Origin of the sequence: Microbacterium testaceum, assembly GCF_006539145.1 — a bacterium.
GTDB classification, from domain to species: domain Bacteria; phylum Actinomycetota; class Actinomycetes; order Actinomycetales; family Microbacteriaceae; genus Microbacterium; species Microbacterium testaceum.
This window is the reverse complement of the sequence record NZ_BJML01000006.1, coordinates 1-54,337: the sequence shown is the minus strand read 5'-3', so window position 1 is coordinate 54,337 and position 54,337 is coordinate 1. Positions and strand designations below refer to the sequence as shown.

Annotated in this window: 56 protein-coding genes, 4 tRNA genes and 1 other RNA gene (1 of these 61 cut by a window edge); 39 read left to right on the top strand and 22 right to left on the bottom strand. The window is 69.5% G+C overall.

What is annotated here, in order from left to right; all coding sequences use genetic code 11:
• Positions 1 to 742, bottom strand: the beginning of a protein-coding gene (locus MTE01_RS10030; RefSeq protein ID WP_141377265.1) for an ATP-dependent DNA ligase. 1,694 nt of this gene lie to the left of the window's left edge; only the first 742 of its 2,436 coding nucleotides appear in the window; the start codon lies at positions 740 to 742; the stop codon falls past the left edge of the window.
• A gap of 195 nt (positions 743 to 937) precedes the next feature.
• Between MTE01_RS10030 and ku the strand changes: the two genes are divergently transcribed.
• On the top strand, positions 938 to 1,819 hold the full coding sequence (gene ku, locus MTE01_RS10025; RefSeq protein WP_141377263.1) for a non-homologous end joining protein Ku: 882 nt from the start codon (positions 938 to 940) through the stop codon (positions 1,817 to 1,819).
• On the opposite strand, the gene MTE01_RS10020 is transcribed toward ku, so the two are convergent.
• Positions 1,816 to 2,565, bottom strand: a complete 750-nt coding sequence (locus tag MTE01_RS10020; protein WP_103208746.1) for a DedA family protein — start codon at positions 2,563 to 2,565, stop codon at positions 1,816 to 1,818. The genes ku and MTE01_RS10020 overlap by 4 nt on opposite strands.
• Positions 2,566 to 2,613: 48 nt before the next feature.
• Positions 2,614 to 2,695, bottom strand: a tRNA-Leu gene (locus MTE01_RS10015).
• Positions 2,696 to 2,822: 127 nt separating this feature from the next.
• Between MTE01_RS10015 and MTE01_RS10010 the strand changes: the two genes are divergently transcribed.
• Complete coding sequence (locus tag MTE01_RS10010) at positions 2,823 to 3,842, top strand: NADPH:quinone reductase (RefSeq protein WP_141377261.1); 1,020 nt, start codon at positions 2,823 to 2,825, stop codon at positions 3,840 to 3,842.
• An 87-nt stretch (positions 3,843 to 3,929) separates the two neighbouring features.
• Here the strand turns inward: MTE01_RS10010 and MTE01_RS10005 are convergent, their stop codons facing one another.
• On the bottom strand, positions 3,930 to 5,168 hold the full coding sequence (locus MTE01_RS10005; RefSeq protein WP_170210683.1) for an MFS transporter: 1,239 nt from the start codon (positions 5,166 to 5,168) through the stop codon (positions 3,930 to 3,932).
• A 71-nt stretch (positions 5,169 to 5,239) separates the two neighbouring features.
• On the opposite strand from MTE01_RS10005, the gene prfB reads away from it, so the two are divergent.
• From prfB to smpB, 4 genes are all read left to right on the top strand, one after another.
• Positions 5,240 to 6,349 (top strand): peptide chain release factor 2, encoded by a 1,110-nt coding sequence (prfB, locus tag MTE01_RS10000; RefSeq protein WP_103208752.1) that lies wholly within the window; start codon positions 5,240 to 5,242, stop codon positions 6,347 to 6,349.
• Between the two features lie 126 nt (positions 6,350 to 6,475).
• Positions 6,476 to 7,534, top strand: coding sequence for a cell division ATP-binding protein FtsE (gene ftsE, locus MTE01_RS09995; protein WP_141377259.1), 1,059 nt, complete (start codon positions 6,476 to 6,478; stop codon positions 7,532 to 7,534).
• The gene (ftsX, locus tag MTE01_RS09990; protein ID WP_103208757.1) at positions 7,531 to 8,448 is read left to right on the top strand and encodes a permease-like cell division protein FtsX; all 918 of its coding nucleotides are present in this window, start codon (positions 7,531 to 7,533) and stop codon (positions 8,446 to 8,448) included. Before ftsE ends, ftsX begins: the two co-directional genes overlap by 4 nt.
• An 85-nt stretch (positions 8,449 to 8,533) precedes the next feature.
• Positions 8,534 to 9,010: an SsrA-binding protein SmpB gene (gene smpB, locus MTE01_RS09985; RefSeq protein WP_094734236.1), complete on the top strand. Its 477-nt coding sequence runs from the start codon at positions 8,534 to 8,536 to the stop codon at positions 9,008 to 9,010.
• Between the two features lie 20 nt (positions 9,011 to 9,030).
• Here the strand turns inward: smpB and MTE01_RS09980 are convergent, their stop codons facing one another.
• Entirely contained in the window at positions 9,031 to 9,684 is a 654-nt protein-coding gene (locus MTE01_RS09980; RefSeq protein ID WP_141377257.1) for an SIMPL domain-containing protein, read from the bottom strand.
• Between the two features lie 64 nt (positions 9,685 to 9,748).
• Positions 9,749 to 10,360, bottom strand: a complete 612-nt coding sequence (locus MTE01_RS09975) for a hypothetical protein (RefSeq protein ID WP_141377255.1) — start codon at positions 10,358 to 10,360, stop codon at positions 9,749 to 9,751.
• A 186-nt stretch (positions 10,361 to 10,546) separates the two neighbouring features.
• Here MTE01_RS09975 and ssrA point away from each other — a divergent pair.
• Positions 10,547 to 10,916: a transfer-messenger RNA gene (gene ssrA, locus MTE01_RS09970) on the top strand.
• Positions 10,917 to 10,987: 71 nt separating this feature from the next.
• Here ssrA and MTE01_RS09965 read toward each other — a convergent pair.
• Together MTE01_RS09965 and MTE01_RS09960 are read right to left on the bottom strand one after the other, a co-directional pair.
• Positions 10,988 to 11,527: a YaeQ family protein gene (locus MTE01_RS09965; RefSeq protein WP_103208762.1), complete on the bottom strand. Its 540-nt coding sequence runs from the start codon at positions 11,525 to 11,527 to the stop codon at positions 10,988 to 10,990.
• Between the two features lie 81 nt (positions 11,528 to 11,608).
• Positions 11,609 to 12,340 (bottom strand): DUF6891 domain-containing protein, encoded by a 732-nt coding sequence (locus tag MTE01_RS09960; protein ID WP_174799678.1) that lies wholly within the window; start codon positions 12,338 to 12,340, stop codon positions 11,609 to 11,611.
• Between the two features lie 30 nt (positions 12,341 to 12,370).
• Here MTE01_RS09960 and MTE01_RS09955 point away from each other — a divergent pair, with 30 nt between their 5' ends.
• A complete protein-coding gene (locus MTE01_RS09955; RefSeq protein ID WP_141377253.1) occupies positions 12,371 to 12,625 on the top strand; it encodes a hypothetical protein in 255 nt (84 codons plus the stop codon).
• Between the two features lie 18 nt (positions 12,626 to 12,643).
• Here MTE01_RS09955 and MTE01_RS09950 read toward each other — a convergent pair whose 3' ends face one another.
• Together MTE01_RS09950 and MTE01_RS09945 are read right to left on the bottom strand one after the other, a co-directional pair.
• Positions 12,644 to 13,213 (bottom strand): hypothetical protein, encoded by a 570-nt coding sequence (locus MTE01_RS09950; RefSeq protein ID WP_141377251.1) that lies wholly within the window; start codon positions 13,211 to 13,213, stop codon positions 12,644 to 12,646.
• Positions 13,210 to 14,034, bottom strand: coding sequence for an inositol monophosphatase family protein (locus MTE01_RS09945; protein WP_141377249.1), 825 nt, complete (start codon positions 14,032 to 14,034; stop codon positions 13,210 to 13,212). Before MTE01_RS09945 ends, MTE01_RS09950 begins: the two co-directional genes overlap by 4 nt.
• A 103-nt stretch (positions 14,035 to 14,137) precedes the next feature.
• On the opposite strand from MTE01_RS09945, the gene MTE01_RS09940 reads away from it, so the two are divergent.
• A tRNA-Lys gene (locus tag MTE01_RS09940) sits at positions 14,138 to 14,210 on the top strand.
• A gap of 64 nt (positions 14,211 to 14,274) precedes the next feature.
• Here the strand turns inward: MTE01_RS09940 and MTE01_RS09935 are convergent.
• Together MTE01_RS09935 and MTE01_RS17065 are read right to left on the bottom strand one after the other, a co-directional pair.
• Entirely contained in the window at positions 14,275 to 14,592 is a 318-nt protein-coding gene (locus MTE01_RS09935) for a hypothetical protein (protein WP_141377247.1), read from the bottom strand.
• 152 nt (positions 14,593 to 14,744) lie between these two features.
• A complete protein-coding gene (locus tag MTE01_RS17065) occupies positions 14,745 to 15,659 on the bottom strand; it encodes a hypothetical protein (RefSeq protein WP_170210674.1) in 915 nt (304 codons plus the stop codon).
• Between the two features lie 157 nt (positions 15,660 to 15,816).
• On the opposite strand from MTE01_RS17065, the gene MTE01_RS17060 reads away from it, so the two are divergent.
• Positions 15,817 to 16,356: an NUDIX hydrolase gene (locus tag MTE01_RS17060; protein WP_170210673.1), complete on the top strand. Its 540-nt coding sequence runs from the start codon at positions 15,817 to 15,819 to the stop codon at positions 16,354 to 16,356.
• A gap of 267 nt (positions 16,357 to 16,623) precedes the next feature.
• Here MTE01_RS17060 and MTE01_RS09920 read toward each other — a convergent pair whose 3' ends face one another.
• Genes MTE01_RS09920 through MTE01_RS09910 form a run of 3 tightly spaced genes read right to left on the bottom strand, consistent with a single transcriptional unit; the run spans position 16,624 to position 19,222 of the window.
• Entirely contained in the window at positions 16,624 to 17,865 is a 1,242-nt protein-coding gene (locus tag MTE01_RS09920; RefSeq protein WP_103208776.1) for an MFS transporter, read from the bottom strand.
• Positions 17,862 to 18,389, bottom strand: a complete 528-nt coding sequence (locus MTE01_RS09915) for a MarR family winged helix-turn-helix transcriptional regulator (RefSeq protein ID WP_103208778.1) — start codon at positions 18,387 to 18,389, stop codon at positions 17,862 to 17,864. The genes MTE01_RS09920 and MTE01_RS09915 overlap by 4 nt, the downstream gene beginning before the upstream one ends.
• Positions 18,390 to 18,439: 50 nt before the next feature.
• The gene (locus tag MTE01_RS09910) at positions 18,440 to 19,222 is read right to left on the bottom strand and encodes an IclR family transcriptional regulator (protein ID WP_103208781.1); all 783 of its coding nucleotides are present in this window, start codon (positions 19,220 to 19,222) and stop codon (positions 18,440 to 18,442) included.
• 100 nt (positions 19,223 to 19,322) lie between these two features.
• On the opposite strand from MTE01_RS09910, the gene MTE01_RS09905 reads away from it, so the two are divergent.
• The 3 genes from MTE01_RS09905 to MTE01_RS09895 are packed head-to-tail and all read left to right on the top strand — an operon-like array spanning position 19,323 to position 21,930.
• A complete protein-coding gene (locus MTE01_RS09905) occupies positions 19,323 to 20,096 on the top strand; it encodes a CoA transferase subunit A (protein WP_141377240.1) in 774 nt (257 codons plus the stop codon).
• On the top strand, positions 20,096 to 20,746 hold the full coding sequence (locus MTE01_RS09900; RefSeq protein WP_174799676.1) for a CoA transferase subunit B: 651 nt from the start codon (positions 20,096 to 20,098) through the stop codon (positions 20,744 to 20,746). The genes MTE01_RS09905 and MTE01_RS09900 overlap by 1 nt, the downstream gene beginning before the upstream one ends.
• Positions 20,743 to 21,930 carry an acetyl-CoA C-acetyltransferase gene (locus MTE01_RS09895; RefSeq protein ID WP_141377238.1) on the top strand — a complete coding sequence of 396 codons (1,188 nt, stop codon included), beginning with the start codon at positions 20,743 to 20,745 and terminating at the stop codon, positions 21,928 to 21,930. The genes MTE01_RS09900 and MTE01_RS09895 overlap by 4 nt, the downstream gene beginning before the upstream one ends.
• A 70-nt stretch (positions 21,931 to 22,000) precedes the next feature.
• Here MTE01_RS09895 and MTE01_RS09890 read toward each other — a convergent pair whose 3' ends face one another.
• On the bottom strand, positions 22,001 to 22,255 hold the full coding sequence (locus tag MTE01_RS09890; RefSeq protein WP_103208787.1) for a cytochrome c-type biogenesis protein: 255 nt from the start codon (positions 22,253 to 22,255) through the stop codon (positions 22,001 to 22,003).
• A 144-nt stretch (positions 22,256 to 22,399) separates the two neighbouring features.
• On the opposite strand from MTE01_RS09890, the gene MTE01_RS09885 reads away from it, so the two are divergent.
• From MTE01_RS09885 to MTE01_RS09840, 10 genes are all read left to right on the top strand, one after another.
• Complete coding sequence (locus MTE01_RS09885; RefSeq protein ID WP_116239951.1) at positions 22,400 to 23,890, top strand: alpha,alpha-trehalose-phosphate synthase (UDP-forming); 1,491 nt, start codon at positions 22,400 to 22,402, stop codon at positions 23,888 to 23,890.
• A 61-nt stretch (positions 23,891 to 23,951) separates the two neighbouring features.
• Positions 23,952 to 24,731, top strand: coding sequence for a trehalose-phosphatase (gene otsB / locus MTE01_RS09880; RefSeq protein ID WP_246078195.1), 780 nt, complete (start codon positions 23,952 to 23,954; stop codon positions 24,729 to 24,731).
• A 64-nt stretch (positions 24,732 to 24,795) separates the two neighbouring features.
• Positions 24,796 to 26,514 (top strand): dihydroxy-acid dehydratase, encoded by a 1,719-nt coding sequence (ilvD, locus tag MTE01_RS09875; RefSeq protein ID WP_115917888.1) that lies wholly within the window; start codon positions 24,796 to 24,798, stop codon positions 26,512 to 26,514.
• Between the two features lie 45 nt (positions 26,515 to 26,559).
• The gene (locus tag MTE01_RS09870) at positions 26,560 to 28,368 is read left to right on the top strand and encodes an acetolactate synthase large subunit (protein WP_116239949.1); all 1,809 of its coding nucleotides are present in this window, start codon (positions 26,560 to 26,562) and stop codon (positions 28,366 to 28,368) included.
• 1 nt (position 28,369) lies between these two features.
• Positions 28,370 to 28,879 (top strand): acetolactate synthase small subunit, encoded by a 510-nt coding sequence (gene ilvN / locus MTE01_RS09865; RefSeq protein ID WP_056230635.1) that lies wholly within the window; start codon positions 28,370 to 28,372, stop codon positions 28,877 to 28,879.
• A 65-nt stretch (positions 28,880 to 28,944) separates the two neighbouring features.
• A complete protein-coding gene (ilvC, locus tag MTE01_RS09860) occupies positions 28,945 to 29,970 on the top strand; it encodes a ketol-acid reductoisomerase (protein ID WP_141377234.1) in 1,026 nt (341 codons plus the stop codon).
• Between the two features lie 142 nt (positions 29,971 to 30,112).
• Positions 30,113 to 30,655 (top strand): DNA polymerase III subunit gamma/tau, encoded by a 543-nt coding sequence (locus MTE01_RS09855; RefSeq protein ID WP_141377231.1) that lies wholly within the window; start codon positions 30,113 to 30,115, stop codon positions 30,653 to 30,655.
• Positions 30,652 to 30,990, top strand: coding sequence for a bacitracin resistance protein (locus MTE01_RS09850; RefSeq protein ID WP_141377229.1), 339 nt, complete (start codon positions 30,652 to 30,654; stop codon positions 30,988 to 30,990). The genes MTE01_RS09855 and MTE01_RS09850 overlap by 4 nt, the downstream gene beginning before the upstream one ends.
• 293 nt (positions 30,991 to 31,283) lie before the next feature.
• Positions 31,284 to 32,888 carry a phosphoglycerate dehydrogenase gene (serA, locus tag MTE01_RS09845; RefSeq protein ID WP_103208803.1) on the top strand — a complete coding sequence of 535 codons (1,605 nt, stop codon included), beginning with the start codon at positions 31,284 to 31,286 and terminating at the stop codon, positions 32,886 to 32,888.
• A 113-nt stretch (positions 32,889 to 33,001) separates the two neighbouring features.
• A complete protein-coding gene (locus MTE01_RS09840; protein WP_103208805.1) occupies positions 33,002 to 33,193 on the top strand; it encodes a hypothetical protein in 192 nt (63 codons plus the stop codon).
• 20 nt (positions 33,194 to 33,213) lie between these two features.
• On the opposite strand, the gene MTE01_RS09835 is transcribed toward MTE01_RS09840, so the two are convergent.
• Positions 33,214 to 33,756, bottom strand: coding sequence for a TetR/AcrR family transcriptional regulator (locus MTE01_RS09835; RefSeq protein WP_141377227.1), 543 nt, complete (start codon positions 33,754 to 33,756; stop codon positions 33,214 to 33,216).
• A 78-nt stretch (positions 33,757 to 33,834) separates the two neighbouring features.
• Between MTE01_RS09835 and MTE01_RS09830 the strand changes: the two genes are divergently transcribed.
• The 5 genes from MTE01_RS09830 to MTE01_RS09810 all read left to right on the top strand — a co-directional run bounded on the left by MTE01_RS09830 (position 33,835) and on the right by MTE01_RS09810 (position 40,124).
• Positions 33,835 to 35,370 carry an MFS transporter gene (locus tag MTE01_RS09830; RefSeq protein ID WP_103208809.1) on the top strand — a complete coding sequence of 512 codons (1,536 nt, stop codon included), beginning with the start codon at positions 33,835 to 33,837 and terminating at the stop codon, positions 35,368 to 35,370.
• 24 nt (positions 35,371 to 35,394) lie between these two features.
• Positions 35,395 to 36,444, top strand: a complete 1,050-nt coding sequence (locus MTE01_RS09825; RefSeq protein WP_141377225.1) for a 3-isopropylmalate dehydrogenase — start codon at positions 35,395 to 35,397, stop codon at positions 36,442 to 36,444.
• A gap of 54 nt (positions 36,445 to 36,498) precedes the next feature.
• Positions 36,499 to 37,605, top strand: a complete 1,107-nt coding sequence (locus MTE01_RS09820; RefSeq protein WP_141377223.1) for a branched-chain amino acid aminotransferase — start codon at positions 36,499 to 36,501, stop codon at positions 37,603 to 37,605.
• 487 nt (positions 37,606 to 38,092) lie between these two features.
• Positions 38,093 to 38,860 carry a fumarylacetoacetate hydrolase family protein gene (locus tag MTE01_RS09815; RefSeq protein ID WP_141377221.1) on the top strand — a complete coding sequence of 256 codons (768 nt, stop codon included), beginning with the start codon at positions 38,093 to 38,095 and terminating at the stop codon, positions 38,858 to 38,860.
• On the top strand, positions 38,853 to 40,124 hold the full coding sequence (locus MTE01_RS09810; protein WP_141377219.1) for an MFS transporter: 1,272 nt from the start codon (positions 38,853 to 38,855) through the stop codon (positions 40,122 to 40,124). Before MTE01_RS09815 ends, MTE01_RS09810 begins: the two co-directional genes overlap by 8 nt.
• Positions 40,125 to 40,170: 46 nt before the next feature.
• On the opposite strand, the gene MTE01_RS09805 is transcribed toward MTE01_RS09810, so the two are convergent.
• Positions 40,171 to 41,259 carry an aminotransferase class V-fold PLP-dependent enzyme gene (locus MTE01_RS09805; protein WP_141377217.1) on the bottom strand — a complete coding sequence of 363 codons (1,089 nt, stop codon included), beginning with the start codon at positions 41,257 to 41,259 and terminating at the stop codon, positions 40,171 to 40,173.
• A gap of 80 nt (positions 41,260 to 41,339) precedes the next feature.
• Here MTE01_RS09805 and MTE01_RS09800 point away from each other — a divergent pair, with 80 nt between their 5' ends.
• The 6 genes from MTE01_RS09800 to MTE01_RS09775 all read left to right on the top strand — a co-directional run bounded on the left by MTE01_RS09800 (position 41,340) and on the right by MTE01_RS09775 (position 45,916).
• Positions 41,340 to 42,302 (top strand): LysR family transcriptional regulator, encoded by a 963-nt coding sequence (locus MTE01_RS09800; RefSeq protein ID WP_103208822.1) that lies wholly within the window; start codon positions 41,340 to 41,342, stop codon positions 42,300 to 42,302.
• A 10-nt stretch (positions 42,303 to 42,312) separates the two neighbouring features.
• Positions 42,313 to 43,821 carry a glutamate--tRNA ligase gene (gene gltX, locus MTE01_RS09795; protein WP_103208824.1) on the top strand — a complete coding sequence of 503 codons (1,509 nt, stop codon included), beginning with the start codon at positions 42,313 to 42,315 and terminating at the stop codon, positions 43,819 to 43,821.
• Between the two features lie 261 nt (positions 43,822 to 44,082).
• A tRNA-Gln gene (locus tag MTE01_RS09790) sits at positions 44,083 to 44,154 on the top strand.
• Between the two features lie 122 nt (positions 44,155 to 44,276).
• On the top strand, positions 44,277 to 45,191 hold the full coding sequence (locus MTE01_RS09785) for a CE1 family esterase (protein WP_141377215.1): 915 nt from the start codon (positions 44,277 to 44,279) through the stop codon (positions 45,189 to 45,191).
• A 27-nt stretch (positions 45,192 to 45,218) separates the two neighbouring features.
• Positions 45,219 to 45,401 carry a hypothetical protein gene (locus MTE01_RS09780; protein ID WP_116239941.1) on the top strand — a complete coding sequence of 61 codons (183 nt, stop codon included), beginning with the start codon at positions 45,219 to 45,221 and terminating at the stop codon, positions 45,399 to 45,401.
• A 92-nt stretch (positions 45,402 to 45,493) separates the two neighbouring features.
• Complete coding sequence (locus tag MTE01_RS09775; protein WP_141377213.1) at positions 45,494 to 45,916, top strand: hypothetical protein; 423 nt, start codon at positions 45,494 to 45,496, stop codon at positions 45,914 to 45,916.
• Positions 45,917 to 45,934: 18 nt separating this feature from the next.
• On the opposite strand, the gene MTE01_RS09770 is transcribed toward MTE01_RS09775, so the two are convergent.
• The 3 genes from MTE01_RS09770 to MTE01_RS09760 are packed head-to-tail and all read right to left on the bottom strand — an operon-like array spanning position 45,935 to position 48,803.
• Positions 45,935 to 46,708, bottom strand: a complete 774-nt coding sequence (locus tag MTE01_RS09770) for an ABC transporter ATP-binding protein (protein ID WP_141377211.1) — start codon at positions 46,706 to 46,708, stop codon at positions 45,935 to 45,937.
• The gene (locus MTE01_RS09765; RefSeq protein WP_246078187.1) at positions 46,705 to 47,700 is read right to left on the bottom strand and encodes a FecCD family ABC transporter permease; all 996 of its coding nucleotides are present in this window, start codon (positions 47,698 to 47,700) and stop codon (positions 46,705 to 46,707) included. Before MTE01_RS09765 ends, MTE01_RS09770 begins: the two co-directional genes overlap by 4 nt.
• Positions 47,701 to 47,756: 56 nt before the next feature.
• Positions 47,757 to 48,803, bottom strand: coding sequence for an ABC transporter substrate-binding protein (locus MTE01_RS09760; RefSeq protein ID WP_141377209.1), 1,047 nt, complete (start codon positions 48,801 to 48,803; stop codon positions 47,757 to 47,759).
• Between the two features lie 202 nt (positions 48,804 to 49,005).
• On the opposite strand from MTE01_RS09760, the gene MTE01_RS09755 reads away from it, so the two are divergent.
• Genes MTE01_RS09755 through MTE01_RS09740 form a run of 4 tightly spaced genes read left to right on the top strand, consistent with a single transcriptional unit; the run spans position 49,006 to position 53,135 of the window.
• A complete protein-coding gene (locus tag MTE01_RS09755; protein WP_174799675.1) occupies positions 49,006 to 49,791 on the top strand; it encodes a DeoR/GlpR family DNA-binding transcription regulator in 786 nt (261 codons plus the stop codon).
• Complete coding sequence (locus MTE01_RS09750; protein WP_141377207.1) at positions 49,788 to 50,753, top strand: 1-phosphofructokinase family hexose kinase; 966 nt, start codon at positions 49,788 to 49,790, stop codon at positions 50,751 to 50,753. The genes MTE01_RS09755 and MTE01_RS09750 overlap by 4 nt, the downstream gene beginning before the upstream one ends.
• A gap of 18 nt (positions 50,754 to 50,771) precedes the next feature.
• A complete protein-coding gene (locus tag MTE01_RS09745) occupies positions 50,772 to 52,838 on the top strand; it encodes a PTS fructose transporter subunit IIABC (RefSeq protein ID WP_103208839.1) in 2,067 nt (688 codons plus the stop codon).
• Between the two features lie 27 nt (positions 52,839 to 52,865).
• Positions 52,866 to 53,135: an HPr family phosphocarrier protein gene (locus MTE01_RS09740; protein WP_055836516.1), complete on the top strand. Its 270-nt coding sequence runs from the start codon at positions 52,866 to 52,868 to the stop codon at positions 53,133 to 53,135.
• Between the two features lie 170 nt (positions 53,136 to 53,305).
• Here the strand turns inward: MTE01_RS09740 and MTE01_RS09735 are convergent, their stop codons facing one another.
• Complete coding sequence (locus tag MTE01_RS09735; RefSeq protein ID WP_141377205.1) at positions 53,306 to 53,944, bottom strand: MBL fold metallo-hydrolase; 639 nt, start codon at positions 53,942 to 53,944, stop codon at positions 53,306 to 53,308.
• A gap of 187 nt (positions 53,945 to 54,131) precedes the next feature.
• Here MTE01_RS09735 and MTE01_RS09730 point away from each other — a divergent pair.
• A tRNA-Glu gene (locus MTE01_RS09730) sits at positions 54,132 to 54,207 on the top strand.
• The last annotated feature ends 130 nt before the right edge of the window (positions 54,208 to 54,337 follow it).

Below are 54,337 nucleotides of genomic sequence, written 5' to 3'. Positions count from 1 at the left end.
GGAGCGAGTAGGGCGCGATCGTCGTCTTCGCGCCGTTGTTCTGACTCCAGTCGATGAACACTTTCCCCGGGCGCGCAGCTCTCGACATCTGACTGACGACGAGGTCGGGATGGTCGGCCTCGATCGCGCGCGCGAGCTCCCTCGCGACGGCGCTGGCCGCGTCGCTGGACTGTCGTCCGTCGAGGCGCGCGTAGAGGTGGATCCCTTTGCTTCCGCTGGTGACCGGGAGGGGGTCGAGGCCGATGTCCTGCAGGATCGCTCGGGCCCACCGCGCCACCTCGGCGCACTCGACGAGACCGACCCCGGGCCCCGGATCGAGGTCGAGCACGAGACGGTCTGGGTTCTGCCGTTCGCCGTCGCCCGAGAAGCGCCACTGCGGCACGTGCAGCTCCAGACTCGCGACCTGTGCGAGGTAGACGAGGGTCGGCAGGTCGTCGACGAGGGGGTAGTCCTTCGCGCCCGAGGAATGATCGATCGAGAGGCGGCGCACCCAGGCCGGAGCGCCCGGCTCGAGAGCCTTGGCGAAGAACGGTTCGCCCGGGCTGGCATCCGTTCCCACTCCGTCGGGCCAGCGTTTGCGGGTCACCGGGCGGTCGGCGACGTGAGGGAGCAGCAGGGGAGCGACCCGCGAGTAGTAGTCGATCACCTCGCCCTTGGTGGTGCCGGTCTCGGGGTAGAGCACCTTGTCGAGGTTCGACAGGCGCAGGCGGCGACCGCCGATGCGCACCGTCTGCTCCGTCATCGCCCCAGCGTAGAGCGAGGACGGTGGCGCGTGCCCAGGGGGTTGCGAGCACGCGGTGCGGGTTCCGGTGGACAGGGGCGAGTCCGGGGTAGAGCGGTGGGGGCCTGCCGCATGGGTGTGGCCGGCGTGGGACGGGCGCGCACCCGGTCCGCAAGGGTCTCGGCATTCGCGCCCCATCCGGTGTTCACTGGTCGCATGCGATCGATCTGGAAGGGCGCCCTGACCTTCGGCCTCGTCAACGTGCCCGTGAAGGTGTACTCCGCCACCGAAGACCACGACGTCTCGCTGCACCAGGTGCACAACAAGGACGGCGGGCGGATCCGTTACCAGCGGATCTGCGAGGTCGACGGCGAAGTGGTGCCCTACCAGGACATCGACAAGGCCTACGACGACGGCGAGCAGACGGTCGTGCTGACCAAGGACGACCTGGCGTCGCTGCCCAGCGAGCGCAGTCGCGAGATCGAGGTCGTCGAGTTCGTGCCGAGCGACCAGGTCGACCTGCTGACGCTCGACAAGGCGTACTACCTCGAGCCCGACTCCTCGTCGCCCAAGGCTTATGTCCTGCTGCGCAAGACACTGGAGCAGACCGACCGCACCGCGATCGTCCGCTTCTCGCTCCGGCAGAAGACCCGGCTCGCGGCCTTACGCGTGCGCGGCGACGTGCTCGTGCTGCAGACGTTGCTGTGGGCCGACGAGGTGCGCGAGGCGGCGTTCCCGTCGCTGGACGAGAGCGTGCGGATCTCGGCGAAGGAGCTCGAGATGTCGGCATCGCTCGTCGACAGCTTCTCGAAGGACTTCGACCCCGAGGAGTTCACCGACGAGTACCAGTCGGAGTTGCGTACCCTCATCGACGCGAAGCTCGAGCAGGGCGACGCGATCGACACCGACGCGACCTTCGGCAAGAAGGAAGAAGAAGACGGCGGCGAGGTCATCGATCTGATGGAGGCCCTTCGCGCGAGCGTCGAGCGCAGTCGCGCGGCCCGATCGGGCGGCGCGGACACCGGCAAGACCGACGAGAAAGGCAAGGCCGCCGACACGAAGCCGGCGGCCAAGAAGAAGAACGCGAAGGCGTCTTAGCGCGTCGGCTGGTCGCCGTCTTCGAGGGTCTTCGCATCGAGGGTGAGCGATTCGGCCTCGGCGGGGGTGACGGCACCCTCGCGCTTGGCGGCGGCGCGCTCGCGGAAGTAGTGGATCGCGATGAAGATCGCCGTGCCGGCGACGGCGGCGAGCAGGATCACGTCGATGTACTCGGTGACAATGTCGCGGATGAAGGGGATGTAGCCGACCAGGTAGCCGATCATCGTGAGGCCGATGCCCCAGATAACCGCGCCGATGAAGTTGTACAGCGAGTACTTCTTCCACGGCATGTGGCCGACACCCGCGGCGATCGGCGCGAAGGTGCGCACGACCGGAACGAAGCGGGCGAGGATGACGGTCAGGCCACCGAAGCGCTCGAAGAAGGCGTTCGTGCGCTCGACGTTCTTCTTGCTGAACAGTCCAGACTCTTTGCGTTCGAAGATCGACGGACCGGCCTTGTGGCCGATGAAGTACCCGACCTCGCCGCCGACGAACGCCGCGAAACCGATCGCGAGGGCGACCCACCAGGCGTTGAGCCCGAACACGCCGTTCGGGGCGGCGTCGGTCGAGTGCGACAGCAGGCCCGCCATGATCAGCAGGGTGTCGCCCGGCAGCAGGAAGCCGATGAGCAGACCGGTCTCGGCGAAGATGATGAAGCATACGACGAGCAGCGCCCACGGCTGCGAGTTGGTGATGATCGTCGCGGGGTCGAGCCACGGGAGCAACGAGCTGGTGGTGTGGATCACATCGGTCCCGTCGGGTCGGAAGGTCGGTGCTGGAGGTGGCGGTCACCGTGCGGAAGGGGGGACTTGAACCCCCACGCCCGAAGGCACAGGAACCTAAATCCTGCGTGTCTACCGATTTCACCACTCCCGCGAGTGTGCTCATTCTAAGCGGGCGCAGCGCTCCGACGTTGTGAAGCCGCCGTCAAACGCCGCGCTCGTCCCGCGCGCCGCGACACGCCCAAGGAATGTCTCGGGCCGTTTCGACGCTGGATCCTCGCATGAAGGCGATCACGTACTCCCAGCCCGGTGACTCCTCCGTCCTCTCGCTCGAGGACAGACCGCTGCCCGAGCCCGCCGCGGGCGAGGTGCGCGTGCGCCTCACCGTGTCGGGCGTGAACCCCACCGACTGGAAGGCCCGCGCGACGACCGGGCGCCCGCTGCCCTTCGACGAGGTCACCCCGAACCAGGACGGGGCGGGAGTGGTGGATGCCATCGGCGCCGGCGTGGACACGCTGTCGGTCGGTCAGCGGGTGTGGGTGTACCTCGCCGCCCACCAGCGTCCGTTCGGCACGGCGGCGCAGTACACCGTCCTTCCCGCTTCGCGCGCGGTACCCCTGCCCGACAGCGCGTCGTTCGAGCTCGGCGCCAGCCTCGGAGTCCCCGCGATGACCGCGCATCGCGCCCTGACCGTGCACGAGGACGGACCCTCGCGTCTGGCCCCCGGTGCGCTCGCCGGTCGCACCGTGCTCGTGCAGGGCGGTGCCGGGGCCGTCGGTCACGCCGCGATCCAGCTCGCCGCGTGGGCCGGAGCCACGGTCATCGCCACCGTGAGCAGTGATGAGAAGGAGGCCCTGGCTCGCGCGGCCGGCGCCCACCACGTGCTGCAGTACCCGAGCGAGACGCTGGCCGACGGCATCCGGGAGCTCGCCCCGAACGGCGTCGAGCACATCGTCGAGGTCGCCATCGCCGACAACGCCGGCCTCGACGTCGAGGTGGTCGCCAACCACGGAACGATCGGCTACTACGCCGACAACGGCGGGGCCGACTTCACGGCCCGCGTGCGCGAGAGCTTCGCGAAGAACGTGCGCTGGCAGGGCCTGCTGCTGTACACGGTGGGGGAGCGGGCGCTGCTCGCCGCCGCCGAAGACGTCGCCGCCGCCGTCGCCGACGGAGCGCTCCCGGTCGGGGAGGACGCCGGGCTCCCGCTCACGTGGTTCGTGCTGGACGACACTGCCGCGGCGCACGACGCCGTCGAGCAGGGTGCGCTGGGCAAGGTCCTGATCCGCGTCGCGGAGTAAGTGCGCCCTCCCGCGTGAGGGTCTGAATCTGTCGCCGTGGGGTGCCCGAAGCGACAGGAAGTGGCCCCTCACGCGGGTGTGGTGCGGTCAGCGGGAGCGCGGCACGTATCGGGGCACCCACCGGATGAAGCCCGCGGCGCCGAGCACCGCGACCAGACCCATCGCGCCGACACCGACCGACAGGGACGCGACGGCCGTCAAGGCCGAGACGATCAACGGGGCCACCGCGCCACCGGCATCCGTCAGGGTCCGCCATGATCCGAGGAACGCCGCGGGGTCGGTCGGAGGCGCCACATCGGCGCCGAGAGTGAGCAGGATGCCGCTGGACAGGCCGTTGCCGACGCCCAGAACCGCCGCGAACATCGCGTACCACATGGCCGCCGAAGACAGCTCGTGCGTGAACGACAGGGCGAAGAAGCCCGCGCCCATGAGGACCATGGCGGGAAGGGCCGCCCACAGGCGACCGAAGCGGTCCATGACCTGGCCGCTCGCGTAGAAGAGGGCGAAGTCGATCGCCCCCGAGACACCCACGACCACGGCGATCGTGCCGGCATCCAGTCCGAGGGAGACACCCCACAGGGGCAGGACCACCTGGCGTGCCGAGCGAACGGCCGACAGCGACGAGGCGGCGAGGCCCAGGCGCGCGAGCACGCCGCGGTACCGCCACATCGTGCGGAACACCCCGACCCGCTCAACGGTGGGGATCGCTCCGGTGACGGGTTCGCCCGTGTCTTCCGCGTCGCGCGAGTCGCCCGCTCCGCGGCCGGTGGGCGAGCCCGCGCCCACGGGGACGGCCTTCTCGGGATCCGGGCCGAAGAACACGAGCAGGATCGTCGCGACCTGGCAGACCGCGAAGAAGACGATGGACGCCGTCTCGGAGCCGAAGATCGCCAAGAGGGCCGCCGAGATGAACGGGCCGACGAACATGCCCAGGCGGAACGTGCCGCCCAGGAGTGACAGAGCGCGAGCGCGGAAGGTCAGGGGAACGCGCGTGGTCATGAACGAGTGACGCGCGAGGGCGAACGAGGCCGCGCAGAAGCCGATGAGGAACACCGCGGCGGTGAAGAACGCCAGCGACTGCGCGAAGACGATGCCGAGGAGTCCGGCGAGCACGATGATGCCGGCGACCCCCATCGTCAGGCGCTCGCCGAAGCGGGCGACGGCCCATCCGGCGGGGATGTTCCCGCACAGCTGACCGACCACGAGAGCGGCCGCCACGAGCGCGGCCAGGGCGACGTCGGCGCCGAGGCGGTTCGCGATCACGGGGATGAGGGGGATCACGGCGCCCTCGCCCAGGGCGAAGAGAAGGGTGGGGCCGTAGATCATCGGTGCGAAGCGCACCAGCACGTTCCGGGGAGAGTCGGCTGTCACTGTCTCCACGATAGGCTTGATCTCAAATGCTCGAACTCGATTTGACCGCCGACATCCAGGCGCTGCGCTCGACCTTCGCCGATATCCAGGCCGTGGTCGACGTCGACGCACTCAAAGCCGACATCGAACGCCTCAGCGACGAGGCCGGTGCCCCCGACCTCTGGGACGACGTCGAGAACGCTCAGAAGGTCACCAGCCGCCTCAGCCACCGCCAAGCGGAGCTCAAGCGCGTCTCGGAGATCGAGCAGCGTCTCGACGACCTCGAGGTGCTGGTCGGGCTCGCGATCGAGATGGAGGACGAGGAGTCGGCCGACGAGGCTCGTCGCGAACTCGCCTCGCTGAAAGATGTGATCGGCCAGCTCGAGGTGCAGACGCTCCTCGACGGCGAATACGACCCGCGCTCCGCGGTCGTCACGATCCGCTCCGGCGCCGGCGGCGACGACGCCACCGACTTCGCCGAGATGCTGCTGCGCATGTACCTGCGCTGGGCCGAGCGCCACAAGTACCCCGTCAAGGTCATGGATACGTCCTACGCCGAAGGCGCCGGCATCAAGTCGGCCACCTTCGAGGTCGACGTTCCCTACGCCTACGGCACGCTGTCGGTCGAAGCAGGGACGCACCGTCTCGCGCGCATCAGCCCCTTCGGCGGCGCCGACAAGCGTCAGACGAGCTTCGCCGCGGTCGAGGTCATCCCCGTGATGGAAGAGGCCGTCGAAGTCGAGGTCCCCGAGGGCGACATCCGTGTCGACGTGTTCCGCTCGTCCGGTCCCGGCGGCCAGTCGGTCAACACGACCGACTCCGCCGTGCGCATCACGCACCTGCCCACGGGCCTCGTCGTCTCGATGCAGAACGAGAAATCGCAGATCCAGAACCGCGCGGCCGCCATGCGCGTGCTCCAGACGCGACTGCTCCTGCTCAAGCGCGAAGAAGAGGCCGCGAAGAAGAAAGAACTCGCCGGCACGATCACGGCGAGCTGGGGCGACCAGATGCGCTCGTACTTCCTCTACGGTCAGCAGCTCGTGAAAGACCTGCGCACCGGTTACGAGGTCGGAAACCCCGCGGTGGTCTTCGACGGCGACCTCGACGGATTGATCGCGGCCGGCATCCGCTGGCGCAAGCGCAAGGACGACGACTGAGCGCTCTCCACGAGTGACAAGAGCCCTGTGGATGCCGCTGAACCGGCATCCATAGGGCTCTCTCGGTTTCGCGACACGGCGCGTCCTCTCCGCGTGCTCGGTGCCCGCGCTTAGGCTCATCGAGCCATGATCCGGTTCGAGAACGTCACCAAGCGGTATCGCGGCACCGCGAAGCCCGCCCTGAACGCCGTCGACTTCGAAGTGCAGCGCGGGGAGTTCGTCTTCCTCGTCGGCGCGTCGGGCTCCGGCAAGTCGTCGTGCCTGCAGCTCATCCTGCGCGCCGAGACTCCCAGCGACGGCCGCGTCGTCGTGCTCGGTCGCGACCTGCGCACGCTGTCGAACCGCAAGGTTCCCTACTTCCGCCGTCACATCGGTTCGGTGTTCCAGGATTTCCGCCTGCTGCCGAACAAGACGGTGCATCAGAACGTCGCCTTCACCCTGCAGGTGACCGGCGCCTCGCGCGGGTTCATCCAGCAGGCCGTGCCCGAGGTGCTGGCGCTCGTCGGCCTCGACGGCAAAGAGAAGCGGCTGCCGCACGAGCTGTCGGGTGGGGAGCAGCAGCGCGTGGCGATCGCCCGCGCGCTCGTCAACCGTCCGCAGGTGCTGCTCGCCGATGAGCCGACCGGAAACCTTGACCCCGGTACGTCGATCGACATCATGCGCCTTCTCGCGCGCATCAACGCCGGTGGGACGACCGTCGTCATGGCCACCCACGAGGCCGGGTTCGTCGACCAGATGCAGCGTCGCGTGATCGAGCTCAGCGGCGGCGAGATGGTGCGTGACGAGCGTCACGGCGGCTACGGCGACACGTCGAGCCTCCCGCGCCTGGCGCCCGAGGTCGAGCGCGGTGCGGCCGCGGTCGCGGCCCTCACGGCCGTCCTCGAGGTGCAGCGCGAGGTCACCGGGCTCACGGGCCCGGTCGAACCGTTGACGAAGCCGGGTGTCGATGCTCCGCCCGCCGCGCCACGGTCGGATGCGCCGGTTGCTTCCGCTGCTCCCGTGGCATCCGAGGTTCCCGCCGAAGACTCCGAGCCCGAGGCGTCTGCAGCCGAGCCGCGCGAGCCCGGCACGAACACACGCTCCATCCCGGTCACCCGCCCCGACGTCGATGCTCTCGGTCTCGCCGACCGGCTCGGCCTGGGCGAGAAGAAAGACCGCAACGACGAAGTGGGACCCACGTCATGAGATTCGGGCTCATCCTGTCGGAGGCGTTCACCGGTCTCCGCCGCAACGCGTCGATGGTGATCTCGGTCATCCTCGTCACCTTCGTGTCGCTGACCTTCGTCGGCGCCGCGATGCTCATGCAGATGCAGATCGGCAAGATGCAGTCGTACTGGGCCGACCGCGCCCAGGTGGCGGTGTTCATGTGCGCGGCTTCATCGAATGCTCCGACCTGCGTGGCCGGGGAGCCGGCGACCCAGGACCAGATCGACGCCGTCAAGGCGACGCTCGATGGTCAGGCGCTCGCACCGCTGATCCGCGACTACACGTTCCAGACCAGCGACCAGGTCTTCGAGAACGCGAAGCAGCAGCTTCCCGACGACATCGCCGGCGTCGTGACCGCGGACCAGTTCAACGCGACCTTCAGCATCAACCTCGTGGATCAGAGCCAGTCCGACGTGATCGCCGAGGCCTTCAGCGGGCAGAACGGGGTCGAGGCTGTCACCGATCAGCTGCAATACCTCGAACCCCTGTTCCAGGCGCTGACCGTCGCCACCTACGTCGCGGTCGGAATCGCCGGGCTCATGCTGATCGCCGCCGTGCTGCTGATCGCCACGACCATCCGTCTGTCGGCGTTCGCGAGACGCAAGGAGCTCGGGATCATGCGCCTGGTGGGCGCGTCCAACCGGTTCATCCAGACACCGTTCATCGTCGAGGGCGTGCTGGCGGCCCTCATCGGGTCGGCACTCGCGAGCGTGGCGGTATGGGCGATCGTCGGCGTCGGCGTGAACCAGTACCTGAGAGACCGGATCGCCTTCATCACCTCGTGGGTGGATTTCGCGGATGTCGCGATCGTGATCCCGCTTCTCATCGTCATCGGCATCGTGCTCGCGGCGCTGAGTGCCAGCTTCGCCATCCGGCGCTGGCTGCGGGCCTGACATCTCGCGGTGTCGCGCTTGGCCGCCATCCGGTGTGGGTAGACTGTAAGGCTCTGTGTGCCCATGATCATGAGGAGGTGGCACCATGCCTCGTGAGCAGGGTGAGAAGCTCATCGCGTCGAACAAGAAGGCGCGCCACGACTACGCCATTGAAAAGACGTACGAAGCCGGATTGGTGCTCACGGGCACCGAGGTGAAGTCGCTGCGTCAGGGGCGCGCGAACCTCACCGACGGCTACGCCTACATCGACGGCGGTCAGGCCTTCCTCGATGCCGTGCACATTCCGGAGTACTCGCAGGGGCACTGGACGAACCACTCGGCCAAGCGCACGCGCAAGCTGCTGCTGCACAAAGAAGAGATCATCAAGCTCTCCCACGCCGTATCGGCGGGCGGTTACACCCTCGTTCCGCTGCGGCTGTACTTCCTCGATGGGCGCGCCAAGGTCGAGATCGCGGTCGCCAAGGGCAAGCGCGAGTTCGAGAAGCGTCAGACGATCCGCGAGCGCGAAGACAAGCGCGAAGCCGAACGTGCGATGCGGACGAAGAACCGGCTGGGCGACTAGCCCGCTTCGACGCCCCGGCGTCACTCCGCTCGGAAACGCCCCTCCACGACCGAGGTGACCACGATCTCGGGAGGCTGCAGGCTGAACGACGGTCCGCCGGCGGACGCGGCCATCATGCGTGCGCCCAGCGGTGCCGGAGTCTCGGGGTGGGCGGCGAGCAAGCCGGCATCCGCGATCTCGACGGCGGAGACGGATGCCAGCCCGAGAGCGTCCGCATACGCGGTCGCGCGTTCCACGGCCACGTGGACGGCGTCGGCGGCCACCTCGCGCTCGACACGGGCGCGGGTGGTGGGGGACAGGCGCCACTCCACCGCGGTGACCTGAACGTCATCGGACTCCGCGACGTCGCCGAGCCACCAGGACAGGGCTCCGGCATCGGTGAAGGTGGCGGACAGTTCCACGGCCGCATGGTGGACGAGGGGGAGTTGCGCGCCCTCGTTGTTCCAGGGGCGATCGGACCAGACCGACACGCGGGCGCTCGACCACTCGGACACCTCACCGGAGCGGAGATGCGCGACCAAGCCGTCCTGAACGCTCGCCGCGCGCTCCTGCGCCCGTTCGACGACCGGACCGCGAGCCGGTCCGTCGGTCGAGACCGTGACCCGGACGGCGGCCTCTTCAGCGCGGACGCGGGCGTTGCTCTCGCCCCGGACGGTGATGACGACGTCGCTCATGCGGTGAGCCTACGGGACGCGGGCGGGACGGCGGAGGACGACCGCCCGTGCCGAAAGGTGCTCGTCAGGCCGCAGGAGCGATGTAGGCGAGATCCTCGCGGGTCACCGCCCAGCGGACGTCGGTTCCGGTGAATGAATACGTCTCGCCCCAGCCGTCATCGTCCGCCCAGCCGCCGTCGCCGGGGCGGGTGGCCCACTGCGTTGCGCCCGTGCTTTCGATGCGCTGGAACCCCGCCTCGGCGAGATACTTCTGCGCGGACTGCGCGGCAGCCTCGTCGATCGGCGCCCACGCGAGGTCGAGCACGTTGTCGGTCGCGACCTCGGGCCCCGCACCGAAGCGGCAGCTCAGCTGGCCCGTGGGAGCTCCGCTGGGGAAGACGTCGAAGGGGCTGTGCCCGATCTGCTGGCCGACCATGTTCCACCCCACCCACCCGTTATCGGCGACCATCTGCCGGAACTCCGGCGTGATCGCCTCGTCGCATGACGTGAAGACAGGGGGCGCGGCGTCGGGGGTGCTGCGGGGTTCGGCAGCCGGGCTCGCAGACGGAGCACTCGAAACGGGGGATGCCGCGGGCGCCGACGTCTCTGCGGCAGGCGTGTTCGCCGCCGAGCATGCCGAGAGGCTGAGGACACCCGTCACGATGAGGACGACGGGGAGGAGAGGGCGGTTGGCCATGACGCTCACGCTAGCGAGAGCGAACAGCGCGGAATGGCGGTTTCCGCCGTCGTCATTGAATCGTTGTGCACGGGGCAGGAATCATCGTGCGCTGTGAAGCGTTGTAGACTGTGACGCTCGGGTGCTTACGGCTCCCGAGGTGGTAACTCAACAGCGTGACGATGGTCGCTCCTTCACGGAGTTCCCGGGGCTGATCGGTTTCGACAGCGCCTGCGAACCCGCGAAAAGCGGGCCGAGGATGTGGGGTTATCTCGTAAACGCTCCCTGCAAAACAATAAGTGCCAATGCTAAGCGCACTGACTTCGCCCTCGCTGCGTAAGCGAGCCCGATAGTCCGTCAGACCGTGTGTGACCCCGCCACGGAATCTGGCGTCATTTAGGGGTCTTGCTGTGTGACGGCGTCTGGACGTCACGCGGGACTTTTCCCAGGCTGGGCTTGTCGACTTAGGTGTCTGTGACAAAGGTCGGAGCCGAGCAGAACGTCTGCACAGACTGCGCCCGGAGAAAACGCGGAGACCCAGCGTTGGACGGGGGTTCGATTCCCCCCAGCTCCACGAACCATCGTCACGTGAGAAAGCCCCCATCTTCGCCCGTTTCGGCGGGGGTGGGGGCTTTCTTGGTTCCGGGATCAGCCCGCGGAGCGCGTGTGGATGTCGCTCTCGCCGGCAACGCCGTTCAGCTCCAGGTAGATGCGCCCCTCGGTGCGCGTCAGAGTCGCGGTGTTGCGTCGCTCGATGGCATCCGCGAGCTTCTCGACGAAGCCGGGCTCGAAGCTGTGCAAGAGCACCTCCTCGGCGCGGTGGATGCGCTTTCCCGCCCACGGGGCGGCGACCTTGTCGGGATCGCGGTGCGTGTAGATCGCGACGCGCTCGGCCTTCATGCTGCCGGTGTGCAGGCGCGCGGCATCCGGAGCCCCGACCTCGACCCACGCCACCAGGGCGCCCGTGAGGTCGCGGATCATCACGGCCGGCTCGTCGGTCGCGGCGACGCCCTCGCTGAAGCCGATGCCCTCCTCGTACTCGAGGCAGTAGGCGAGCACGCGCGTCAGCATGTACGGAGCGGTCTCCGACGGGTGCCGAGCGACGCGTAACGCCAGCTCGTCGTAGACGCCGCGATCGACGTCGGAGAGCTGCACGGTGAACTGGTGAATGGTCGAGCCGATAGCCACGAGGGTCGAGCCTACGTTGTCGTGCGGGCTGAGCCGTGCCCGCTGTGCCGTGCCCGCTGTGCCGTGCCCGCCGCGTCGTGCCTACGCGGTCGCGGGGGCGGTGCCGGGAAGGCGGTTGCGCCACTGGGGGAGGGGGATCACGATGCGGTGGGCGGGATCGCCGTCCCACTCGACCGGCAGGCCGGCCTCGGCGAGAGCGTCGGCGACGATCCGCCCGACGCGGGCATCGGTCTGTCGCCAGACCTCGCTGCGCGCGGCCTCGTCACCGACGTCGGCCGCCGCGAGAAGCCCGGGGTCGAGATCGCGCAGGGGCGCGAAGGCGCTGAAAGTGAGGAACAGGTGCGCGGGCTCCTCGGCGAGTCGCTCGGCGTCCTGCTGGTGGAAGAAGGTGTAGGCCCACTCGCGGAACTGCGGTGCACCCGTCTCGTCGTTCGGCGCGGGCGTGCGCTCGTCGTCGATCTCAGCGGTTCCGCACGTATTGCAGCAGGTGAAGTCGGCGCGGGCGACGAAACCACGTGCCTCGAGGATCGCGAACGCCGTGCGCAGGCGGTCGCCCTCCGTGACGGACGGCCACCCCTCCTGCACGCGGCGGCGCTCGGCCCAGACCTCGCGCACCACGGCCTCGGCCGTTGCAGCATCGTCGAGCTCGTGGACGTCCTGCACCTGCTGCACGACCTCATCGAAGTCGCGGAAGCCGGGGATGATGGCATCCTGAGCTGTCCGTCTGAGCTCCGCGAGGGCAGCGTCGGTCGCGGGGGGAGCGGCCTGCGGGGCGGGGACATTCTTGCCGAACAGGCGATCCAGGAATCCCATGCGTCCCAGTGAACCAGCTAGCGTCGGGGAATGCCCGATCCGCGTCACACCCGCATCGATGTCGGTCCCTTCCACCTCGACGCCGTTCCCGAGTCGGCGCGGTGGCGGGCCGAAGGGCGAGGCGGCGACGCCCCGGTCGAGGGCGGGTGGAGCGACTGGGTCGCGTTCGCACAACGCATCCTGCAGGCCGACGAACTCTGGCGAGGCCTCGAGGCGCGCGGAGACGCGTGGGACGAGGGATTCGCAGCGGCTCAGGATGTGGCGGCGGCGAACCCGTACCGGTGAGCCGGCGGGACGCGCGTGCTACTGAGGCGTCTCGACGAGGAGGAGACTCTGGCGGGTGTCGGCGAACTTCACCCAGCCGTCACCGAAGAGATAGGTCAGGCCGTAGCCGTCGGCACCGCGACCGCCGAGCCAGTCGGGGTTCTCGGTGACGTAATCGCCGGTGGCGTCGCGCTCCAGCTTCCAGCCGGAGGCGACGAGGTCTTTCTCCGCCTGCTGCGCGGTCGCGTCGTCGATGGGGGCCCAACCGAAGATCTGCACGCGGTCGGAGGCGACCTTCGCGTCGCCCCACTTGCACTGGATGCCGTCGTCGAGGGCGGTCGCGCCGATGCGGAACGGCTCTTCCTGCGAGGTCCACCCGAGGCTCTTGAAGTCGTCGACGGTGGACTTCGGGATGATGTTCTCGCAGGTCGGATCGATCGGAGCCGTCGTCGGCGTCGCGCTGGTGTCGGTGTCAGGTGCGGGAAGGTCGGTCGCGGTCGCGCTGGCTGCGACGCTCGGAGCGGCGTCGGGCGTCGAGGTGCAGCCCGCGAGCACGAGCGCCGCGAGCAGACCGGTGGTGATCAGCAGGGGTGTGCGTGCGCGCTTCATCGGGGGCCCTCCTCGTGCAGCAGGGCGAAGAAGTCGTCGTGCAGAATGCCGTTCGTCGCGAGAGATGACCCGGCGTCGAGACGGTCGGTTCCGTCGAACGCCGTGAAGCGTCCGCCGGCCTCACGGACGATCGGGGCGATCGCCGCGATGTCGTACTCCTTCACACCGAACTCGGCGACGAGCTCGAGGCGGCCCTCGGCGAGCCACATGTACGGGAGAGCGTCGCCGTACGCGCGGTCGCGCCACACGGCCCGTGCGAGCTTCTCGAGGGTGGGGACGAGGTCGACGTCGTCCCACTGCTCGATGCTCTGGAAGCTGATGCTGGATGCCGAGACCTTGTCGATCGCGGAGACGGAGATGCGTCGGGTGTCGCCGGCGGTGGTGGTGGTCCACGCGCCGTGGCCGTCAGCGGCCCACCAGCGTCGGCCGATGGCGGGCTGACTGACGACACCGACCCGGGGGACGCCGTCGACGGTCAGGGCGATGAGCGTCGCCCAGACGGGAATTCCCCGCATGTAGTTGTGGGTGCCGTCGATGGGGTCGATGACCCAGCGGCGGGATGTGTCGCCCGAGGTGCCGTATTCCTCACCGAGGACGGAGTCGCCGGGGCGCTCGGCATCCAGGATCTGACGGATCGCGCGCTCGGTGGCGAGGTCGGCCTCGGTGACGTGCGTGCGGTCGGGCTTCGTGTCGATCCGGAGGTCTGCGGAATCGAAGCGCTCCATGGCGACCGCGTCGGCGGCATCGGCCAGACGGAGGGCGAGCGCGAGATCGTCGGTCAGGTCCGCGAGGGGCGCGGCGGGCTCTTCGAAGGAGGACACGGCTCAAGGATAACCGGCACTCCTGGCTCGATTTGGTGTGCTCGAGTCACGACTGGTAGTGTCATTCCTCGGCGCGGAGAGCGAAACTTCGGCCGAACGGAACGCACCTCTAGCTCAATCGGCAGAGCAACTGACTCTTAATCAGTGGGTTCTGGGTTCAAGTCCCAGGGGGTGCACAAGTTACCGCCCCGCACCAGGCATCACTGGTGCGGGGCGGTTCGTCGTTCTGCGGATGCAAGATCACTTCAGAAGCGAGCGGTCGAATCGAGTCGGCCAAGCAAGCGCTGTACCCCTGATGATGACTACCCAGCCCAGGAAGAACGCGGCCAACCCTCCGACGAGCGTGAGCGCGGGCCAGAAGAAGTCATAGGCCGGTATCGGCTTCGGAGTGGCTTCGGCGAAGATGGGCACGTAGCTGAACCACGCCCCGAACACCTGGACACCCATGCCGATGATCTGAGACCCCTTGATCACGGTGAGCACCGTGCCCCCCACGAGAAGGGCTGCCCCGCCGACCAGGAGGCCGGTGATAGCAAAGCCGCGCTGCCCAGTCTTCATGTGCCCCCCCCAATGGAATCGCGTGCGGCGATTCTGGCACGCGCCGCATGCGTGATCGCGTACGCGACGTGCGAAGAACCGTGAAGACGGTGTGGCGCCCTCGCGCCTCAGTTCTCGCGGGGGTCTCATTCGCCTTGGCACGCGCCCATGCGTCAGGCGGCGCGTTGCTCCGTCAGTTCCGCGATGAGCGCGATCTCGTGCGGCTGCCATCCGTACTCGTAGGGCAGATATGTCGTGAGCACCTGCATCGGTGACGAGAGGGTCGTAGAGATGCCGTGGCGCGCGTTCCGGGCGTCGGGGTCTCGATCGCGTACGGCGATCTGAAGCTCGGAGACGAGTTCTCGAGCGCGCAGGATTCCGTAGGCGTCGACCACGAGACGCCAGTCCGCGATGGTCAAGGTCGTCCACGCTCGTGAGACGGCTGTGGTCTCTCGGGCGACGGGCAGGAAAAGCATGACGATCGCGGCGGCGACGAGTGCGTTGGCGAGGAGCGCCGCAGCCAAGGAGCTCACGCCGAATGGCGCGGCGCCGAAGACGGCGTCCGACCCGTTCGTCAGAAAAGCCAGCGCGCGCGTGGCGCAGTGGAGGGCGTAGAAGGCCGTTGCGACGGCGATGACGATGCGGGGTGGCCGGGGTAAGACCGTGTTGTGCAGTGCCAGTGTCGCGCAGGCGCCGCAGGCGAGGGCCAGCGTGCAGAGGAGCACGATGCGCGCTGCGTCAGGTGGAAGCAACACCGAACTCGTGGCGACCGTCAGCCCCGCGAGGAGTGTCGCGCCCGCTGCGAAGCGTGCGAGACGCTGCCGCACCATGGTCATCGCGACGCACATGAGGCCGATGGACACAACGAACGTGGTGTCGGCGGGGAAGGTGACGGAGACGACGTTCACATCGCGGTCTCCGATGAGACGCATGACGGCCGACCCGACGGAGAGCGCCGCGGCCGCGGCGGCGATTCTCAACGCGGCGGCGCGGGGATCCAGGGGGAGGGGTCGGGCGAAGGAGTACGCAGCGACGACGATGGCGACAGCGACAGAGACGATGACGATCCCCACCGACAACAGCAGCATGATTCCCCGTGACCCCCGGCTCGGAACGCTACTGGGGGATCCCGCGCCTTTCAAATCGCCGCGTCTACCCTGCGCAATCCTCCTGCGCGGGGTTCCGGTGCCCGGCAGGATGGAACGACGCGCCGCACGCGGCGCACGACGAACCCGGGAGGTTCCCATGGCCGACGACGAGATGTGGGATGTCACCGACATCCAGGGCACCCCGACGGGAACTCTGCACCGACGCGGCGATGGTCCCGTGCCGACGGGGTCGTTCCACATCGTGGCATCCGTGTGCCTGGTGTCGTCGAGTGGGCGGGTCTTGATGAGCCTGCGGGCCGCGGGCAAGGATTACCCGTTGGCGTGGGAGTTTCCCGCCGGCAGTGCCCTACGCGGAGAGACCAGCCGTACGGGCGCGGTGCGCGAGCTCGCCGAAGAGACCGGGATGGTGCGGGCTCCCGACGATCTCGTGCTCGTCGGACGCGTCGTGGAAGAGAGAGCCCTGTTCGACCTGTGGGTGGCTCGCATCGAGGGAGAGCCGGTGCCCGTGCCCGACCCGGAGGAGGTTCAGGATGCCGAGTGGGTCACCCTCGACGTCGTGCACCAGCGATGGCAGGACGGTGTGTTCGCGACGCCATGGAACGCCCGGTTCGATCAGCTGTGGGAGACGCTGGAGCAACGGGTCGCAGAGATGCGCGACCGCGTCGACGGCGCCTAGAACCGCCCCCTTCCCCGGCACGCCCACGAAGCATCCCCTCCGCGGCGATTCGCCGGACGGAGGGGATGTTCGTGTGCGGGACGGGTGGTCTCCGCACTGGCGGGTCGTGGCGCCTACGGCACCTGCACCAGAAGATTCGGCGAGGTGAGGGCGTTGCTGATCCGGCCCGACACGGCATCGCCCAGGATCGTCGAGGTCACGTCCGGCATGCAGGGAGGGGCCGCACCTTTCGGCCGGCCCCTCCGTGTCGGGCGTTGCTCCCTGGCGTCAGGCCGCGTCCCCGATGAGAACGGCGGCACCCTCGTCAGCGGCATCCGCGTGCGATCCGTCGACGTGGGCGAGAAGACGCCGCCCGAAGAGGATGCACGCGCTCGCGATCACGACCGACACGGCGGCCATCACGTAGGGCACTCCGGCGCCGTAGGCGTGCCACAGCAGAGCGGCGAGCGGGGGAGCGACCGCACCGCCCAGGAAGCGCACGGCGGAGTAGGCCGACGACGCGACCGAGCGGGGAAGGTCGGTGGCTTCCATGACCGCTTCGGTGAGCGCGGTGTTCACGACACCCAGCACCAGGCCGCCCACGATGATGCACACGACCAGAGCGACGGCCGACGACACGATGAACGCGGCGACGAGCAGGTCGAGGGCCAGCAGCGGCAGGGCGATCAGCAGGACCGTCGTCAGTCGCAGGCGACGCAGCAGCAGGGGAGCGACCCAGACGCTCGTGATCGCCAGGCCCACGCCCCAACCGAAGAAGGTCAGGCCGATGCCCATCGCCCCGAACCCGAGGGGGAACGGCGAGAACGCAAGCAGCGTGAAGAAGCCGATGTTGTAGAACAGCGCGGTCGCCGCGAGGATCGCCAGCGCCGGGCGGCCCAGGGCGCGGAACGGCGCGCTGAAGGGGAGTGGGGTGCGCACGGGCTTGGGGCCGCGCAGCAGGACCGCCACCGCGAGGAACGCGATGGCCATCAGAACGACGACGCCGAAGAACGGCCCACGCCAGCTGACTTCACCCAGGATGCCGCCGAGCAGCGGTCCCACGGCGATGCCGAGGCCCAGCGCGGCTTCGTAGAGGATGATCGCGGCGGAGCTCCCGCCGGATGCGGCGCCCACGATCGTCGCCAGCGCGGTCGAGATGAACAGGGCGTTACCCAGACCCCATCCGGCGCGGAAGCCGATCACCGCGTCGACACTGCCGCTGATGGCGCAGAAGAACGCGAACACGACGATCAACCCGAGACCGACGAGCAGGGTCGCCTTGGCGCCGATGCGGCTCGAGATCCAGCTGGTGATGAGCATCGCCAGACCGGTCACGACGAGGTAGCTGGTGAACAGCAGTTCCGTCTCGACCGGGGTGGCCTTCAGGGAGTCCGCGATCGCGGGAAGGATCGGGTCGACGAGACCGATGCCCATGAACGCGACGACGCATGCGAAGGCGACGGCCCAGACCTGCGCGGGCTGTTTCCAGACGCTGGGCGCCTTGCTGACTGCTGCGGTACCGGCACTCACCGGACCACCTCCTGTTCTTCTGCGGATCCCGTGGGGGCTCCGCGATCTTCGGTCGGATCGGCGTCGTCTTCGTCGTCGGTGGTTTCGTTTCGACCCGCGGACGTCGGCGCCATCCCCACGCGGAGCGAGAGCGCGGCGGCGGCGACGCCCACGGCATCCCACTCCCTCTCGGAGAGGTCGGCCACGTGCGGCGCGAGGGCCGCGCGGAACTGCTCGTACCACCCGGCCAGCGCGTCGAGGCCCTTCGCCGTGGCGGCGATCACGCTGACGCGCGAGTCGTCGGGCAGGCGGCGGCGCTCGACGAGTCCCGCCTCGTCCATCTGGTGAACGAGGCGGGTCATGCCGGGCTGCGTCACGCGACTGAGTGTCGCGAGATCGCCCAGCCGCTGAGGACCGTGGTCGCGCAGGAGCGTCAGCGTGCGCCACTGCGCGGCGGGGGCGTCGGTCTGGGTGTCGAGAGCCGCGACGCGGGTGAGGGCGTGCACCGCGAGCAGAAGGGTCTGCAGGTCGTCGTGGCGGGTCATATCAAGAAGTATACCCCCGGTATATACCTGGGGTATCTAATCGGACGGGATCACCGGGCGGCGATGCGCGTAGACAACTGATGTGCGTGCGCGAGAAGGATGCGTCCGAGCTCCGCGAGGCGCTCGCCGCCGAAGCGGAACTCCACCCCTGTCAGGCTGAGAGCCCACTGCGGGTCGCCCGCGCGGGTGAACACGGCCGCGCCGAGGCCGTAGCTCCCCTCGACGATCAGCCCAGGGTTCACCGCGTATCCGCGCGCCTGCGTGTCACGGATCCGCGCGCGCAGACGCCCGGGGGAGTGTGACACCCCCCACTTCTCGGGGAGCTCCGGATGTCGCTCGAGATAGGCATCCACCTCGCTCGACGGCAGGAATGCGAGGATCGCCAACCCCGCCGAGGCCACCCCGAGCGGAAAGCGCACCCCCTCCGACAGCACGAACGAGCGGATCGGGAAGCTCCCGTCCTCGCGCACCAGGCACACCGTCTCGTCGCCGCGCCGCACCGACAGGAAGGCGCTCTCCTCGGTTCGCACCGCCAGGGAGCGCACGATGTCGCGCGCGGTCGAGGTGATGTCGAACCGGGATGCCGCGACACTCCCCATCAGGTAGAGCTCCGGCCCCGGCAGCCAGTGACCGGTCGGCTCGTCGCGGTCGACGAGCCCCTCGGCGCGGAGGGCGCTGAGGAGGCGATACGCGGTCGGTCGCGTCAGATCGGCGTCGCGCGCGAGGTCGCCGACCGGCGCGCCGGTCTCGCCCGCGGCCGTGACGAGGCGCAGGAGTCGAGCGGCACGCGAGATGGCCTGGGCGCCGGGAACGGATCGCGATGCAGTGTCCACGATGTGGACGCTATGCCCCGCGTCATCCACATGGCAAGAGCGCGGTCGACGCCGCGGGCCCACCCGGCGCACCGTAGGAGCACGAAACGAAGGAGTTCGCGTGATCGACAAGACCGTCGCTTCGGCCGCCGAGGCCGTCGCCGACATCCCCGACGGAGCGTCGCTCGCCGTCGGAGGGTTCGGACTCTCGGGCAACCCCGTCGCCCTCATCGAGGCTCTGCTCGCCCAGGGGACCCGCGACCTGTCGGTCGTGTCGAACAACTGCGGCGTCGACGACTGGGGGCTCGGTGTCCTGCTCGGGGCCGGCCGCATCCGCAAGATGACCTCGTCGTACGTCGGCGAGAACAAGGAGTTCGAACGGCAGTTCCTCTCGGGCGAACTCGAGCTCGAGCTCACCCCGCAGGGCACCCTCGCCGAGAAGCTCCGGGCCGGCGGGTCGGGGATCGCGGCCTTCTACACGCAGACCGGCGTGGGCACCCAGGTCGCCGAGGGCGGCCTGCCGCGTCGCTACGACGGGGCAGGCGGCATCGCGGTGGCGTCGCCGGTCAAGGACGTGCGTACGTTCGAGGTGAACGGCGAGCAACGCGAGTTCGTGCTCGAAGAGGCCATCACCACCGATTTCTCGCTCGTGCACGCCTACAAGGCCGATCGTCACGGCAACCTCGTCTTCCGCAAGGCCGCGCGCGCCTTCAACCCCCTCGCCGCGATGGCCGGCCGCACCTGCATCGTTCAGGTCGAGCACCTCGTCGAACCCGGCGAGCTGGATCCGGATGCCGTGCACCTCCCCGGTGTCTACGTGCACCGCATCGTCGAGGTCGGCCCCGACATCCCCAAGCGCATCGAGAAGCGCACCGTGAGTGAGCAGACCCGCTGATGGTTCTCTCCCGCACCGGAATGGCCGCCCGCGCCGCTCGCGAGCTCGCGGACGGCTCCTACGTCAACCTCGGCATCGGCCTGCCCACCCTCGTGCCCAACTACGTGCCCGACGGTGTGACGGTCGTGCTCCAGTCAGAGAATGGCATCCTCGGCGTCGGTCCCTACCCGACCGAAGATGCCGTGGATGCCGACCTCATCAACGCCGGCAAAGAGACCGTGACCACCCTCCCGGGGTCGGCGTTCTTCGACTCGGCGCTGAGCTTCGGAATGATCCGCGGCGGCAAGATCGACGCCGCGATCCTCGGGGCGATGCAGGTGTCGGCATCCGGAGACCTGGCCAACTGGATGATCCCGGGCAAGATGGTGAAGGGCCCGGGCGGAGCGATGGACCTCGTCCACGGCGCCGCCCGCGTGATCGTGCTGATGGAGCACGTCGCCCGCGACGGCTCGCCGAAGATCGTCGACGAGTGCTCGCTGCCGCTCACCGGCCGCGGCGTCGTCGATCGCATCATCACCGACCTCGCCGTCCTCGATGTGACGGAGGATGGACTCGTGCTCGTCGAGCTCGCCCCCGGGGTGAGCGTCGACGAGGTGCGGGACGCCACCGAGCCCGCGCTGACCGTGAGACTCACCGAGGAGATCGCATGACCACCGAGAACGACGTCGTCATCGTCGCCGCCGCCCGGACCCCGCAGGGGCGCTTGAAGGGCCAGCTCGCCCCGCTCACCGCGGTGCAGCTCGGCGCTACCGCGATCCGCGGGGCGCTCGAGCGCGGCGGCATCCCGGCCGACACCGTCGATGCGGTGCTCGTCGGCCAGGTGCTGCAGGCCGGGGCCGGGCAGAACGCCGCGCGACAGGCCGCGATCGCCGCGGGTATCGGATGGGACGTGCACAGCGCCACGATCAACAAGGTCTGCCTCTCGGGCCTCACGGCGATCATCGACGCCGCGCGCATGCTGCGCCTCGGCGACGCCACCGTCGTCGTCGCCGCGGGTATGGAGTCCATGACCCGCGCCCCGCACCTGTTGATGAACTCGCGCGACGGCTACGCGTACGGCTCGGTCGAGGTGCTCGACCACCTGGCATTCGACGGCCTCACCGACGCCTACGACCGCGAGAGCATGGGCGCGTCGACCGAGCGCGCGAACGCCCGGTACGAGGTCACGCGCGAAGCTCAGGATGCCGTGGCCGCGCGCTCCCACCAGCGCGCCGCCGCCGCGCAAGCGGAGGGGATCTTCGACGCCGAGATCGTGCCGGTGTCGATCCCGCAGCGGAAGGGCGACCCGGTCGTGGTCACCGCCGACGAGGGCATCCGCGCCGACACGACGGTCGAGACGCTCGCGAAGCTGCGCCCCGCCTTCATCGAGGGCGGCTCGATCACCGCGGGCAACGCCTCGCAGATCTCCGACGGCGCGTCGGCGGTGGTCGTCACCACCCGAGCGATCGCCGCCGAGCGCGGGTGGGATGTGCTGGCCGTCGTCGGCGCCTCAGGTCAGGTCGCCGGCCCCGACAACTCCCTGCACGACCAGCCCGCCCGCGCGATCGCCCGGGCGCTCGAGAAGCAGCAGATCTCGGCCTCCGAGCTCGATCTCGTCGAGATCAACGAAGCCTTCGGCGCGGTCGTCGCCCGCTCGCAGGCCGAGCTCGGCCTCTCCGACGAGGTCGTCAACCCGCACGGCGGCGGCATCGCGATCGGTCACCCGATCGGCGCGTCGGGCAACCGCCTCGTCGTGCACGCCGTGCACGAGCTGGTGCGGCGGGGCAGCGGTACGGCCGCGGTCGCGCTCTGCGGCGGTGGGGGTCAGGGCGACGCGCTGATCCTGACCCGCTGACGTCACCCGCACCCACGGCGGAGGGATGCCGCGACCTCGAGGCCACGGCATCCCTCCGGCCGTCGTGAAGTCAGCGTGCGAGGCGCTTCTTGAAGAGCTTCTCCTGCTTCTTGGAGACGGGGGAGTCGCCCGCGATCACGCGCCCCCGGCGCGCGCGACGCGTGTCGACGACCGCGCCGATCGCGAGAGCCAGCGTGATGCCCCAGCTGAGCCATGCCAGCGCCGTGCGCCAGGTGAACGGCTCGTCGTTCTTGAGGCCCCTCAAGAGGGTGATGCCGCCGGTGATGGCGCTGAGAAGACCGGTTCCGAAGATGTACTGCCGCATGCGCCCAACCTATCGAGCGGGGCGCTCCGGCGTCGGACCTTGACAGGAGCGGGTCGATTCCCGGAACGACCTCGCGCAATCCGTCCACCCCCTCGACGCGATCGCACCCGCTGTTAGCCTGAGGAAGATCCCCGAGGAGGACCTGTGCCCCAGGCCGATTTCGTCGTCGTCGCCAACCGACTGCCCGTCGATCGCACCCCCGACGGAGAGGGGTGGAGACGCTCACCCGGTGGTCTCGTCACCGCGCTCGAACCGGTGATGCGCAGCGCCGAGGGCGCGTGGGTCGGGTGGGCGGGACAAGCCGATGTGACCGTCGAGCCCTTCGACTTCGAGGGCACGCACCTCGTTCCGGTGCCCCTGTCGGCCGCAGACGTGCAGCTGTACTACGAGGGCTTCTCGAACGACACCATCTGGCCGCTCTACCACGACGTCATCGCCGCGCCCACGTACAAGCGCGCGTGGTGGGACGCCTACGTCAAGGTGAACGAGCGCTTCGCCCGTGCCGCCGCCGACGTCACCGCCGAAGGCGGGATCGTCTGGGTGCAGGACTACCAGCTCCAGCTCGTTCCCAAACTGCTGCGCGAACTCCGCCCCGACCTGACGATCGGCTACTTCCACCACATCCCGTTCCCCGCCTACGGCCTGTACTCGCAGCTGCCCTGGCGCAAACAGGTGCTCGAGGGGCTGCTCGGCGCCGATGTCATCGGCTTCCAGCGCGTGGCGGATGCCGGCAATTTCGCCCGGGCCGTGCGGCGTCAGCTGCGATACGAGACCAAAGCCAGCGGCATCCTGGTCCCCGACTCCGCGGGCGGCACGCGCGTGGCTCTCGCGAAGGCGTTCCCCATCTCGATCGACGCCGACTCCTACATCGAGCTCGCGCAGAAGCCCGAGATCCAGCAGCGCGCGAAGGAGATCCGCGAGGGTCTCGGCAACCCCCGCAAGATCCTCCTGGGCGTCGACCGCCTGGACTACACCAAAGGCATTCGCCACCGTCTGAAGGCGTGGGGCGAGCTGCTCGAAGATGGTCGGGCCACCGTCGAGGACGCGACCCTCGTGCAGGTGGCGAGCCCGAGCCGCGAGAGGGTCGATGCCTACGTGCAGTTGCGCGACGAGATCGAGATGACCGTCGGGCGCATCAACGGCGACTACGACACCACCACGCACACGGCCATCCGCTACCTGCACCAGTCGTACCCGCGCGAAGAGATGGTCGCCCTGTTCCTCGCCGCCGACGTCATGCTCGTGACGGCGCTCCGCGACGGGATGAACCTCGTCGCGAAGGAGTACGTCGCCAGCCGCATCGACAACCGCGGCGTGCTCGTGCTGAGCGAGTTCGCGGGGGCCGCCGACGAGATGGGCAGCGCGCTGCTCGTCAACCCTCACGACATCGACGGCCTGAAAGACCAGATCCTGCGGGCGATCGACATGCCCGCCGCCGAGCAGGGCCGCCGCATGCGCGCCCTGCGAAAGCGCGTGCGCGACCACGACGTCGAGGACTGGTCGCGTGAGTTCCTCGACGCGCTGTCGGTCTTCCACGAGAAATCGTCGAGCGCCGCCGCGGCGGCCGAGGTCGGCGAGGGCGACGACGGTTCGGTCCCCGAACGCGAGCCCATCGACGAAACGGATGCCGAATGACCGCCGCCGACGTGACGTTCGACGTGACCGCTGCCGGCGTCACGAGAGGGGTGGATGCCGAGTGACCGCAGCAGACGCGACCGTCGAGGCCGTCGCCACCACCGACACGCTCCTCGTCGCCCTCGACTTCGACGGCACGCTGTCGCCGCTCGTCGACGAGCCGATGTCGGCGCGGATGACCCCGGGTGCCCGGGTCGCGGTCGACGCCCTCGCGATGCTTCCGCGCACGGTCGTCGCGCTGGTCTCGGGGCGCTCGCTCGGACACCTGCGCGAGATCTCCGAGCACGACGATTCCTCGCCCATCTGGCTCGCGGGCTCGCATGGCGCGCAGTTCTGGATTCCCGGGGCGGGTGCCCAGGCTGCCGGCGACGACGAGACCGACATCGCCTTGCGTGACCGCCTGCAGAAAGACGTCACGGACCGCACCGCCGACATGCAGGGGGTCTGGATCGAGCCGAAAGAGTACGGCCTCGGCGTGCACACGCGCACCGCGGATGCCGACACCGCCGACGCCGCGCGATCGCTCGTGGACCAGCTGCTCGCGGCGGAGGCGCCGTCGTGGCGTCGACGCACCGGACACGACATCCTCGAGTTCTCGTTCCGACACGAGGGCAAGGATTCCGCCGTGGCACGGTTGCGCGAGCGCGTCGGGGCGACGGCCGTGCTCTTCGCCGGCGACGACGTCACCGATGAAGATGCTCTGAGCTCCCTGGATGCCGGTGACCTCGGCGTGCGCGTGGGCGGGGGAGACACCGCGGCGACGCTGCGCGTGGAGGACATCGACGCCTTCGTGGCGGTGCTGGATGACGTCGCACGCCTGCGCCGAGCGCACATCCACTGAATCGACGCCGGTTCGACCCGCCCCGTTCGCGTCACGTCGTCGGCGCGCGCAATAGACTTCGACAATGCCCGCACCGCAGAATCCGAACACCGGCGAGTTCGACATCAAGCCCCGCAGTCGCGTCGTCACCGACGGCATCGAAGCCACCACCTCCCGCGGAATGCTCCGCGCGGTCGGCATGGGCGACGAGGACTGGGACAAGCCCCAGATCGGCATCGCGTCGAGCTGGAACGAGATCACCCCCTGCAACCTCAGCCTCGATCGCCTCGCGCAGGGTGCGAAAGAGGGGGTGCACGCCGGCGGCGGCTACCCGCTCCAGTTCGGCACCATCTCCGTCTCCGACGGCATCTCGATGGGCCACGAGGGCATGCACTTCTCGCTCGTCTCGCGCGAGGTCATCGCCGACAGCGTCGAGACCGTCATGATGGCCGAGCGCCTCGACGGGTCCGTGCTGCTCGCGGGCTGCGACAAGTCGATCCCGGGCATGCTCATGGCATCCGCTCGACTCGATCTCTCGAGCGTCTTCCTCTACGCGGGTTCGATCGCGCCGGGCTGGGTCAAGCTCAGCGACGGCACCGAGAAGGACGTCACGATCATCGACTCGTTCGAGGCCGTCGGCGCGTGCCTCGCGGGCAAGATGAGCGAGGCCGACCTCAAGCGCATCGAGTGCGCGATCGCGCCCGGTGAGGGCGCGTGCGGTGGCATGTACACCGCCAACACCATGGCATCGGTCGCCGAGGCGCTCGGTCTCAGCCTCCCGGGTTCGGCCGCCCCGCCCTCCGCCGACCGCCGCCGCGACTACTTCGCCCACCGCTCGGGAGAGGCCGTCGTCAACCTGCTGCGGCAGGGCATCACCACTCGCGACATCCTCACCAAAGAGGCGTTCGAGAACGCCATCGCCCTCGCCATGGCGCTCGGCGGCTCGACCAACGTCGTGCTGCACCTGCTCGCCATCGCGAACGAGGCCGAGGTCGAGCTGAACCTGCACGACTTCAACCGCATCGGCGACCGCACGCCGCACGTGGCCGACATGAAGCCCTTCGGTCAGTACGTGATGAACGACGTCGACCGGCACGGCGGCATCCCGGTCATCATGAAGGCCATGCTCGACGAGGGTCTGCTCCACGGCGACGCGCTCACCGTCACGGGCAAGACGCTCGCCGAGAACCTCGCCGACCTGAACCCCGACCCGGTCGACGGCAAGGTCATCCACTCGTTCGACGACCCGATCCACGCCACCGGCGGCATCACGATCCTGCACGGCTCGATGGCCCCCGAGGGTGCCGTGGTGAAGTCGGCGGGCTTCGACGGCAACGTCTTCGAGGGTCCCGCTCGCGTGTTCGAGCGCGAGCGCGGCGCGATGGACGCCCTCGAGGCGGGCGAGATCACCGCCGGCGACGTCGTGGTCATCCGCTACGAGGGCCCCAAGGGCGGTCCCGGTATGCGCGAGATGCTCGCGATCACCGCCGCCATCAAGGGCGCGGGGCTCGGAAAAGATGTACTACTGTTGACGGACGGACGATTCTCAGGCGGCACAACCGGCCTGTGCATCGGCCACATAGCTCCCGAAGCGGTGGACGCAGGTCCTATCGCCTTCGTGCGCGATGGTGATCTGATACGGGTCGATATCGCCGCTCGCACTCTCGACTTGATCGTCGATGACGCCGAGCTGAGTTCCCGCCGCGAAGGCTGGGAACCGCTTCCCCCGCGCTATACCCGTGGCGTTCTGGCCAAGTACTCCAAGCTCGTGCACTCCGCCGCGGAGGGCGCGGTCACGGGCTGACGGCCGTCCCCCTTCTCACCTTCTCCCGGTTCTCGAGGTACTCCCATGTCCATCGATTCCTCAACGACGGCCGTGCCGCGGCCGCCCGCCCGCACCGCTCCGGCGCCCGTGATGACCGGCGCGCAGGCGGTCGTCCGATCGCTCGACCTGCTCGGCGTCACCGATGTCTTCGGTCTGCCGGGCGGGGCGATCATGCCCGTCTACGACCCGCTCATGGACGACGAGCACGTGCGCCACATCCTCGTGCGTCACGAGCAGGGCGCCGGCCACGCGGCCGAGGGCTACGCCGCCGCCTCCGGCAAGGTCGGCGTCGCCATCGCGACGTCGGGCCCCGGCGCGACCAATCTCGTCACTGCGATCGCCGATGCCTACATGGACTCGGTGCCGCTCGTGTGCATCACCGGCCAGGTGTTCTCGACGCTCATGGGAACGGATGCCTTCCAGGAGGCCGACATCGTCGGCATCACCATGCCGATCACCAAGCACTCCTTCCTGGTGAAGTCGGCCGACGAGATCCCCGGCGCGATCGCCGCGGCGTTCGAGATCGCCTCGACCGGTCGCCCCGGTCCCGTGCTCGTCGACATCACGAAGGACGCGCAGCAGGCCGAGGCGCCGTTCGTCTGGCCCCCCAAGGTCGAGCTCCCCGGCTACCGGCCCGTCACCAAGGCCCACGGCAAGCAGATCCAGGCCGCGGCCCAGCTGCTCGCCACCGCCAAGAAGCCCGTGCTCTACGTCGGCGGCGGCACCATTCGAGCGAACGCGTCGGCCGAGCTGAAGGTGCTGGCCGAGGCGACCGGTGCACCGGTGGTCACGACTCTCATGGCGCGCGGTGCGTTCCCCGACTCGCACGAGCAGCACCTCGGCATGCCCGGTATGCACGGCACCGTTCCCGCGGTGCTGGCGTTGCAGGAGAGCGACCTCATCGTTTCGCTGGGTGCCCGCTTCGACGACCGTGTGACCGGCAAGGCGGCGCTGTTCGCCCCCCACGCCCAGGTGGTGCACGTCGACATCGACCCCGCCGAGATCTCCAAGATCCGCACGGCGGACGTACCGATCGTGGGCGATCTGAAAGAGGTGCTCGTCGACCTCGACGCCGCCTTCCGGGCCGCCGACGCCGAGAACCCGCATGACTACACCGAGTGGTGGACCTACCTGAACGGCCTCCGCGAGGAATTCCCGCTCGGGTACACGCCCACCACCGATGGTCTGCTCTCGCCGCAATACGTCATCCAGCGCATCGGCGAGATGACCGGACCCGAGGGCGTCTTCGCCTCGGGCGTGGGCCAGCACCAGATGTGGGCCGCGCAGTTCATCAAGTACGAGCGCCCCAACGCGTGGCTGAACTCCGGCGGCGCAGGCACCATGGGGTACGCCGTGCCCGCGGCCATGGGCGCCAAGGTGGCCCAGCCCGAGCGAGCCGTGTGGGCGATCGACGGCGACGGCTGCTTCCAGATGACCAACCAGGAGCTCGCGACCTGCGTCATCAACGACATCCCGATCAAGGTCGCGATCATCAACAACTCCTCGCTCGGCATGGTGCGCCAGTGGCAGACGCTGTTCTTCGACGGACGCCACTCCAACACCGACCTGAACACGGGTCACGGCACGCGCCGCGTCCCCGACTTCGTCAAGCTGGCCGAGGCGTACGGGTGCCTGGCGATCCGCGTCGAAAAGGAAGACGAGATCGATGCGGCCATCCAGCTCGCGCTCGACACGAACGACCGCCCGGTCGTCATCGACTTCGTCGTGAGCGCCGACGCGATGGTGTGGCCGATGGTCCCGCAGGGCGTCAGCAACAGCTACGTCCAGTACGCGCGCGATCACTCGCCCACCTTCAACGAGCAGGAGGACTGAGATGTCCCGCCACGTTCTGAGCCTCCTCGTCGAGGACAAGCCCGGTCTGCTCACGCGCGTCGCGGGCCTCTTCGCCCGTCGCGGCTTCAACATCGAGTCGCTCGCCGTGGGCGTCACCGAGGTGCCGGGTCTCTCGCGCATCACGGTCGTCGTCGACGTCGAGGGTCTGCCGCTCGAACAGGTGACCAAGCAGCTCAACAAGCTCATCAACGTCATCAAGATCGTCGAGCTCGACCCCGCCAGCTCCGTGCAGCGCGAACACGTGCTCGTCAAGGTGCGCGCCGACAACGCCAGCCGCTCCAACGTGCTCGAGGTCGTCAACCTCTTCCGCGCGTCGGTCGTCGACTACGCCCCTGACGCCATCGTGATCGAGATCACCGGCGACTCGGGCAAGGTCGCCGCCTTCCTCAAGGCGATCGAGCCGTTCGGCGTGAAAGAACTCGCGCAGTCGGGCCTGCTCGCCGTCGGTCGCGGCGGCAAGAGCATCACCGAGCGCGTCCTGCGCGGCTGAATTCCTCAACTTCCACTCACCAGCGGCCCCTGAGCGGGGGCCACGATTCAAGGAGAAACATCCTCATGGCAGAGATCTTCTACGACGACGACGCCGACCTCTCGATCATCCAGGGCAAGAAGGTCGCGATCGTCGGCTACGGCTCGCAGGGTCACGCGCACGCGCAGAACCTCCGCGACTCCGGTGTGGAGGTCGTCATCGCGCTCAAGGACGGCTCCAAGTCTGCCGCCAAGGCGCAGGAAGACGGCTTCGAGGTCAAGAACGTCGCGGACGCCGCCGAGTGGGCCGACCTGATCATGATCCTGGCGCCCGACCAGCACCAGCGCTCGATCTTCGCCGACTCGATCAAGGACAAGCTCACCGAGGGCAAGACGCTCGCCTTCGCGCACGGCTTCAACATCCGCTTCGGCTACATCGACGCCCCCGAGGGTGTCGACGTGATCCTCGTCGCCCCCAAGGCTCCCGGTCACACCGTGCGTCGCGAGTACGTCGCGGGCCGCGGCATCCCCGACATCATCGCCGTCGAGCGCGACGCCTCGGGCTCGGCCTGGGACACCGCCCTCTCGTATGCGAAGGCCATCGGCGGCACCCGCGCCGGCGTCATCAAGACGACGTTCACCGAAGAGACCGAGACCGACCTGTTCGGTGAGCAGGCCGTGCTCTGCGGTGGCATGAGCCACCTCGTGCAGGTCGGCTTCGAGACCCTCGTCGAGGCGGGCTACCAGCCCCAGATCGCTTACTTCGAGGTGCTGCACGAGCTCAAGCTCATCGTCGACCTCATGTGGGAGGGCGGCATCGCCAAGCAGCGGTGGTCGATCTCCGACACGGCCGAGTACGGCGACTACGTCTCGGGCCCCCGCGTCATCTCGTCCGACGTCAAGGCCAGCATGAAGGCCGTCCTCAGCGACATCCAGTCGGGTGCCTTCGCGGAGCGCTTCATCGCCGACCAGGACAAGGGCGCCCCCGAGTTCCTCGAGCTCCGCGAGAAGGAGCAGGGTCACCCCATCGAGGCGACCGGCAAGGAGCTCCGCGGCCTCTTCGCGTGGAAGCAGCAGGACACCGACTACGTCGAGGGCTCGGCCGCGCGCTGATCCGTCCGACGCGAACGCCCCGGGACCCCGCGGTTCCGGGGCGTTCGCGTTCTCCGCGGCGTCGTTCGGGTCTGGATGCCGCGGACCCCGGCGATCGGCGGGGCGCGACCCGGGCGCGGGGGAGCGCCGCTAGCGTGGTCCCGTGAGCACTCCGCGCGATGACGACGCCCTGTCCTGGGGCGGTGACGACGACCCCACCCTCGACGTCGGCGACAAGCCTGCGCCGACGCGTTCCGCCGAGACCGAGCCGCGGGTCGAAGCCGAGCCCCTCGAGCCCCTGCAGCCCGAAGCGCCCGCCGCAGCGCCGGTCGCCCGGCATCCTGAGCCTGCCGCTTCCGAGCCGACCGCCGTCGCGGTGACCGATGGCGAGGAGCTGGATGCCGGCCACGCGGCGCCCCTCGGAAACGTCGGCCTCGTCGGCATCGGCATGGTCGCGGCGACCTTCCTTCTCTTCGCGATCGGGTGGCTGCTCGCGGGACTCCGCCTGAACGGGCTGGGGCTTCCCATCCCGTCGGTGACCGTCATCGCGCTCACGATCGGTGCCGCCCTCGCGCCCGTCGTGTGGTTCGTCGCGGTGCTCGCACTGACCCGTAAGTGGCGCACCTGGCAGCGGTTCCTGTTGCTGATCGTGGGAATCGTGCTGCTCGTTCCCTGGCCCTTCCTGTCGTTGGGAGCTTTCGCATGAGCACCCCCGCCCGCACCCGCCACCTGCCGACCTGGCTCCTCGTCACAATCTCGGGCCTGTTCGGACTCTTCTACGCCTACGTCGTCTGGAGCTCGGTCGCTCTGCTCATCCAGCAGGTCAACGGCCCGCTCGGGCTCAACGGCCTGGGCTGGTTCGTCTACATCCTGCCGATCGTGTTCCCCCTCCTCGCGTTCGGCGTCGCCTTCGCGATCGGCCAGCGCCGCAAGGCGGGCGAACTCGCGGTCGTTCTGCTCGCTGGCCTGACGCTCTCCGCCGCGTTCTGGCTCGCGATCGTCGGCTACGGCACCACGTCGTACGGTCTGTACGGCGGTTGACGCGGCGGGTTTCCGGCATCCGGGACCTCCTTCTGCCCGGTGCGGCGCCCATGGGCGGGAGACTGCACCCCGCTGACAGGTGGGCGTCATTCTGACGCGGGTTCGTCAGCGAGATGCAGTCTCGCGATGCTGAGCGTCCGCCCGCTGCCCTGTCGTCCGCCGTCACACGGTCGGGTGCGGCGTCGCCCCCGCGCTAGGCTGGCAGACGGCCCGCACGGGTCGCGCGCCCGGTTCGCGCCGGTGGTGTGCGACGGTGCGCGGCAGCCCCCAGCACCGTTTCGAAGGACGCATCCGTGACGAAGCCCGTCGTGCTCATCGCCGAAGAACTCTCTCCCGCCACGATCGACGCGCTCGGCCCCGACTTCGACGTGCGCAACGTCGACGGGACCGACCGCCCCGCGCTGCTCTCGGCTCTGGCCGAGGCGCACGCGGTGCTCGTGCGCTCGGCCACTCAGATCGACGCCGAGGCCCTCGCGGCCGCGCCGTCGCTGAAGGTGGTCGCCCGCGCCGGTGTCGGCCTCGACAACGTCGACATCAAGTCGGCGACCGCGGCCGGTGTCATGGTCGTCAACGCGCCGACCTCCAACATCATCTCGGCTGCCGAGCTGACGGTCGGGCACGTCCTGAGCCTCGCGCGCCGCATCCCGGCGGCGCACGCCTCGCTCGCGCAGGGCCTGTGGAAGCGCAGCTCGTTCACCGGCACCGAGCTGTTCGAGAAGACGATCGGCATCATCGGTCTCGGTCGTATCGGCGCGCTCATCGCCGCACGTCTGCAGGGTTTCGACATGCGCGTCATCGCGTACGACCCGTACGTCACCGCGGCTCGCGCGCAGCAGCTCGGCGTGCAGCTCGTCTCTCTCGACGAACTGCTCGAGCAGAGCGACTTCGTCACGATCCACATGCCGAAGACCCCCGAGACGACGGGCATGATCGGCGCCGAGCAGCTGCGTCGTATGAAGAAGACCGCCTATGTCGTCAACGTCGCTCGCGGTGGTCTCATCGACGAAGAGGCGCTCTTCGACGCGCTCACGGCCGGTGAGATCGCGGGCGCCGGACTCGATGTCTTCACGACAGAGCCCCCGGTCGAGGGCGGCCCCGCGCGCAAGCTCCTCGACCTGCCGAACGTCGTCGTCACGCCCCACCTCGGCGCGAGCACCGAGGAAGCGCAAGAGAAGGCCGGCGTCTCGGTCGCGCGCTCGGTCAAGCTGGCGCTCGAGGGAGACCTCGTCCCGGATGCCGTGAACGTCGCGGGCGGTGCGATCGATCCCTTCGTGCGTCCCGGTATCGCCCTCGTCGAAATGCTCGGCCAGTTCTTCAGCGGTCTCGCGGACAGCGCGCTCACGAGCCTGGACATCGAGGTGCGCGGAGAGCTCGCGCAGTACGACGTCAGCGTCTACCGCCTGGCCGCGCTGAAGGGCTATTTCAGCCGGATCGTCAGCGAGAGCGTCTCGTACGTCAACGCCCCGCTGTTCGCCGAACAGCGCGGTGTCGAGGCGCGTCTGGTCGTCGAGGCCGAGAGCCCGCTCTACCGCAACATCACCATCCTCCGCGGCACCCTGGCCGACGGGTCCACGCTCGAGGTCGCGGGCACGCTCGCCGGCACGCGGATGGTCCCGAAGGTCGTCTCGATCAACGGCTACGAGATCGAGGTGCCCATCGAACAGCACCACGTCGTCATGCGCTACGCCGACCGTCCGGGCATCGTCGCGATCTACGGCCAGAAGCTGGGGGAGGCGGGCATCAACATCGCGGGCCTCCAGGTGGCGGCACCGGATGCCACGGGTCGTGCGCTCTCGGTGCTGACGGTGGACTCGCCCGTTCCCGACGAGATCCTCGGCGCCATGCGCGAGGCCGTCGGCGCCGACCTGTTTCGGCAGATCGACATCGTCGAGGGCTGAGGCCCGGTCGTCAGGGGGAGGGGGTCGCTGCGGCGGCCCCCTCTTCCGTTGTTCTGGGCCGGCGCGTCGGAGATTCAGGGCCCGCGCAAAATCGAGGGGTTCACACTGCGCGAGTGGCCCTGGTCCTTCGCGTCGTCTCCGCCTGTCTCGGCATCCTCTTCCTCGTCGCGGGGGTGGCCGATGTCGTGCGCCGCACCCCCTGGGGCCTCCTCGGCGTGATCGGGGGAGTGTTGATCCTGCTCGGCGTGGTCATGGACCTTCGGCGCGAGCGCCGCGAACGGCGGGCGGAGCGGCAGCGAGACTGACCCGGGCCCTCGGCCGCGCTTTACGTGGTCGCGGCGACGACGCGGGCGATGAGCGCATCGAGGTCGGCACCCTCGAGAGTCGGCCCGGGCAGTGCGTTCAGATCGAGAACGGCGTTGAAGTACAGCCCGTCGCTCACCAGCAGCACCATCTGCAGCGCCGTCTCGTCACGGGTGTGCGCGCGGAGGCTGTTCTCCCACAGCTCGCGGACGCGGCGGAGCGATGCCGTAGCGGCGTCGCTGCCGTTCTGGGCGAGGCGGGACACGGCGAGGATGGTGACGTCAAGCGGCGAACCGGTGTTCTGCGAGGAGCGCAGGTGTGCGGCGACGACCCCCTCGTCCGACCTCTCGATCTCGGCGACGTCTTCGTCGGCGAGCCGCTCGAGCCGTTCGACGAGCGCCGCCTCGAGAGCGCTCTTCGAGCTGAAGTGGTAGAGCAGTCCACCTTTCGACACCCCGGCGCCGCGCGCGGTGGCATCCATCGTGGCGGCGCGCTCGCCCTCGTCGACGAGGATGCGGCTGAAGGCGTCGAGGACGGCTTCGCGGGCGAGAGGGGGGCGGCTCATGACTCCTCGATCGTACTGGCGGCGGGGTGGCCTGCTCTGTCACTATACCGGCTGGACGGTTTAGAAACGGACTCCCTCATGCTCACCTCGTTGCCCACCTCGGAAATCTCCGTGACCCGCGCCGGTTGGCGGGGATGGTTCGCGCTGGCGGTGCTCATGCTGCCCGTGCTGCTCGTCTCGGTCGACAACACGGTGCTGAGCTTCGCGCTGCCCGAGATCGCGCTGTCGCTCCAGCCCTCGAGCATCGAGCAGCTGTGGATCATCGACGTCTACCCGCTCGTCCTCGCCGGACTCCTCGTGACGATGGGCACGCTGGGCGATCGTTTCGGTCGCCGCCGCATGCTGCTCATCGGTGCGACCGGTTTCGCGGCGGTGTCGGCGCTGTCGGCGTTCGCCCCCACCGCGGCCCTGTTGATCACCGGGCGCGCGCTCATGGGCGTCTTCGGCGCCATGCTCATGCCGTCCACCCTGTCTCTGCTGCGCAGCATCTTCCGCGACCGCGACCAGCGCCGGATCGCGATCGCCGTGTGGGCCTCCGGATTCTCTGCGGGGGCCGCACTCGGTCCGATCGTCGGCGGATTCCTGCTCGAGCACTTCACCTGGGGCTCGGTCTTCCTGATGGCCGTGCCGGTGCTCGTGCCGCTCGTCGTTCTCGCGCCGTTCTTCGTGCCCGAGAGTCGCGACCCCCAGCCGGGCCGGTTCGACCCCCTCAGCGTTCTCCTCTCGCTCGCGACAATGGTGCCGATCGTCTACGGCATCAAGAAGCTCGCCGTCGACGGCCCGATGTCGCTCGCTCCTGTGCTGTTCGTCGTCGGGGTGGTGTTCGGGTGGCTGTTCGTCCGGCGTCAGCGCCGCTTGACGACGCCCATGCTCGACATGACACTGTTCCGCCAGGGCACGTTCTCCGGCGCGATCCTGGTGAACCTGCTGAGCGTCGTCGGACTCGTCGGCTTCTTGTACTTCGTCGCTCAGCACCTGCAACTGGTCGTCGGTCTCTCCCCGATGGTCGCGGGGTTCGCTCTCCTGCCGGGGCTCGTTCTCATGATCATCTCGGGGCTCGCGGTCGTGCCCGTGGCGAAGCGATTCCCGTCGCAGATCGTCGTGCCCGTCGCCCTGTCGTTCTCGGTCGTCGCGTACATCATGGTCGCGGTCTCCACGGGCGACCTGACGCTGCTGATCGTCGCGTTCGCCCTGCTGGGTATCGGAATCGGCGCCGCCGAGACGGTCTCGAACGAACTGATCCTCTCCAGTGCCCCTTCTGCGAAGGCCGGCGCGGCCAGCGCGGTCTCCGAGACCGCCTACGAGGTGGGTGCCGTCCTGGGCACAGCTGTGCTCGGAGGCATCCTCGCCGCGTTCTACCGGGCGCAGCTCGTCCTGCCCGCCGGGCTTCCGGATGCCGCGGCCCACGCCGCCCGAGAGACCCTCGCCGGCGCGGTGGCCGTCTCGAACACCCTCGACGACGTCGCCCTGGCCGATGCCCTGCGCACCGCCGCTGCACACGCTTTCGACTCCGGCGTCGTCGTCACCGCGCTGATCGGCGCGGCGCTGATCGTCGTGGCCGCGGTCATCGCTGCCACTACCCTGGGAGGATCCCGCAGCACGTCGAAGCAGTGACGTGCCCGAGCTCTGAGGAGAGCGATGTCGCGTGTCGTGAAGCTGGCCGTCATCCCCGGTGACGGCATCGGTCCCGAGGTCGTCGCCGAGGCCGTGAAGGTGCTCGACGCCGTCACCGCGGCATCCGACGTCTCGTTCGAGAAGACGCCGTTCTCCCTCGGCGCAGGTCGCTTCCTCGAGACGGGCGACACGCTCACCGACGACGACCTTGCCGCGATCGCCGCGCACGACGCGATCCTGCTCGGCGCCGTCGGGGGAGTGCCCGGCGATCCCCGACTCAAAGATGCGAACATCGAGCGCGGCCTGCTGTTGAAGCTTCGTTTCGAGCTCGACCACTACGTCAATCTCCGCCCGTCGAAGCTCTACCCGGGCGCCACCGGGCCGCTCGCCGAGCCGGGCGAGATCGACTTCGTCGTGGTGCGCGAGGGTACCGAGGGGCCCTACGTCGGCAACGGCGGCTCGATCCGCCGCGGGACGGCGCACGAGGTCGCGAACGAGACCTCCGTCAACACCGCTTACGGCGTCGAGCGCGTGGTCCGCTACGCCTTCGCCCTCGCGGAGCGTCGCCGGCAGAAGCTCACGCTCGTGCACAAGACCAACGTGCTCGTGCACGCGGGCGGTATGTGGAAGCGGATTGTCGACGCCGTGGCATCCGAGTTCCCCGGTGTCGCCGTAGACTACTTGCACGTCGACGCGGCAACCATCTTCCTGGTCACGAACCCGAGCCGCTTCGACGTGATCGTCACCGACAACCTTTTCGGCGACATCCTGACCGACCTGGCCGGCGCCGTCACCGGTGGCATCGGCCTCGCCGCTTCGGGCAACATCAACCCCGACGGCGCGTTCCCCTCGATGTTCGAGCCCGTGCACGGTTCGGCGCCCGACATCGCGGGAAGCCAGAAGGCCGACCCCACGGCCGCGATCCTCTCCGTCGCCCTCCTGCTCGATCACCTCGGGCTGACCGACGAGGCCGCCCGCGTGACCCGCGCGGTCGAGGACGACATCGCCAGCCGCGACGGGGTCCGCACCACCGCCCAGATCGGCGACGCCATCGCCGAACGCGTCCAGGCGTAACCTGGACCGATCGGCGAGCATCGCCTCCGGCACTCGAGAAGCTTTGGACAACGAATGACCACCATCGACACCGATCCCGACACCGGACTCGAACCGCTCGAGTTCTCCGTCACGCGCAACCTCGCGGCCAGGAGCACGACCGACCGCGACGCGGTCCTCGCCAATCCCGGCTTCGGGCAGAGCTTCACCGACCATATGGTCGACATCTGCTGGTCGGTCCGCGGCGGCTGGCACCGCCCGCGCGTCTCGCCCTACGGCCCGATCTCACTCGACCCGGCCGCCGCGGTCCTGCACTACGGCCAGGAGATCTTCGAGGGCATCAAGGCTTATCGCCACGCCGACGGCTCGGTGCATACCTTCCGCCCCGACCAGAACGGTCGCCGCCTGCAGCGCTCTGCGCGACGACTCGCCCTTCCCGAGCTGCCGGTGCCGTACTTCCTGCAGTCGCTGAAGGAGCTCATCGCCGTCGACGGCGCGTGGGTTCCCTCGGGTGAGGACCAGAGCCTGTACCTGCGTCCGTTCATGTTCGCGAAAGAGGCGTTCCTCGGGGTCCGCCCCGCGCACAAGGTCGCCTACTACCTGATCGCCAGCCCCGCGGGCGCGTACTTCAAGGGTGGCGTGAAGCCCGTCTCGATCTGGCTCAGCGAGGACTACTCGCGCGCCGGCAAGGGCGGCACGGGCGCGGCCAAGACCGGCGGCAACTACGCCGCCAGCCTGCTGCCGCAGTCGGAGGCCTACGAGAACGAGTGCGATCAGGTCGTCTTCCTCGACCAAGACCGCAATGTCGAGGAGCTCGGCGGTATGAACGTCGTGTTCGTCTACAAGGACGGCACGATCGTGACCCCGCAGTCCGACTCGATCCTCGAGGGGATCACGCGCGACTCGCTCCTGCAGCTCGCTCGCGACCGCGGTCACCACGTCGTGGGCCGCAACGTCTCGCTGGACGAGTGGCGCCAGGGAGTGGCATCCGGAGACATCGTCGAGGTGTTCGCGTGCGGCACCGCCGCGGTCGTCACCCCGATCGGTGTGCTCAAGGGCCGTGACTTCATCGACGAGCAGCCCACCGGCACTCTCGCGCTCGAACTGCGCGAGGAGCTCACGAACATCCAGTACGGCCGCGCCGAAGACAAGCACGGCTGGCTGTACCGCCTCGACGCCTGAGCGTCGCGCACACGGAGGGGCTCCCGGATGCCGGGGGTCCCTCCGTCGTATCCGCTCACCGTCCGCGACGGCGTGCGGTGGGGTCCTGGCCCGACGAGCGTGTATAAACGCGATCTGCGCTCATAAACGCGGGGTGCGCGTGTTTATGAGCGCGGATCGCGTTTATGCGTGGGGTGGCGGCGCCTGGGGTGGCGGCGTGCGGCGTGACGCCCGGGGTAGCGGCGCACGGGGTGGCGTCGCGCGGCGTGACGCCCGGGGTAGCGGCGCCCGGCGCGGTTGTCGTGTGTCGAGCGTGGGGGAGCGGCAGCGGGTTCCACGCATAAACGCGATCTGCGGCGAAAAACGCGTGGTGCGCGTGTTTATGAGCGCGGATCGCGTTTATGCGTGGGGGAGCGGCGCCACGTCGGGCGCACATGCGGGTGGTTGAGCGTGGGTGAGGCCTCGGCGGACGCGGTGGGATGTCGGGGGCCGCGGATAGGCTGGCTCCGTGAAGATCGCTCGATTCAGCTACCAGGATGCCCTTCGCTACGGGATCGTCGACGACGGCGAACTCGTGGTCCTCGCCGGAGACCCGATGTTCGCCGGGTTCGAGACGACGGGGGAGCGCGTCCCGCTCGCCGATGCGGCCCTGCTCGCGCCGGTGATCCCGCGTTCGAAGGTCGTCTGCATCGGCAAGAACTACCACGACCACGCCGCGGAGATGGGCGGCGAGGCACCGGCCGAACCGCTTATGTTCCTCAAGCCGAACACGTCGGTCATCGGGCCGAACGACGTGATCGTGCGCCCCACGAGCCTGAGCTCGCACACCGACTACGAGGGCGAGCTCGCCGTCGTGATCGGCCGTATCGCGAAGAACGTTTCCGCTGAGCGCGCCAGTGACTACATCTTCGGCTACACCGTCGCCAACGACATCACGGCTCGCGACCTGCAACGCACCGACGGTCAGTGGTCGCGCGCCAAGGGATTCGACACCTTCTGCCCCGTCGGGCCCGTCATCGAGACCGATCTCGACCTCGACTCCGCGGCGATCACCACGCGCGTCAACGGCGAGGTGCGTCAGCAGGGCCCGGTCTCCGACATGATCCACGGCATCGGCGCGCTCGTCGCGTACGCCTCCGCGGTGTTCACGCTCCTCCCCGGCGACCTCATCCTCACGGGCACGCCGGCCGGCGTCGGTCCGTTCGAGGCCGGCGACACCGTCGAGGTCGAGGTGAGTGGCATCGGCATCCTGCGCAACACGGCGCGCGATGCCTGACTCCCCTGTGGCGGCGGGCGCCGCGCTCACCGAGCGCGACCTCGCCGTCACCCAGCGCCGGACGGTCCGGGTGCTCGCCGCGGGCCAGGTGCTCACGGGCGTCGCTTTCGGGGCGACCCTCTCGCTCGGGGCACTGCTCGCCGCTGACCTATCGGGGCAGGAGGCCCTGTCGGGCCTCGCCACGGCCTCGGTCACCCTTGGCGCGGCTCTCACCGCGATCCCGCTGGCTCGCCTGGCCGGTCGTCGTGGTCGGCGTGTGGCGCTCACCACGGGAAACGTCGCGGCCCTGATCGGCATCGCCGTGGTCATCGCGGCCGCCGCACTCCGCCTGTTCCCGCTGCTGCTCGTCGGAATCGCCCTCATCGGCGCGGGGAACGCCGCGACCCTGCAGTCGCGTTTCGCCGCCACCGACCTCGCGAGTACCGCCCGCCGCGGGCGCGACCTGGCGACGGTCGTCTGGGCGACGACCGTCGGCGGGGTCGTCGGCCCGCTCCTGCTCGCGCCCGGCGAGCTCATCGGGGCCAGCATCGGGATGCCGCGCCTGACCGGCGCCTACCTCTTCTCGTTCGCGGCCCAGGTCTGCGCGTTCGCGCTGTACGTGCTCGTGCTGCGACCCGACCCGTTGCTGTTGGCCCAACGCGTCGAGCGGGAGGCCTCGGCATCCGTCACCGCTCCCGCTCCCCAGGCCGACCGACCGGGTGTCGCGCGATTCGCGATGTTGGCCGTCGCGGCGTCGCACGTGACCATGGCCTCGGTCATGGCGATGACTCCGGTCCACCTCTCGCACATCGTCGCTCCGGATGCCGTGACCCTCGCCGTCGGCATCACGATCTCCGCGCACGTGTTCGGAATGTACGGGCTCTCGCCCGTCTTCGGTGTTCTCGCCGACCGCGTCGGGCGCGTCGGCGTCATCGTCCTCGGCCAGGTACTGCTCGCGGCGTCGCTGGCTGTCGCGGCGCTACTGCCCGACTCGCAGGCCGGGGTGCTCGTGGCCCTCGTGCTGCTCGGTCTCGGCTGGAGCGCGGCCACCGTCTCGGGTTCGGCCCTGTTGACCGAGGCGACGCCTCTCTCGCTTCGCCCGCGCCGTCAGGGCCGGAGCGACACGCTCATGACGGCGTGTGCGGCCGCGGGCTCGGTACTGGCCGGCCTGGTCCTCGGGGCGGTCGGCTACGACGGTCTCGCGCTCTGGGCGCTGGTGCCGGTCGCCGCCGTCTGCGTGGGCGCGGTCGTCGTCCGCTCGCGCCAGTCCTCGGGCGTCGCGTGAGTCGTAGCGGCGACGGTCGAGGCGTCCGAGCTGTGAGACGCGTCTTTCAGATCGCGTAGACCAGACCGTCGAACGGCGACAGGTCCTCGGCGCCACGCACGCCGAGCGCGTGCAGCGCGCGATCGACGTCGAGTTCGTCGTTGAAGACGTGGAACGCCACGCGGGCGCGGCCCGCGCGGCCCGACGCCGTGATCCCGTGGGCCGTGAGCTGCGCGAGCGCTTCGCCCGTGGCATCCGGCCAGGTCACGATCGCCGAGGGACGCTCGGGCTGCTCCAGGCCCAATCCGTCGCGAAAGCGGGCGGCCAGGCTCGTGACGTGGGCGTAGGTCGCGGTGATGTCGGCGTCGGCGAACAGGGCCAGGGCCGGTGCCGCTCCGACGAACGCCTGCCATGCGGGCGAGACGTCGAATCGACGAGCGTCGGGGGCGAGCGGGCCGCCGGTGCCGTAGCACGACGCCCACGGGTCGTCGCCCGAGTACCACCCGGCCTGCACGGGGCGGATCTCGCTCGCGAAGGCGGGCGCGAGGGTGAGGAACGACACCCCGCGCGGGCAGCAGAGCCACTTGTAGGCGTGGCAGACGGTCGCGTCGAACATCGTCGCGTCGACCGGGAGCCATCCGGCGGCCTGTGTCAGGTCGCACAGCGTGCGGGCGCCGCTGCGAGCCGCTGCGGCGGCGATGCGCGCGGCGTCCGCGACCTCTCCGGTCGCCGACTGCACGAGCGAGAATGCCACGAGCCAGGTGTCGGGTGAGATCGCGGCGGCGAGCTCGTGCAGGGGAGCGGTGCGCAGGCGTACGCGCCGGCCCGCGTGAGCGAAGGGGGCGATGAGAGACGAGAAGTCGCCCTCGGCGCACAGCACCTCGGCGCCGTCGGGTGCGGCGGCGGCGAGGAGTGCGACCTGCACCGACGTCTGCGAGCCGATCGCGACGTCACCGACCGGGGAGCTCACGAGGTGCGCGAACGAGGCCCGCGCCTCTTCGACGGCCTGCGACGCGGCGACGACATCGGGGCGTCCGGATGCCGCGGACTCGAGGTCGGCGCGGACCGCGGCCACCGTGGCGCGCGAGGGCAGGCCGAGGGTGCAGGCCGCGAGGTAGTCGCGGCCACCGGCGAAGTGCGAGGCGAGGCTGCTCATGAAACCAGGATCGCCTCGCGCCTGACATTGCACTAGAACAGGTGTTGCATGAGAACCATCACCTCTGCTTATGTGTGGGAATGGCCGAGATCGACGACTCCCTCGACGCGAACGCCCTGCGGGTGGTCAAGGCCATCGCCGACACCGGTTCGATCACCGCCGCTGCCCGAGCGCTCGGTTACAGTCAACCCGCGGTGAGCCAGCAGCTTCGCCGCCTCGAAAGGCGCGCCGGGATGCCGATCGTCGAACGTGTCGGTCGAGGCGTGCGTCTCACCGAGGCGGGGTCGATGCTCGCCCGTCACGCGGCCGCCGTCACCACGGCGCTCGACGCCGCCGCCGGAGACCTGGCCGAGCTGCGTGGTCTGCGGGCCGGTCGCGTACGGATCGCCGCCTTCCCGTCGGCGTCGTCGACGGTCGTTCCGCGCGTCATCGCCGCCGTGACCGCTCGCCGGCCGGGTGTGTCCATCAGCTTCGTCGAGGCCGAGCCGCCCGAGGCCATCGCCGCCGTGCGCGAGAATCGCGCCGACATCGCGCTCATCTACAGCTATCCGGGCGATCGACGCGAACACCTGGAGTCGGCGGCATCCGGACTCTCGTCCCGACTCATCGGGGACGACGACACGGTGGTGGTCGTGCCCACGGACCACCCCGCGGCCGCCCACGACCCCATCGACCTCTCGCAACTCGCGGGGGAGCGGTGGATCGCGGGGTGCCCGCAGTGCCGCGGGCACCTGCTCGAGGCGTGCGGCCGTGCCGGATTCACGCCCGATATCGCGTTCGAGACCGACAACTTCATCGCCGTCGAGAACCTCGTCGCCCAGGGGGTGGGCATGGCGATCCTGCCGCGGATGGCCGTGGCATCGCTCCCGATGCTGTCGGGGATCGCTGCTCCCCGGCTGCCCGCCGCCGAAGCGCGGACCCTGCACGTGATCACCGCTCGGGGAGCCGAGCACGTGCCCGCGGTCGGAGCCGCACTCGAGGTCGTGGGCGAGATCCTGGCCGATCATCTGCGGCACTCGGGAAGCGACAGCGCCCGCCGATAGGATCGAGGGGATGTCTGCCACGCCCGATCCCCGCACCACGACCGCCACCGGCGCCGACGTTCGCGTCCGCTTCTGCCCCTCACCCACGGGGTTGCCGCACGTCGGTCTCATCCGCACCGTCCTGTTCAACTGGGCCTATGCCCGGCACAACGGCGGCAAGCTGGTCTTCCGTATCGAAGACACCGACGCCGCGCGAGACAGCGAAGAGAGCTACCAGCAGCTCCTCGAGGCGCTGCGGTGGATGAACATCGATTGGGACGAGGGCGTCGAGGTCGGCGGCCCGCACGCGCCGTACCGCCAGTCGCAGCGCCACGAGATCTACCGCGGCGTGCTCGACAAGCTCATCGCCGCGGGGGCGGTGTACGAGAGTTACTCCACCGCCGAAGAGATCGACGCACGCAACGAGGCCAACGGCCGCGCCAAGCAGCTCGGCTACGACAACTACGACCGCGACCTCACCGACGAGCAGAAGGCCGCCTTCCGTGCCGAGGGGCGCGAGCCCGCGTGGCGCGTGCGCGTTCCCGACGAAGACCTCACCTTCGTCGACCTCATCCGCGGCGAGGTGACCTTCCCCGCGGGCTCGTTCCCCGACTTCGTGATCGTTCGCGCCGGCGGCATCCCGCTCTACACCTTCGTGAACCCGGTCGACGACGCGCTCATGGGGATCACCCACGTCATCCGCGGGGAGGACCTCATGCCGTCCACGGCCCGTCAGCTCGCGCTGTACCGCGCCCTCCTCGACGCCGGCGTGACCGATTACCTGCCCCGGTTCGGGCACATGCCGCTCGTGCTCGGCGAGACCGGCAACAAGAAGCTCTCCAAGCGCGACCCGCAGGCCGACCTGTTCCTGCAGCGCGAGAAGGGCTTCATCCACGAGGGGCTGCTGAACTACCTCTCGCTGCTCGGCTGGTCGCTGTCCGCCGACCGCGACGTCTTCTCGCTCGACGAGATGATCGCCGCCTTCGACATCGCCGACGTGAACCCCAACCCCGCACGCTTCGACCAGAAGAAGGCCGAAGCCATCAACGGTGACCACATCCGGATGCTGGATGCCGAGGACTTCGCCGCCCGGATCGTCCCCTATCTCGCGGGTGCGGGATACATCGCCGAGCAGCCGAGCGACGAGCACCGCGCGATCATCGCCCAGGCGGCGCCGCTCGTGCAGGAGCGCGTGCAGCTGCTGGGGGAGGTCCCCGGCATGCTCGGCTTCCTCTTCGTCTCCGACGTCGATTACGCCGAGGACGCGCTCAAGGGCCTTCCCGCGAACGCGGCCGAGGTGCTCGCGGCATCCGTCCGCGCTCTTGAGGGGGTCGACGACTTCAGCGCCGCTGCCGTCCAGGAGGCGCTGTCGGGTGCGCTCGTCGACGACCTGGGGCTCAAGCCTCGCGTGGCCTACGGTCCGCCCCGCGTCGCCCTCACCGGACGTCGCATCTCGCCGCCGCTGTTCGAGTCGATGGAACTGCTCGGCAAGGCCGAGTCGATCCGTCGCCTCGAGGCGCTGGTGGCGCACCTGGGCTGAGACGCCCCAGCGATCCCTGCGACTTCGCTGTCGCGGGGATCGCTGGTTTCCGGCGCGCGGGGGAGCGGAACTCGGAGCATGCGACGCGGATCGAAGATTCTCCCGCCGGAGGTCCGATCTCCACGCGGTTCTCTGAGGTCGGCGCCCTCGAGACGGGCCGCCCTGGACGCGCCCGGGACGCGCGGGGCGGGGCCCCGGTTTGGCGCATGGCTCCGCGTCACGTAAGCTTGATCCTCGGCACGAGTTACGGCTCGAAGCCATTGGGGTATGGTGTAATTGGCAACACGGCGGTTTCTGGTTCCGTTGTTCTTGGTTCGAGTCCAGGTACCCCAGCTTTGCGAAAAGGCCCGGTGATCGAAAGATCCCGGGCCTTTCGCGTGCCATGGGGGCTGCCGCAGGTGGCCGCATGCGTGAGGCTTCTCCGCGCCGTTGCGGGCGAACCGTAGGATGACCCGATGCGCCTCCGCCCGCTCGTCGCCCTCGCCGCCCTGGTCGTGGCGGGCACGGTGCTGGCGGGATGCGGGGCGGGCACGAGCGAGCCCCCCACGGCATCCGGCTGCGACGCGAATCCGTCCCTGGAACCGGGCATGAGCATCCCGCTCGCGGTGACGGTCGACGGCGCGGCCCGTGGATACACCGTGCACGTCCCGGCGACGATGACGGCGCAGACTCCGACGCCGCTCATCCTCGCCTTCGCCGGATACCGCATGCCGCCCGGGCAGCTCGAGCAGCTCAGCGGCCTCGACGGCAGCGGCGCGATCGTCGTCTACCCGCAGGCGGCGAGCACCGCGGCGGGCGTCGGCTGGCAGGGGGCGCCGTACTCGTCGGGCGAGGACGACGTGGCCTTCACCACCGCCCTCCTCGACGACGTGGAGTCGCGTCTCTGCATCGACCCGAAACGCGTGTTCGCCGCCGGGATCTCGAACGGCGGCGGGTTCGTGTCGTTGCTGTCGTGCGCCCTCCCCGAACGCATCGCCGCTTTCGCCGTCGTCTCCGGGGCGATCTACCCCGCGACCAATCCGCCGTGCGCGAGTGGCTCCCCGGTGCCGGTGATCGAGTTCCACGGCACCGCCGACGACGTCATCCCCTACGACGGCGGCATCCGGCACGACGCGACCGTCGCCCCGGTGTCGCTCTGGCTATCGCGGGTGGCGACGCGCAATGGCTGCGCCGCCGATCCGCGCTCGGAATCGGTTGCGACGGGAGTCGAGAGGCAGACGTGGACCGGATGCCACGACCGCGGTGCCCTGGTGCACTACCGGATCGACGGGGGAGGGCACGTGTGGCCGGGAGCGGCGGGCTCGGGCGAGACGGCGATCTCGGCGACGACCCTGATCGAAACCTTCTTCACAGCCCACCCTCTGCCGTGAGCCGCGGATCGGGGGGAGGATAGCTCCATGGGACTCTTCGTACAGCGACCCGAGGAACCGAGCGAGTGGGCCGGGCTCCCCGGCGAACCCGCGCGGCCGAAGACCCGGGCCGAACTCCTGCCCGACGACGAGCAGCCTGCGGCCGTGCCCGGGCTGCTCGACCTCGGCGGTTCGTCGGTGACCTCGGTAGAGATCCCTCTCGGCGACTGAACCCGGCGCGCGCTCGGCGCGATCAAAGACTTCGCGGGTTAGCATCCGAGCGGGGACGCGGGCCGTCCCCCTCCTCGCGGAAGAAGGTCCTCGTGAAGCGCTCCCTCGCTCTTCGGCTCGCCCTGGTCGTGACGGCCGGCGTTCTGCTCACGGGCTGCGCGCCCGCCGCATCCGACACTCCCGTCGCACCCGCGGCGCAAGCGCCGAGTCCTTCCGCATCGGCGGACGACCAGGCCTTCGCGCCCACGGTCGTCTCTCCCGAGGACCTCGACGGCAAAGACGCCACCGTCAAGATCGGCACCTCGCTCGTGCTCGCCGTCCCCGACGGCACCGAGGCCGAGTGGACCGGGTCGACGACCGATGTGGCGATCGCCGACTTCTCGCCGGGAGGGCCTTCCGAGGGCTCGGTGTTCCGCCCCGGCTTCCTGCCGCACGCTGTCGGCAAGACCGCCGCCACCCTCACGGGCCCCGACGGCAAGACGATCCGCTTCACCCTGTCCGTCGTCGCCCCCTGAGAGGACGGACGAGAAGGATCAGGACGCCAGCGGCCCGTCGAACAGGATCGTGGAGCGCCCCGTCTCGGCATCCGGGATCACTCGTGCCTTCACCTCGTAGACGTCGGCGATGAGCGCCGGCGTGAGCACCTGGGCGGGAGCCCCCGCCGCCACGACACGGCCGGCGCGGAGCACGAGCACGCTGTCGCAGTAGGTCGCGGCGAGATTGAGGTCGTGCAGCGCGATGATGCTCGTCACGGGGAGGGCGGCGACGAGGGCGAGGACGTCGAGCTGATGGCGGATGTCGAGGTGGTTCGTCGGCTCGTCGAGCAGCAGCTCGCGGGGCTCCTGCGCGAGAGCGCGGGCGATCTGCGCACGCTGACGCTCTCCGCCGGACAGGGTGTGCCAGAGGCGATCGGCCTTGTCCGTCAGGGCGACCCGCTCGAGCGCCGCGTCGATCGCCTCCTCGTCGCCGCTGGTCGACCCGCCCCACACCGGGCGGTGCGGCGTGCGGCCGAGGCGCACGACATCTCGGACGACGATGTCGGCGTCGGTCTCGGCGTGCTGCGTGACCACCGCGACCGTGCGGGCGAGATCGCGGCGGCGCCACTGCGTCAGGGGCCGCTCGTCGAGCAGGACGTCGCCGGAGTCCGGTCGCGCCGCGCCCTGCAACAGGCGCAGCAGCGAAGATTTGCCCGAGCCGTTGGGCCCGAGCAGGCCCACGGTGGTCCCGGGCTCGGGATGCAGCGAGACGCCGTCGACGACGAGGGTTCCCCCGCGCGTCCAGCGCACCTCGCGGGCTTCGAGCGTCATGCGCGCCCCTTGCGTCGAACGAGCAGGGCCACGAAGACCGGGACGCCCACCAGCGCCGTTCCTACACCGACAGGCAGGGGCGTGGGCGCGAAGAGGGTGCGGGTCGCGGCATCCACCCACACCATGAAGACGGCGCCGACGACCGCTGCGAGCGGAACGACGCGCGCGTGACGTTGGCCGACCATCAGGCGGACTGCGTGCGGCACGACGAGCCCGACGAAGCCGACCGCGCCGACGACGCTGACGAGGGCGGCGGTCATGAGCGCTGTCACGATGAGCAGGCCGATGCGCGTGCGAGCGACCGGGATGCCGAGGGAGGCGGCCACATCGTCGCCGAACGTGAAGGCATCGAGGGCGCGCGCGGCGAACAAGCACACGGCGCCGCCGACGACGACCACCACGGCGCAGAGCGCGACCTTGTCCCACCGCATGCCCTCGAGCGAGCCGAGGAGCCAGAACATCACCCCGCGCGTCTCGTCGCTGTCGGCCACGGCGAACACCACGAGCGAGGTCAGTGCCGAGAAGAATTGGGTGCTGGCGACACCGGCCAGGATGACGCCGGAGGTGCCGCCCGAGGTGAAGCGAGAGAGCAGCAGCACGAGGCCGAAGGCCACGAGCGCGCCGACGAAGGCCCCGCCCGAGAGGCCGAGCACTCCGCCGCCGATTCCGAGCACGCCGATCACGACGGCGCCGGTCGACGCTCCCGACGACACGCCGAGCACGAACGGCTCGGCGAGGGGGTTGCGCAGGAGCGACTGCATGACCACGCCGCAGAGGGCGAGCCCGGCCCCGGCGCACGCCGCGACGAGGGCGCGGGGGAGGCGCTCCTCCCACACGATCGCATTCTTCGCGGCTTTGACCGGGATGTCGGCGAGTCCGAGGTGATTCAGCAGCACGTCACGAACGTTCACCAGGGAGACGTCGGCTGGTCCCAACGTGACGGCGACGCCGACGGAGACCACCAGCACCACGAGCCCGACGAGGGCGAGCACGACGCCGAGACCCGCCGAGCCCCGTCCGAGCCGCGCGCGCGAGACGAGCCCCGTACTCAGAGCGTGCTCCCGTTCTCATCCCACCAGGCGCGGATCTTGTCGAGCGCGTCGACGAAGCGGATCGACGGGTTGAGCTCGGCGCCGTGCAGCGCGATGTAGCGCTTGTTCTTCACAGCGGTCATGGTGCTGGTCAGCGGATCGCTCTCGAGGAAGGCGATCTTGTCGGCGAGCCGGTCGCCGGGGAAACGGTCGCGCTGCAGGTCGCCCAGCACGAGCACGTCCGGGTCGGCCGACACCAGGCTCTCCCAGCCCACCGCGGGCCAGTCGTCCGTCTGCGACGCGAACACATTGGTCATTTTGGTGGTGGATGCCAACAGAGCCGCGTTCGAGAAGCCTCCGGCGACGTACGGGGTCTTGGTGTCGGCGAACCAGAAGGCCACGGTGTGGCCCTCGAAGTCGATGCCCTCGGTCGCGGCCGCGGCACGCTGCTGCAGCGACTGGACCAGCGTCTCGCCACGATCTGACACGTCGAAGATGCGCGCGAGGTCGCGGATCTCGCCGTAGAGCGTGTCGACCGTGAGGGGTGAGGTGCGCTTGCCGCCCGCGTTGAAGCTCACGTCGCCGTCGCAATCGGTGGGAGAGAGGTACGACGCGACGCCGGTCTCGGCGAAGCGGTCACGGGTCGCGACGCCGCCCTGGGCGAAGTGGCGACCGAACGAGGCGGTCACGAAGTCGGGGTCGGTGCCGAGAACGACCTCGTACGAGGGAGCGTTGTCCGACAGGCGCGGGACCGCGGCGTTCGCGTCGGCGAGCGTGTCGAGAACCGGATCGGTCCAGGATGCCGTGCCGACCATCCGGTCCTGCAGGCCCAGCGACAACAGGATCTCGGTGGAGTCCTGGTCGAGCGAGACGACCCGGCTGGGCGCCTTGTCGACCGTGATCTCGCGCCCGCAGTTCTGAAGCGTCAGCGGGTAGGCGGTGGCGCCCTCTCCGGTCGAGGAGGCCGAAGCTTCGGGGACGACCTCCGAGGCGCCGCACCCGGCGAGCAGGGCGGCGGCGGTCACGAGGACGAGCGGGAAGGCGAGGGCGCGGGCGCGTGGCATCCGGGAACTCCGTAGGGATCGTGGAACGAGCGGCCCGACGGCGGACCACGGGTAAGGATAGCCTCACTCGCTGCGCGCGCCGGACCGGTCTCTTCGTTCGTGGGGGAGTGCCGTCGCCCGCGGCGTCGTGCGGGGTGTCGCGAATCTGTTGCCGTGTGTGGTTTCGTGTTGTATCGTGTGGGAATCTTCGAAGGGGATCCCCGTGTACGCAATGGAGCGCCAGCAGCTCATCGAGCGCGAACTGCGCGAGATCGGACGCGTCAGCGTCGTCGATCTGGCTCGTCGCTTCGACGTCACGACGGAGACCGTTCGTCGCGACCTCGACCGGCTCGAGGGGCTCGGTTCTCTCCGTCGTGTCCACGGCGGCGCGGTCGACATCGGCCGTGCCAGTACGGCGGAGTCCCCGCTCACCGAGCGTCGAGAGCGTCACCGAGACGCGAAGCGTGCCATCGCCGCCGAGGCCGTGGCCCTGCTCGGCTCCGATTTCCGCGGTTCGATCTTCCTCGACGCCGGCACCACGCCCGCAGCTGTCGCCTCGCTTCTGCCGTCCGCTCTCGGTGGGGGTATCAGCGCAGTCGAGGTCGTGACGCATTCGCTCGAGGCCGCGCACCTGCTCGCCGGCGAAGAACGCCTGTCGCTCACCACGATCGGCGGGCGCGTCCGAGGTGTCACCGCGGCCGCGGTCGGCGCCCACACGGTGCGCACCATCGGCCAGCTCCGTCCCGACATCGCGTTCGTGGGGACGAACGGCCTGAGCGTGGAGTTCGGCCTGAGCACCCCCGACCCCGATGAGGCCGCTGTCAAGGCGGCGATCATCCAGTCCGCCCGTCGCGTCGTTCTCGTCGCCGACGCGGCCAAGTTCGGCGAGGAGCTGCTCGTGCGCTTCGCCCGACTCGACGAGCTCGACGTGCTCGTCACCGACGCCGCTCCTCCCGCGGCGCTTTCCGAGGCCCTCGAGGCCGCCGACATCGAGGTGCGCGTCGCATGATCGTCACACTGACCGCCAACCCCTCCGCCGACCGGGCCGTCGTGCTGTCCGAGGCCCTGCAGCCCGGGGAGGTTCAGCGCGCTGTGTCCTCGCGCGAAGATGCCGGCGGCAAGGGCGTGAACGTCGCCCGCGTCGTCTCGGCGGCCGGTGCCCCAGCCCGCGCGGTGGTGCCGGTCAACGCCCATGACCCGTACCGCATGCTCCTCGAAGACACCGGTATCGAGCTCGACGTGATCGAGGTGGCCGGCCGTGCCCGCGCCAACCTCACGATCACCGACCCCGCGGGTGAGACCACCAAGCTCAACCTGCCCGGCGCGGAGCTCTCGGTCACCGAGGCCGAAGCGCTCGTCGCCGGCGTCGTCGCCGCCTCGGAGGGCGCCACGTGGCTCGTCCTCGCGGGGTCGCTGCCTCCCGGCGTCCCGTTCACGTTCTACGCAGATCTCATCGCCGCCGTTCGTGCGAAGTGGGGGAGCGCGGCCCCGCTCATCGCGGTCGACGCCTCCGGTCCCGCTCTTGCCGCGGTCGTCGAGACCGCCCGGCCCGACCTCATCAAGCCGAACCACGAAGAGCTGGCGGAACTCGTCGGAGACGATCCTGCGTCCGACGACGACCTCCTCGCGACGGCTTCGCGCCGCGCCCAGTCTCTGGTGCCGGCCCGTGTGGCATCCGCCCTCGTGACCCTCGGCGCCGACGGCGCCCTGCTGTTCACGGCCCAGGGAACCTGGCGCGGACGCGCCCCCAAGATCCAGGTCGCCAGCACCGTCGGCGCGGGCGACAGCTCGCTCGCCGGCTACCTGCTGGCCGACCTCGAAGGGGCCTCGGCCCCCGACCGTCTCGCGCGCAGCATCGCCTACGGAGCGGCCGCCGCCACTCTTCCGGGCACGCAGGCGCCGACTCCCGACGATCTGCCCGCGGGTGCGATCGCCGTCACCGAATTCCCCACCCCCATCGCAACATCCTGACCACGGAGGTCACTGACAATGTCCGACATCATCACTCCGGAGCTCGTCACCCTCGACGTGCCCCTGGGCACCGACAAGCAGTCGGTGATCCGCGCTCTGGCCGAGCGCGTCGTCGCGCAGGGCCGCGCGCGCAGTGCGCAAGAGCTGTTCGACGACGCCTGGGCCCGCGAGCAGAAGGACGAGACCGGCCTGCCCGGCGGCATCGGCATCCCGCACGCGCGCAGCGCCTCGGTCACCGAGCCCACCCTCGCCTTCGCGCGGTTGACCCCGGGCGTCGACTTCGGCGCCCCCGACGGCCCCGCCGACATCGTGTTCCTCATCGCGGCCCCCGAAGGTGCCGACGAGGCCCACCTGTCGGTGCTGTCGCAGCTCGCGCGCAGCCTCATGAACAACGACTTCATGTCGGGCCTGCGTTCGGCGCAGACGCCCGCCGAGGCCGTCCGGATCATCACGGATGCCATCAGCCCGGCCGAGACGCCGGTCGCGGCCGCAGCGCCCGCCGCAGCGGCCCCGGCCGCGACGCGCGCCGAGGCCCGCACGGCCGTGAAGACGAAGAAGATCGTCGCCGTCACCGCCTGCGCCACCGGTATCGCCCACACCTTCATGGCCGCTGACGCGCTCACCGCCGCCGGCGCCGAGACCGAGGGGGTCGAGCTCGTCGTCGAGCCCCAGGGCTCCAGCGGCTACAAGGCGCTTCCGCAGAGCGTCATCGACGACGCCGACGCCGTGATCTTCGCGGTCGACGTCGACGTGCGCGAGCCCCAGCGCTTCGCCGGCAAGCCCGTCGTCCGCGCCGGCGTCAAGCGCGGCATCGAGCAGCCGAAGCAGCTCATCGCCGAGGCCCTCGCCGCGAGCGACAACCCGAACGCCGCACGCGTGCAGGGCGGTGCCGCCGCGGCATCCGCGTCCGATGCTCCCGCAGCGCAGCAGTCGGTGGGCCGTCGCATCCAGCGGTGGCTGCTCACCGGTGTCAGCTACATGATCCCGTTCGTCGCCGGCGGTGGTCTGCTCATCGCCCTGGGCTTCCTGCTCGGCGGCTACGAGGTCACCAAGAACGCCTCGAACGTCATCATCCAGAACTCCCTGTGGGATCTCCCGACCGAGAACATCACCTCGTCGTTCGGCCCCGTCGGGCAGTACCTGGGTTCGGTCGCCTTCATGATCGGTGCGACCTCGATGGGCTTCATCGTGGCCGTGCTGGCCGGCTTCATCGCCTATGCGATCGCCGACCGCCCCGGTATCGCCCCCGGCTTCGTCGCCGGCGCCGTGGCCGTGCTCATGAACGCCGGCTTCATCGGCGGCATCATCGGCGGTCTGCTCGCGGGCTTCATCGCCTGGTGGCTGGGTCGCTTCGACGCCCCGCGGTGGCTGCGCGGCCTCATGCCTGTCGTGATCGTGCCGTTCCTGGGATCGATCTTCGCCTCGGGCCTGATGATCCTGTTCCTCGGCCGCCCGATCGCCGCTCTCATGGCCGCCCTCACCGACGGCCTGACCTCGCTCGCCGCCAGCGGCGCCGGCGCCATCGTGCTCGGTGTCATCCTCGGCCTCATGATGTGCTTCGACCTCGGTGGCCCCGTCAACAAGGTCGCCTACGTCTTCGCCACGACCGGCCTGGCCGCCGCGACCCAGACGAACACGACGCCGTACCTCATCATGGCCGCGGTCATGGCCGCCGGTATGGTCCCGCCGCTCGCGATGGCCCTCGCCTCGACGCTGCTCGCCCGCAAGAAGTTCACCCCGGTCGAGCGCGAGAACGGCGCCGCCGCGTGGCTGCTCGGCGCCTCGTTCATCTCCGAGGGCGCGATTCCGTTCGCCGCTGCCGACCCGCTGCGCGTCATCCCCGCCTCGATGGTGGGCGGCGCGATCACGGGTGGTCTGAGCATGCTGCTGTCGGTGCAGTCGTTCGCCCCCCACGGCGGCATCTTCGTGTTCTTCGCGATCAACCCCTTCTGGGGTTTCGCCCTCGCAATCGTGGCGGGTACCGTCGTGACTGCGCTGATCGTCGTCGCCCTCAAGGGCATCGGCCGCAGCACGCAGGACGCCGCCGTCGCCGAGGCTGCTCCCGTAGCCACGGTCGCTGCGTAACACCCCGTCGAATCGGAAGGATTCACCATGGCAGAACGTCAGGCCACCATCGCGAGCGCCTCGGGCCTCCACGCACGCCCCGCGAAGCTCTTCGTGCAGGCTGTGCAGGAGAAGAAGATCCCCGTCACGATCGCCGCCGAGGGCGGTGCCGACCTCAACGCCGGCAGCATCCTCTCGCTCATGGGCCTCGGCGCCGGTCACGGCACCGTCGTGACGCTGAAGGCCGAGGGCGACGGCGCCGAGCAGGCGCTCGACGAGCTCGTCGCCCTTCTCGAGACCGATCTCGACGCGCAGTAACGCACCTCTTCACAGAACACCGGATGCCACGGCCCCAGGGCTCGTGGCATCCGGTGTTTCTGCGAGATCGAGGCGTACGAAACTCCTGAGAAGTCAACGACGGATGTTGGTGTTCGGCGGTTCGGGACGCACGCCCGTGAACTTCTCAGGAGTTTGGCACGCTGGGGCCGTCAGACCTCGACGGAGTCGCCCGGCTTCAGGTCGACGAACGAGCCGCCGTTCTGCTCCACGGCCCAGGTGAGGCGCGCGTCGCCCATCTGCTTTCCGGCGACCGAGAGGGTCATGTCGTGGGTAGCGAAGACGCGTTCGGGCTTGACCGCGAGCACGTAGTCGATGGCGTCGCCGACCTTGAGCCACGGGGCGCCGACGGGGGCGGCGAGCAGCTCGACCTTCTTGTGCTTGGGGACCGCGAACGAATCGCCCGGGTAGTACACCGCGTCGTTGACGAGAACGCCGACGTTGTCGACCACGGGGATGGAGGAGTGGATGACCTCGTGCTTCCCGCCGAAGAACTCCAGGTGGAAGGGCCCGAGGTCGAGGGTGTCGCCCGGGTGCACCACGGTGACGTCGAAACCGGCCGCGGCGTCGCGCACCCCTTCGGGGCCGTAGATCGGCACGCCGGGGTGGGCCTTCTGCAGGCGGGTGAGGTGCTCGGGCGTCCAGTGGTCGGCGTGCTCGTGGGTGATGACGATGCCGTCGAGGTTCGTCAGCTCTTCGAGGGGCGAGGTGAAGCTGCCCGGGTCGATCACGAGCGAGTGACCGGATTCGGCGAGGACGAGGGCGGCGTGTTCGTGCTTCGTGAGGCGCATGAGACGAGTCAACTCCTGCACGCCGGAGTGGAGCAAGCGCTGGCGCGGTGGGTGAACAGCGTCTAACGGCTCTTCCGCGCGAGGCCATCTCGCGGTACCGTGGCCGGACACGCCCGAGAAGTCGACGCCTCGGCCTCGATTTTGCGTGGGCGTCAACTGTCATGCATACTTGAATGGTTGACGACGCGGCCCCATCGTATAGCGGCCTAGTACGCCGCCCTCTCACGGCGGTAACGCGGGTTCGAATCCCGCTGGGGTCACCAACACGAAAATGCCTCGACCGAATGGTCGGGGCATTTTTCGTTGGCAGGGGATGCCCGGACTTCGCAACAGAATCGGAGACGTGCACCACCATCGGATGCCAGGACTCCCGGCATCCGATTCTGTTGCTTC

What these genes read in the sequence shown, in the direction of transcription:
- MTE01_RS09785 (WP_141377215.1), top strand. Translation starts at nt 44,277, where the DNA reads ATGCGCCTCCGCCCGCTCGTCGCCCTCGCCGCCCTGGTCGTGGCGGGC.
- MTE01_RS09780 (WP_116239941.1), top strand. Translation starts at nt 45,219, where the DNA reads ATGGGACTCTTCGTACAGCGACCCGAGGAACCGAGCGAGTGGGCCGGG.
- MTE01_RS09895 (WP_141377238.1), top strand. Translation starts at nt 20,743, where the DNA reads ATGACCACCGAGAACGACGTCGTCATCGTCGCCGCCGCCCGGACCCCG.
- gltX (WP_103208824.1), top strand. Translation starts at nt 42,313, where the DNA reads ATGTCTGCCACGCCCGATCCCCGCACCACGACCGCCACCGGCGCCGAC.
- MTE01_RS09825 (WP_141377225.1), top strand. Translation starts at nt 35,395, where the DNA reads ATGTCGCGTGTCGTGAAGCTGGCCGTCATCCCCGGTGACGGCATCGGT.
- MTE01_RS17065 (WP_170210674.1), bottom strand. Translation starts at nt 15,659, where the DNA reads ATGCTGCTGTTGTCGGTGGGGATCGTCATCGTCTCTGTCGCTGTCGCC.
- MTE01_RS09745 (WP_103208839.1), top strand. Translation starts at nt 50,772, where the DNA reads ATGTCCGACATCATCACTCCGGAGCTCGTCACCCTCGACGTGCCCCTG.
- ilvD (WP_115917888.1), top strand. Translation starts at nt 24,796, where the DNA reads ATGCCCGCACCGCAGAATCCGAACACCGGCGAGTTCGACATCAAGCCC.
- MTE01_RS09850 (WP_141377229.1), top strand. Translation starts at nt 30,652, where the DNA reads ATGAGCACCCCCGCCCGCACCCGCCACCTGCCGACCTGGCTCCTCGTC.
- ilvN (WP_056230635.1), top strand. Translation starts at nt 28,370, where the DNA reads ATGTCCCGCCACGTTCTGAGCCTCCTCGTCGAGGACAAGCCCGGTCTG.
- MTE01_RS09740 (WP_055836516.1), top strand. Translation starts at nt 52,866, where the DNA reads ATGGCAGAACGTCAGGCCACCATCGCGAGCGCCTCGGGCCTCCACGCA.
- MTE01_RS09975 (WP_141377255.1), bottom strand. Translation starts at nt 10,360, where the DNA reads ATGGCCAACCGCCCTCTCCTCCCCGTCGTCCTCATCGTGACGGGTGTC.
- MTE01_RS09820 (WP_141377223.1), top strand. Translation starts at nt 36,499, where the DNA reads ATGACCACCATCGACACCGATCCCGACACCGGACTCGAACCGCTCGAG.
- ftsX (WP_103208757.1), top strand. Translation starts at nt 7,531, where the DNA reads ATGAGATTCGGGCTCATCCTGTCGGAGGCGTTCACCGGTCTCCGCCGC.
- ftsE (WP_141377259.1), top strand. Translation starts at nt 6,476, where the DNA reads ATGATCCGGTTCGAGAACGTCACCAAGCGGTATCGCGGCACCGCGAAG.
- MTE01_RS09750 (WP_141377207.1), top strand. Translation starts at nt 49,788, where the DNA reads ATGATCGTCACACTGACCGCCAACCCCTCCGCCGACCGGGCCGTCGTG.
- MTE01_RS09980 (WP_141377257.1), bottom strand. Translation starts at nt 9,684, where the DNA reads ATGAGCGACGTCGTCATCACCGTCCGGGGCGAGAGCAACGCCCGCGTC.
- MTE01_RS09955 (WP_141377253.1), top strand. Translation starts at nt 12,371, where the DNA reads ATGCCCGATCCGCGTCACACCCGCATCGATGTCGGTCCCTTCCACCTC.
- MTE01_RS09810 (WP_141377219.1), top strand. Translation starts at nt 38,853, where the DNA reads ATGCCTGACTCCCCTGTGGCGGCGGGCGCCGCGCTCACCGAGCGCGAC.
- MTE01_RS09735 (WP_141377205.1), bottom strand. Translation starts at nt 53,944, where the DNA reads ATGCGCCTCACGAAGCACGAACACGCCGCCCTCGTCCTCGCCGAATCC.
- MTE01_RS10010 (WP_141377261.1), top strand. Translation starts at nt 2,823, where the DNA reads ATGAAGGCGATCACGTACTCCCAGCCCGGTGACTCCTCCGTCCTCTCG.
- MTE01_RS09960 (WP_174799678.1), bottom strand. Translation starts at nt 12,340, where the DNA reads ATGGGATTCCTGGATCGCCTGTTCGGCAAGAATGTCCCCGCCCCGCAG.
- MTE01_RS09830 (WP_103208809.1), top strand. Translation starts at nt 33,835, where the DNA reads ATGCTCACCTCGTTGCCCACCTCGGAAATCTCCGTGACCCGCGCCGGT.
- MTE01_RS09800 (WP_103208822.1), top strand. Translation starts at nt 41,340, where the DNA reads ATGGCCGAGATCGACGACTCCCTCGACGCGAACGCCCTGCGGGTGGTC.
- MTE01_RS09770 (WP_141377211.1), bottom strand. Translation starts at nt 46,708, where the DNA reads ATGACGCTCGAAGCCCGCGAGGTGCGCTGGACGCGCGGGGGAACCCTC.
- MTE01_RS10005 (WP_170210683.1), bottom strand. Translation starts at nt 5,168, where the DNA reads ATGATCTACGGCCCCACCCTTCTCTTCGCCCTGGGCGAGGGCGCCGTG.
- MTE01_RS09760 (WP_141377209.1), bottom strand. Translation starts at nt 48,803, where the DNA reads ATGCCACGCGCCCGCGCCCTCGCCTTCCCGCTCGTCCTCGTGACCGCC.
- ilvC (WP_141377234.1), top strand. Translation starts at nt 28,945, where the DNA reads ATGGCAGAGATCTTCTACGACGACGACGCCGACCTCTCGATCATCCAG.
- MTE01_RS09950 (WP_141377251.1), bottom strand. Translation starts at nt 13,213, where the DNA reads ATGAAGCGCGCACGCACACCCCTGCTGATCACCACCGGTCTGCTCGCG.
- ku (WP_141377263.1), top strand. Translation starts at nt 938, where the DNA reads ATGCGATCGATCTGGAAGGGCGCCCTGACCTTCGGCCTCGTCAACGTG.
- smpB (WP_094734236.1), top strand. Translation starts at nt 8,534, where the DNA reads ATGCCTCGTGAGCAGGGTGAGAAGCTCATCGCGTCGAACAAGAAGGCG.
- MTE01_RS09890 (WP_103208787.1), bottom strand. Translation starts at nt 22,255, where the DNA reads ATGCGGCAGTACATCTTCGGAACCGGTCTTCTCAGCGCCATCACCGGC.
- MTE01_RS09805 (WP_141377217.1), bottom strand. Translation starts at nt 41,259, where the DNA reads ATGAGCAGCCTCGCCTCGCACTTCGCCGGTGGCCGCGACTACCTCGCG.
- MTE01_RS09835 (WP_141377227.1), bottom strand. Translation starts at nt 33,756, where the DNA reads ATGAGCCGCCCCCCTCTCGCCCGCGAAGCCGTCCTCGACGCCTTCAGC.
- MTE01_RS17060 (WP_170210673.1), top strand. Translation starts at nt 15,817, where the DNA reads ATGGCCGACGACGAGATGTGGGATGTCACCGACATCCAGGGCACCCCG.
- MTE01_RS09935 (WP_141377247.1), bottom strand. Translation starts at nt 14,592, where the DNA reads ATGAAGACTGGGCAGCGCGGCTTTGCTATCACCGGCCTCCTGGTCGGC.
- MTE01_RS09900 (WP_174799676.1), top strand. Translation starts at nt 20,096, where the DNA reads ATGGTTCTCTCCCGCACCGGAATGGCCGCCCGCGCCGCTCGCGAGCTC.
- MTE01_RS09915 (WP_103208778.1), bottom strand. Translation starts at nt 18,389, where the DNA reads ATGACCCGCCACGACGACCTGCAGACCCTTCTGCTCGCGGTGCACGCC.
- MTE01_RS09870 (WP_116239949.1), top strand. Translation starts at nt 26,560, where the DNA reads ATGTCCATCGATTCCTCAACGACGGCCGTGCCGCGGCCGCCCGCCCGC.
- prfB (WP_103208752.1), top strand. Translation starts at nt 5,240, where the DNA reads ATGCTCGAACTCGATTTGACCGCCGACATCCAGGCGCTGCGCTCGACC.